The sequence below is a fragment of the Streptomyces sp. RK9 genome, from assembly GCF_045070545.1.
Taxonomy (GTDB): domain Bacteria; phylum Actinomycetota; class Actinomycetes; order Streptomycetales; family Streptomycetaceae; genus Streptomyces; species Streptomyces alboflavus.
Genome location: NZ_CP173704.1, coordinates 1,990,435 through 2,046,323, shown reverse-complemented (window position 1 = coordinate 2,046,323; position 55,889 = coordinate 1,990,435). Strand labels below are relative to the sequence as shown.

The following is a 55,889-nucleotide window of genomic DNA, read 5'->3' as shown; positions in this document are numbered from 1 at the left end:
CGGCGGCGAGGAACGTGCGTACGGCGTTGAGATCCACGGCGACAGCCTAGGGACACAACCAGAGGTTGTGCGGAGGGGGTGGGCCGTTGTTTGCCCCGGGGTGGGGTGCCTCGTTTTGATGCCGGTCGGCGGAGGCGGTCGCGGCGGCTGATGTGGCGGCGGATGTGGTGTGCGGCGGCCGTCGGGACGGCGGAGAAGGAGGCTCGGGATGGGGGTCGGGGTCGTGCGCGAGCGGGTCTCGCTGGGGCGTGGGTTCCGGTGGCTGTGGGCCGCGTACGCGATCAGCTCCTTCGGCACCCGCTTCGCCTTCGACGCGTTCGCGCTCATCGCGGTGCTCGTCCTGCACGCCGGAACGGGACGGGTGGCGCTGCTCTCCGCCGCCGGGCTCGCGGTGGGCGCGGCCGTGGCGGTGCCGCTCGGGCCGTGGGTGGAGCACCGGCGCAAACGGCCCGTGATGATCGCGGCGGACCTCGTCCGGTGCGCGGCCCTGCTCACCGTCCCCGCCGCCTATGCCCTCGGGCACCTCACCTTCGGCCACCTCCTGGTGGTGGCGGTGATCGTGGCCGCCGCCGACATCGCCTTCGGCTCCGCCGCCGGCGCCTGCCTGAAGGCGCTCGTCCCGCCGGAGGGCCTGCTCGCCGCCAACGGCCGCCTGGAGTCCACGTCCTGGACCGCGACCGCGCTCGGGCCACCGCTCGGCGGGGCGGCGGTGGGGGCGTTCGGGCCGGTCGTGACCGTGGCGGCGGACGCGGTCAGCTATCTGCTCTCGGCGGCGGGGATCCGGGCGATCGGCGGGAGTGAGGCGCCGCCCACCGGAACGGACGGGGCAGCGTCATCGCGTACGACCGCGAAAGCGCCCGCCGCCACGGAGAGCGGGCCGCCCCGGCTGCGCGCCCGCGACCTCGCCGACGGCTGGCGCTTCATCCTCGCCGACCCGGCCCTGCGGTCCCTGTTCCTCAACACCGTCCTGGTCAGCGGCCTGATCATGGCGGCGGCCCCGCCGCTCGCCGTCCTCATGCTCGGGCCCCTCGGCTTCGCCCCCTGGAGTTACGGCCTGGCCTTCGCGCTGCCGTGCCTCGGCGGGCTCGTCGGCTCCCGCCTGTCCCCCGTCATCGTCAGACGCCACGGCGAGCGGGCCGTCCTGCGCACCGTGGGGACGCTCCGCGCGTGCTGGTCCGTCGGCCTGGCGTTCGTGCACCCGGGGCCGACCGGGCTCGCCCTCGTCATGGCCGTCGAGTTCGGCCTGATCACCTGCATGGGCGTCTTCAACCCGGTCCACGCCACGTACCGCCTGGAAAGGACCCCGCCCGACCGGATCGCCCGCACCCTGTCGGCGTGGTCCGTCACCAGCAAGGCGACGGTCGCCGCGCTGACCGCCCTGTGGGGGCTGCTCGCCACGGTCGCGGGCCCGCGCGCGGCCGTCGCCGCCGCGGGCCTGCTCCTGCTCGCGACCCCGCTGCTCCTGCGCGGAGCCACGACACCGCAGCGCGCCCCCGCTCAGCCGTGAGCTACCGCACGGCCCACTTGATGGGCTCCTTGTAGTAGCCCTGCGAGTACGTCACGCTCTTGACCTTCGCGGTCGCCGGAATCAGGTACGGCTCGCACACGGTGCGCTGCTCGCCCTTCTTCCAGATGTCGGTGCTGCCCAGCTCCTTGGCGCCGTTGAGGATGTTGCAGTCCTTCGGCGTGCTCGCGAGGGCGCCGATGACGATGAACCGGGTCGCGGGCGCGCCCGCGTCGGTCTCCGCGCCGACGTCGCTCATCGGCTTGGCCTCCTTGATGTCGGGGCCGCCGACGTGCTTGGCCTTCACATAGACCCAGGCGATCTTCTTGTCCTTGTACTTCTTCGGGTCGTCCAGCTCCTTGAGGTCCTCGGGCTTGCCCAGAGCGACCTTCGTCGGCGTGATGGAGAACTTGCCGGTCTTCTTGTAGCTGGTGATCTCCTGCACCGGACCCGGCTGCCCGAGCTTCAGGTTCTTCGGCGCCTCGTCGGCGGCCTTCGACGCGCCGGACTTCCCGTCCTTGTCCGCGTCGTCGGACGAGCCGCAGGCGGTCACCGCGAGGGCGGTGGCCAGGCCGACGGCCGCCAGACCGAGAGACCGGTGGTTCTTGCGCTGCGCGCGCGGAATGCTCATGTGTTTCCCCGTGGTTCCACGCCGTGTCCACCACGGCGCTCTGATCATTGCGACCGCCCATGGTGCCCTGTGGGCCCACGCCCGGCGGCCCCGGCCCCCCTCTCGACGTACGCTCGCGGTGACAGGCAGGCACGGTCCGGCACGTCCCGGTGAGAGGGGAACCCCGTGAGCTTCCGGCAGATCGAGGGCGGCGCCGACGCGGCGGAGGTGGCGCGCACCGACGCCCTCGCCCGCGAGGTCTTCATGGGCCTCGCCAACAAGTGGGCCATCCTGATCGTCAGCTCCCTCGGCGAGGGCACCCGCCGCTTCACCGAACTGCGCTCCGCCGTCGACGGCATCAGCCACAAGATGCTCACCCAGACCCTGCGCGGCCTCGAACGCGACGGCGTGGTCCACCGCACCGTCCACCCCACCGTGCCGCCCCGCGTCGAGTACCGCCTGACCGAGGCGGGTACGGCGCTGCTCCGCACCATCGACGGCATGTGCGACTGGACGCACCGGTACATGACGGAGATCGAGACGGCCCGCAGCCGGTTCGACGCGGGGCAGGGGGAGGGCATCGGGCAGGGGGAGGCCGCCGGGCGGCGGGAGGCCGTCGGGCAGCGGGAGGCCGTCGGGCAGCGGGAAGCGGCCGGGTAGCAGGGCGGCACGCCTCCCGGTATCCCTCAACTCGGGGCGCACAGGGGTGAATTCGCGTCCCGGATCTGGGCAGCACCCGCTACCGGTGCCATCCTGCGCTCACACACTGTGAGGACGTTCCGGTGTGAGGGGGAACGATGCGCTTGTGCCAGGGGATCGTGACCGGGGGCGGCAGGGCCGTGCGCACGGCCGTCTTCGTAATGGTCCTGGGCCTCGGAGCCGCCGCGTGCGGCCACTCCGACGGGCCCGGGGGGAAAGTGCCGGGGCGGCCGGGGGCGACCTCGGGCGCGCCCACGTCGCAGGCGGGCCCCAGCGGGTCCGCCACCGCGTCCGGCACCCAGGACGGCGGCGGGTCCCAAGGGGGCGGCGACCCCGGGGTGCCGCCGGTCAAGCCGCCGCCGACGGACACAGGTCCGGCCGGGGCACCCGGGCCGGGGGTCACCGGGTCGACGCCCGCGCATCCGCCGGAGTGCAGTCCGGGCGCGACTCCGGAAGCCGGCGGGGAGCGGTGCCCGTGGCCGCCGGGCACTCCCGGTCCGGTGACACCACCACCCGGGACGAGCCCGGCGGCGTCACAGGTCGCGCCGGGAAGCGGCAGCGCCTCGCCCGAGGGGGCCTGACCGTGGGCCGTGCGGTGCGGGCGCCCCGAGTGCGGCGAGCACCGGGCGCGGGGCGCTCTCCCGGCGTACGACGGGCCGCCCGCGTCCGCGGCCGCCCCCCGAGCGCCCCGCCGGAAGCTCCCGCCGGCAGCCCCGCCGACCTCATCAACTCCGTCGTCGGCGCCGCCTCGTTCGCGGGCGCCCTCATGCTCTACGCGGGCTACATCTACACCAACGCCTACTTCGGCTACTTCCACCTCGACACCTTCGCCATCGGCTTCGACACCTTCGAACTGGTCGTCCGCAGCCTGAGCCTCGCCGCCCTGCCCGCCCTGGAAGTCCTCGTCCTGACCCTCCTCGTCCCCCACCTGCCCCGGCTCCTCACCGCCCTGCGCGTCCCCGCCCACCACGTCCGCCGACTGCGCGAGGCCGGCCGGGCCGTGGCGCGCGCCCACGCCGTCCTCATCGCCGCCGGAGCCGCCCTGCTGCCGCTGTGGCGGTGGATCCAGCCGTACGCCTGGTCGGCCCCGCTGCTCGTCGCGGCGGGCCTCCTGCTCGGCCGCACCCCCGCCGCCACGCCCCCGGGCACCGCGCCCCCGCCGCCGTGGCGCCGCACCGCCTCGCTCCTGGCCGCGGGCCTCTTCCTGATCTGGGTCGTGGCCCTGGTGGCCGGGGACCGCGGCCGCCACGACGCCCGCCACGACGCCGGGCAACTCGTGCGCCGGGTGGCCGTGATCGTCCTCAGCACCGACCGCCTCAGCTTCGCCCCGCCGGGCCCCGCCGTGGAGGACCTGGGCCGCGGCACCCACTACCGCTACCGCTACAGCGGCCTGCGCCTGCTCGTCGAACGCGACCAGCGCTACTACCTGCTGCCGCTCGACTGGCAGAAGAACACCGACCCGACGTACGTCATCAAGGACGACGACGACGTCCGGATCGAGCTGCACCCCGGCACCCAGCCCAGGCTCGGCTAGCGCCGTGCGAGGCGCACCTCAGAGGATCACATGCGGCAGGAACCGCGCGTACTCGTCCGTGACGAGCCCCGCCGACTCCCGGATCCCGAGCCCCGCGGCCTCGTCCGCGACGACCCACGCCCCGAGCACGACGCGATTGCCGTCGAAGTCGGGAAGGGGCGCCAACTCCTGGTAGCAGCGGGGCCCTTGGGGCGGACCGGCCGGGGCGGCCCCGGCCGGATGGACGGTCACACCCGCACCTTCCCGCCCCAGCAGCGGCTTGGCCACGTACCCGCTCGTCGTGGCGAGCTCACGCGGCCCGTCCAGATAGGCGGGCAGCAGGTTCGGATGCCCGGGACAGAGCTCCCACAGGACGGCGAGCAGCGCCTTGTTGGAGAGCAGCATCTTCCAGGCGGGCTCGATCCAGAGCGTCGTCCCCGTACCGCCGCCGTTGTCGAGGGTCTCCAGCACATAGGGCGCGAAGCGGTCCGTCGTCAGCCACTCCCACGGATACAGCTTGAAGCAGGAGCGGATGAAGCGCAGGCGCTTGTCGACGAAGCGGCGCGAGAGCCGGTCCCAGCCGATGTCCTCCATGGCGATGGCGTCCGTGGCGAGGCCCGCCTGTTCGGCGGTCTCGCGCAGGTACGCGACCGTCATCAGGTCCTCGCCCAGCTCGTCGCCCGCCGAGTGCGCGAAGTACAGCGGGCCGACGGGCGGCAGCAGCCGGGCCTGGGCCTTCCAGGCGTCCACGAGCCGCTCGTGCAGGGAGTTCCACTGGTCGGCGCCGGGGAAGCGCTCCTCCATCCAGAACCACTGCGGGCTCGCCGCCTCCACGAGGGAGGTCGGGGTGTCCGCGTTGTACTCCAGGAGCTTCGCGGCGCCCGTGCCGTCGTAGCGGAGGTCGAATCTGCCGTACAGGGAGGGGAGTTCGGCGCGCCGGTGCCAGGCCTCGGTGACGAGGGCGGCGAGGCGCGGGTCCGTGATGCCGAGGTCGGCGAGGCGGTCGCGCTCGACTAGGTGGGCGGCCGCGGCCAGGCACATCGCGTGCAGCTCCTCGACGACCTCCTCCAGGGCCTCGACCTCGGGCAGGCTGAAGACGTAGTACGCGGACTCGTCCCAGTACGGGCGCAGTTCGCCGTCGGGGTGGCGGGTCAGCGGGTAGATGAGGCCCTGCTCCTCGACGGTCTGCTGCCAGCCGGGGCGGGGCGTGAGGGTGCGGCGTTCCATGGCGCGACGCCCTCGCCGCTCAGCCGCCGCCGGAGCCGGAGCAGCCGAAGCCGTCCCGGTCGACGGCTTCGCTGCGGCTGAAGGTGCCGTCGTCGGCGTAGCCGCGGCGGACGTCGGAGTCGTAGTACCAGTCGGCGTCGCCCTTGCCGTAGGCGCGAGCGCTGCCGCCGCTCCTGCACAACTGGTCGCTGACGACCCGGTACCCGCTGAGCACGTCGTAACTGTCGCGATCCACGCACCGCTTGTCCGGCTCGGAGCCGCAGGACGTGAGGGCGGCGGCGAGGACGCCCATGGAACCGAGGGCGACGGTGCTTGACCGCACCCGTCGCCGCTTCTGTATGTCTCCACCCATGACTTCCCGCTCCCCCGTTGCCACTGCCGTTGCCACTGCCGTTGCCACTGCCGTTGCCACTGCCGTTGCTACTGCCGTTGCGTCTGCGAAACGTACCGACGACGCAGGGTAGATGACGACGCGGCGCGCCCCGCCGACGGGTCGCTCGACGCTCCCTGATCTACTGTCCTTTCGTGTCTCTTGGGATGATTTGCGCGCTCGGTTCAGCAGTCTGCTTCGGTACGGCGTCGGTGCTCCAGGCGGTCGCCGCGCGCGCGACCGCGCCCGGCACGGGCTCCGGCGTCGACCCGGCGCTGCTCCTGCGCGCCGTGCGGCAGTGGCGGTACGTCGCCGGGCTCGCCCTCGACGGCCTCGGCTTCCTCCTCCAGATCGTCGCGCTGCGCTCGCTGCCCATCTACGCGGTCGGCGCCGCGCTCGCCGCGTCGCTCGCCGTGACGGCGGTCGTCGCGGCGCGGCTGCTGCGGGTGCGGCTCAGCGGGACGGAGTGGGGCGCCGTCGGCGTGGTGTCCGCGGGCCTCGCCATGCTGGGGCTCGCCTCGGGGGCGGAGGGCGACGAGGCCGGGTCGACGGCGCTGCGGTGGGTGATGCTGGCCGTCGCCGTCGCCGTGCTCCTTCTCGGCGCCGCGGCCGGGCGGCTCCCCGACCGGGGCCGGGCGCTCGCCCTCGGCCTGGGCGCGGGCTGCGGCTTCGGCGTCGTGGAGGTCACGGTCCGCCTGATCGACGACGTGTCACCGGGGGCGTTGATCGCCAACCCGGCGACGTACGCCCTCCTCATCGGCGGCGGCGCCGCCTTCCTCCTCCTCACCTCCGCCCTCCAACGCGGCTCGGTCACGGCCGCCACGGCAGGCATGGTCATCGGCGAAACGATCGGCCCCGCCCTGGTCGGCGTGGTCTGGCTCGGCGACCGCACCCGGGAGGGCCTGGGCTGGCTGGCGATCCTCGGCTTCGCGGTGGCGGTGGCGGGGGCGCTGGCACTCGCGCGGTTCGGGGAGGCTCCGGAGGGGGTGCCTGCGGGGGCGGGGGTGGAGCGGTAGCCCTCGCGGGCAGACAGGCAGGCGGGGCGGTGAGGGGGCTGATCCCCTCACCGCCCCGCCCCGCGTCACGCTCCGCGCGTCAGTCGGAGTCCACGCTCGGCGTCCGCCCCGGGAAGTCCGGCGGCAGCCCGTCGGGCGGCACCGCCCCGGAGACCAGTCCGGCCAGATACTCCGTGAGGCCGCCCCGGAACTCGCACCAGTCGTCGTTGCGCCCGCTCACGAGGATCGTCCAGGTGTCGGGGCCCTCGTCCGTGGTCCTCCAGTAGAAGAGGTCGCCGTCGGAGGAGTCACCCCAGGGCAGCAGCCCGCCCGGCTCGGGGTGGGGCACGTACCCGTGCGACCTCCCCGCGTCCCGCCGGTCCCGCAGCGCGTCGAGCAGTTTCCGCGTCCCGGAGATGAAATAGCGCTCTTCACCCGGGGCGGGGATGTGAATCGAGAGGAAATCGTCGATGGCGAGCGCGGGATACTTCTCGGACAGCTCCGTGAAGTCCGAAGGAAGCGCCGTCCCGAGTGCTTCGGAAATCCCTTCCCAATCGATGGCCCGGGTGGCCGGCGCACGATGCCGCAAGAGCTCGGGGAGCTCCTGCTCCAACTCTTGGACGCTCAACAGGTCACCTGCTTTCCTGGCTTGTTCTGCACGGTCTCCCTGAAGAGCAGACCGTTCGGAGTCGAGGCTGTCATGGTGATGGACGTCGGAAGGTTCTGACGTCCGTTCCCGTAGTGCAACTGGCCAGAGTACATCACCGGTTGACCACTGCTGAGCGCCGACGCCATGTCGTCCTCACAGGCCTTCATGCCCTCTTGGTTCATCTCTGCGTATCCGGTGAATACGTTCTCCCGCCTCCATTCTCCGTGGAACCGGTCACCGATGATGTGGGACCGATTGAATATCCACAGACCGTCCCTGTCCCTTTTCCCCACATAGCCGGGCGGCTCGGTCAGGGACCTGGGGCGAGGGCTCCTGCTGTTCGGTGCCTTGAGGTCCTCCGGGCAGATCAGGGCCGTCGCCCCCGTGGGCGCCCCGTCCTTGAGCGGCTGGTAATTGAAGCGCTGCGACCGGGAATCCGAGCCACAGCGCTGCTCGGGCGTTCGGCGTCCCGAACCGGCCCCGCCCTGGGAATCCTCTCCGAACACCGCACTCGCCGCCCGGTCCACAGCCGAGTCGATGGCCCGGTCCACCGGATTCTGGTCGAGGACGCCGAGGATCCTGAGCAGACTGAAGCCGTTGCTCACGGGATTGCGCTTCCCCACGAGCTTCGCGCCGCCCTTCGCGGCCTCCTTGAAGCCGTTCGTCAGGCCTTCCCGCATGCCCTTGAAGGTGTTGGTGATGCTGGGGATGCCGAAGTCGTGGCCGTCGAACTCCAGGAACGTGGTGGGGTTGCCTCCTGCGAACGCGTACCGGTTGCCCGTCAGCGGGTCGGATCCCAGCTCCATGTCCGCCAGCGCCCCGGTGTACATGTCCCGGGTCGTGAAGCGGTTGAGTCCGGGGCTGTAGTCCCGGAAGCCCATGTCGTAGGTCCCCGACTCCCCGTCCCACCGCTTGGAGTTGAAGCGGTACGGGTTGTACGACTCCTTCGTGGGGTCGGTGGCCGTGGGCTTGTCGATGCCGGTGAAGTCGGCGGGGTCGGCGTTGCCGTAGGCCGTGTAGCCGTAGGTGGCCTTGGCGTTGCCCTCCTTGTCGGTCAGGGACTCGACGTCGGTGTGGCTGTTGTAGCCGTAGTAGGTGTCCTCGGTCTTGCCGTCGGCGGCGTGCTTGACCTGGGAGAGGCGCTCGCCCCACGGGCTGTACTGGTAGGACTTCGTCAGCTTGCCCGCGACGTCCTCGCTGAGGACCTCCCCGGACATGCCCAGGTAGTTGAAGTCCGTCTTCTTGCCGCTGGAGTCCGTGCGGTTCGCGGTGCGGTCCAGCGGGTCGTAGGCGTACGTCGTGGCCTTCAGGGCACGCGACCCGCCGCCGTCCTTCTCGTGCCGCTTGACCCGGTCGAAGCCGTCGTACGTGTTCCGCTCCACCACCTTGCCGCCGCTCGTCACCGTCTCCTGACGGCCGAAGGGGTCGTACTGGTACCAGGCTTCCGCGCCGCCCGACGCCGCCTTCAGAAGCCGGTTCCGGTCGTAGCCGTACGTGGTCGTCTTCCCCTTCACCGTCTGCGAGATGACGTTCGCGTTGTCGTCGTGGACGTAGGTCTCCGTGCCCGCGCCGTCGCCGGTGCGGGTCGACTTCGCGAGGCGGTCGGCCGGGTCGTAGGTGTAGTCCGTTGTGGACGACAGGTACTTCGAGGCGTCGTCGGCGTTCATCTTCTTCGCCTCGTCCCGCGCCTTGTTGCCGTTGGGGTCGTAGGCGTAGGTGTGCGAGGAGACGAGGGTGCCGTTGGGCTTCTTCTCGGTCTGGGACTTGAGGGCGCCGTCCAGGTGGTAGGTGTAGTCGACCGTGTTCTTGTTGGCCTTCGTCTCCTGCTTCTTCTCGCCGCGCCAGGTGTAGTCGTACGACGTGACCTTCGGGGATGTGTCGGACGCGGACTTGCCGACCGAGGCCGTCTTGACGAGTTCGCGCAGGTCGTAGGTGTACTTGGCGTACTGGTCGGGGTGTGTCAGCGTCTCCGGGCTGCCGTTCGCGTCGTACGTGTACGACGTGGCCTTCTTCTCCTGGCCCGCCAGGGCCTCCACGACCTTCTCGACCTGGTTCAGGCCCGTGTAGGAGATCGTGTACGCGTCGACCTTCGTGCCCGTGGACTTGTCGTCGATCGACGTGAGGTTGCCGTTGACGTCGTAGGCGTACGCGAAGCGCTTGTTCTCCGTGTCCGCTTCCGCCGAGGCGTCACGGACCAGTTTGACCTTGGAGGCGCCCGCGGCGGTGAGCGTCGTGATCTCGTTCTTCTCGTAGGACTTCGTGGACAGCTTCACCCAGCCCTTGCCGTCACCCGTACGGTCCGCGTACGCCGTGTACGTCCCCGACTTGGGGATCGGCAGCTTCCACCCGGCGCTCCCGCGCTTCTGGGCCGCCTCCCCCAGGACCTCGTTGCGCCCGACCGGGATCCCGTCGTCGTCGAGGGACTTGAGCTTCCCGTCCGGGTAGTGGCCCCAGCGCATGGTGCGGCTGGACGAGCCCGCCGCCGAGGTGAGCTGGCGGGCGCTCTGCTGGCCGAGCTTGTTGTAGTCGTAGGTCGTGGTGATGTTCCACGCGTCCTTGGACGACTTCACCCAGCCGTTGTCGTAGTACCCGTAGGTCGTGTCGTTGCGGGTCTGCTCGCCCTCGGACGGCGGCATCGAGACCTTCTCGACCCGGCCCACCGCGTCGTACGTCGTCTCCGTCCAGACCTTCCGGTTGTAGCGCGGGTCCTTCGGGTCGTACGGCTGGATCTGCCGCTTGGGGCGGTTGAGTTCGTCGTACGTGGTCTCGGAGACGAAGGCGTCCGGACGGTCGGCGGCCACGCTGCGCGGCGTGAACACCTTGATCCGGTTGCCGACCTCGTCGTAGCCGAACTTCGTCGTGCGGAGCGTCTTGTCCGCGTGCGGGACCTCGGTCACGGCGAGCTTGCCGCGCTCGTCGTAGTGGTTCCTCGTGGTGTTGTTCTCCTGGTCGGTCGCGGACACGACCAGGGAGTCCTTGTCGTACGACTGCTTCGTCGTGCGCCCGGCCGCGTCCGTGACCGCGACGACGCGGTGGTTCATGTCGTAGTCGGTCTTGGTGGTGTAGTCGTCGGGGTCGGAGGTGGCGTTCTTCTTCGGGTCGATGACGCGGACCGGGTTGCCCACGCCGTCGTACAGGTAACTGACCTTCTCCTTCTTGGCGTTGGTGACGGCGGTCAGCTGGTAGATCTCGTCGTAGGTGTTCGTGGTGACGTAGTCGTCGGGGGTCGACGGGGTCGCCACGCCCTTCGGCTCCGTCGTCGTGCGCAGGTTGCCGACCTTGTCGTACGTGTAGAGCGTCCTGCGCTCGCCGGACGTGTCCGTGTCCTTGGGCGCGGTGGCCGACGTGACCTGGTCGGCCTTGTCGTAGACGGCCGTCGACACCGCGTCGTTCGGGGCGGTGGACTTCTCGACGTTGTCGTTCGGGTCGTACACGGGCGCCGGGGTCGTGATGTACTCGCCCGCCGCCTGGTCCTTCGGGACCTTCGAGACCAGCGGGCGGCCGTAGGTGTCGTAGGTCTGGGTGGTCTTCTTGCCCAGCGCGTCGACGGCGGCGGTGACCTGGCCGCGCTCGTCGTACTCGGTCTTCGTGACCTTGCTGAGGGCGTCCGTGGTGGTGCGCGGGTAGCCGGACGGCGCGAAGTCCGAGTGGAGGGTGGGGTTGCCGACCGCGTCGGTGGCCTTGGTCAGCTGGCCGTACGCGTCGTAGTCGTACGTCGTCGTGTAGTCGCCGTCCGCGGGGGTCGAGACGCCCTTGGGGTCGGTGACCTTCTTCAGGTTGCCCTTGGCGTCATGGCCGAACTCCCAGGTCCGGTTCTCCGCCGAGGTCTTCTTCTTCAGGTCGGCGACGTAGCCGTCCTCGCGGGTCTGGTACTCGTAACGGGTCGAGTGCGCCGGGGACTTGCCGGGCGCGCAGTCCGCGGCGGGCGGCACGCCGTCCTTGTTCTCCTCCGCCGACCGCTCCCACAGCGGATAGCCGGTCTTCTCGTCGTAGCAGTACGCCGTCTTCGCGCCGTTGTTCTCCTCCAGGAGCGTGACGTTGTTGTCGCCGTCCCAACCCATCTTCGTGTGCTCGGACTTGGCGTTGACGACCTTCACCGGCCGGTCGCCGTCGTCGGTCTCATAGGTGGAGGAGTGCCGCTCGGCGTCGGTGACCCGGGTCTCGTCGCCGCCGCCCTGCCGCTTCTTGTACGCGAAGTCCGTCGTGCCGTCGAGGCGGTCGGTGACCGTCTTCGTGGACCAGCGGTAGTCGGTCTCGGCGGTGACCGAGTAGTCGAGTCCTGTGCTGTGGCCGCGCGGGTCGGTGACCTTCGTCAGCTTCGGGTTCTTGGCGCCCTGCGTCGCGTCGTACGTGAACTTGAAGACCTTGGGCTGCGCCGATCCGTCGCCGTCGGTGAGGCGGCCGAGATGGCCCTTCTCCGTGTAGTGGAAGGCGATCCTGCGCCCCGAGACGTCCGTGACCGACTTCAGGTGGTCGTGGATCCTCGGGTTCCAGAGGTCCTTGCCCGAGGCCTTCTCGCCCTTGTCGTCGATGTACTCGTACGTCGCGTCGCCCGGCCGGTAGTAGTCGAGCCGCAGCGTGGTGCGCGCCGACGGGTCCTTGATCGCGGTCAGGAACTTCACGCGCCGGTTGCCGGAGTCGCGCAGCTCGTACGCGTACGTCTGCGTGTTGCCGTTCTTGTCGACGACCGAGGTCAGATAGCCGTCACAGCCGATCAGGAAACGCGTGCCGTCCGGCCGCGTCAGCGTCCAGGCGTCCGGCACCTCGGGGTCGACGCCCGGCAGGCACGACGTGCGCGCGCCGTCCTTCGCCTTCAGGCGGTAGTGGTACCCGGGCGAGGGCTTCCACTCCCCGCCCCCGTCCTTCCGGAAGATCTGCTGGGTGCCGTCGCCGTCGACGACGTACGCCTCGCCCGGATTCACGTCCGGGTGGAAGTCGAGCACGGCGCCGAGCCGCAGCGGCCCCGACGCCTGCGCCGACCAGCCGTGGCCCAGCTGCCCGTCGGAGGTGTCCTGCGCGTTGTACGTGAAGCGGGCGAAGGTGTTGATGCCGCGGCCCGGGTTGCTGAACGCGTCGTACGACCAGACGGCGTTGCCCGAGCCGACGTTGGACATCAGGGTCGAGCCCGCGCCGGTGTTCTTGCCCGTGTACGCGTGGTACTTCTCCAGGCCGAGCCGGTCCGCCGTCGGGTCCTCGACGGCCGTCGCCTGCGCGAGGCCGCCGATGCCGGGCTTCTGCGACAGCCAGGAGTCGTCGGCCTTGTTGTAGACGTCCCAGGTCAGGGTGAATCCCGCGCGGCGGTTGCCGTCGACGGGCGGGGCCTTGACCTCGGCCCGCACGGTCGCGGACGCGCCCGCCGCGAGGGCCGGGACGTCCGTACGGAGCTGGTTGTCGCCGGACGTGGCGTCCGAGCCGTCCGGGAACGCCCACCGGTAGCTGAGCTGCCGCTCGCCCGCGGGCCAGGCCGACGTCGTCGTGTTGGTGACCGTGACCGTCACGGGATAGGTGTTGCGGGCGGTCATGCGGGTCGGGGTGCCCGGGGCGTAGTAGGTGTCCCAGGGGGTGGGGGTCGCGTAGACGACACTGAGGCGGGCGCGGCCCGGGTCGGCCGCCTCCGCCTTCACCGGCAGGCCCTTGCCGGCCTTCGGGTCCTTGAGCAGGCGGCGGGCGAGGGCCGTGGCGTCCCGGGAGAGGTCCTTGCCGTTCCCGGCCCGCAGGTGGACCCGAGCGTCGAGGACGCGGGCCTTCTTCGGGATCCCCGCCATCGAGAACTCCAGCGCGTCCCGGGCCTTCCCCACGCCCTTGTCCGCCGCCACGACGCGGAGGGTGTGGCCCGCCTTCGGCACGCCCACGCGCCGCACCGGTGAGCCGAGCAGCCGGCCGTCCTTGGTCTTCACCAGGACCCGGTACGCGTAGCGGCGCCCGGTCTCGGTGCGGCTCGACTGCGGAGTCGGCGCGGTGGTGGTGTCCCGGTGGCGTGTGGCCCCCTTGCCGAGGTCGGCCACGAGGGTCGAGGTCGTCGGGCGGAAGTCGGCCTTCGGGGAGCGGTGCAGCTGATAGCCGACGACGTCGCGCCCCTTGGCCTTGGGCCAGGAGAGTTCGGGGCCGGTGGCATGGACGGTCGAGGGGGCCTCGATGGCGGTGGCACCTGCCGCGCCGTAGGTGACCTTCAGGCGCGGCGAGTTGCGGGGATAGGCCCGCGCGGGCGGGTCCTTGGGCGGGGCGGCCCGGGGCGCCGGAGCATCCGCCTGCCCCGTGCCCTGCCCCTGTTCCTGTCTCTGTCTCTGTTCCGGTACGGCGTCGGGCTCCGACGCGAAGGCGACGTGCGGCAGCGCCGTGGCGACCACCGCCGAGATGACGAGGGCGGCTAACGGCCCGCGATGACCAGTTCTCACTGTGCGACTACCTCTCTGCGCTTCCGAATGCGGGCAGCACGGAGTGCCGCCCCGTGGAATTCCAGGAGCAGTGAACGGAAAACTGGGAGGAGTTCTAGACAGGTGTGCGACTGCGGGTCAACTGATCGCAGAAGTCGGGTAGTTGACCTCTCGTCACGACAAGAGCGGAGATCTCGGTCGCACCGGGACCCCCGCCGCGTCCGACGGTCAGGCCGTGCCCGTCAGGAGGCGGCGGGTGCGCTCCGGGGCCCACTCGGGGATCTCGGCCAGGAGGTCGGCGAGGGACACGGAGGCCAGGCTGGCGCGCCACGCCGCGTGCGCGTCGGCCATCTTCGCCGCGATGGGGCACGCCGCCCGGCAGTCCTCGGCGGGCAGCGCGCCGCGCCCCTGCTGCCGGATCTCCCGGCACTCGTACGGAGAGGCCGCGCCGTCCACCGCCTCGACGATGTCGAGCAGCGTGACCTCGGCCGCCTGCCGCGCCAGGCGGAAGCCGCCCCGCGGGCCCGTCGTCGCGGCCAGGACGCCCGCCTTGACCAGGGGCTGGAGCTGCTTGGCCAGATACGCCTGCGGCACGCCGAAGTGGCCCGCGAGCTGCGCCGCCGACGCGGTCGCCCCCGGCTCAAGCTGCGCCAGCGACGTGGCGCAGTGCAACACCCACTCGGTACTCACAGGCAGCTTCATGGCCCCGAGTCTATCTCGGACATCCCAGATCCCGGATATTGCGGATAGATTTAGTCCGAGATACCGTCTCCCCGTCGGCCACGACCGTGCCCGCACCCACCGTCCAGGGGAGAACCGTCATGCGTATCGCCGTCGCCGGAGCCACCGGGAACATCGGCGCCCTCACCACCACCGCCCTGGAGAAGGCGGGCCACGAGGTCGTCCGCATCAGCCGCTCGCTCGGCGTGGACCTGCTCACCGGCGAAGGGCTCGACGCCGCCCTCGCAGGGGTCGACGCCGTCGTCGACACGACCAACTGCACGGCCACCGACCCGGAGGAGACCGTCGCGTTCTTCGGCACCGTCACGCGCAACCTGCTCGCCGCCGAGGAGAAGGCGGGCGTCCGCCACCACGTGCTGCTCTCCATCGTCGGAATGTCCCGCGTCGACGGCAACGCCCACTACGTCGGCAAGCGCGAGCAGGAGCGCCTCGTCGCCGAGGGCCCGGTGCCGTGGACCGTCGTCCCGGCCACGCAGTTCCACGACTTCGCCGAGATGGTGGCCGGCTGGACCGAACAGGACGGCGTCGCCACGATCGCCCCCCTCCTGGTCCAGCCGATCGCCCCCACCGACATCGCGGACGTCCTAGCGGAGATCGCGACGGGCCCCCGGGCGCAGGGCCGCTACGCCGACGTCGCGGGCCCCGAGACCCAGGACCTCGTCGACATGGCCCGCCGCACCCACCGGGCCCGGGGCCGCGAGGTCAAGCTGATCCCGACGTGGTCGGGCATGTTCGGCACGTCGATGGCGGGCGAGGTGCTGCTTCCTGGCGAGGGCGCCCGGATCGCGCCGACGACGTTCGAGGAGTGGCTGGGGCGCTGATCCCGGGGTTGCCGTTCGAGGCCGAGGCGGAGTAGCCCACCCCGCCCTTGAGGCCGAGGCGAGGATTCCCAGCCCGCCCGGCGTTTGAGGGCGAGGCGCGGAGCGCCGACGAGCGGGGGAAAGGGGCGCAGCCCCAGCCGGACCGGAGGTCAGGGCAGGGCGCGACGCAGGGCCGCGAGGGCCGCCTCCCACGCGTGGCCGGGAGGCGTCCCGTACCCCACGACCAGCGCGTCCTCCACAGGCCCCCCGGCCAGCGGATGCCGGAACCGCGACACCCCCTGAAGAGCAAGCCGCTGCCAGTGCGCGGCCCGCACCACAGCCTGCTCCGACCCCGGCGGGAGCCGCACCACCGCGTGGAGCCCCGCCGCGATCCCACTCACCCGGACCTCCGGCGCCCGCCCGGCCAACGCGTCGACCAGCTGATCCCGCCGCCGCCGATACCGCAGCCGCGAGGCCCGCACATGCCGGTCGTAGGCCCCGGACTCCATGAACTCAGCCAACGTCACCTGATCCAGGGAGCTGCTGGCGGCCCCGGCCGCGTACTTCAACTCGGCGACTTCCAGGGCGAGTTCGCTGGGCAGCACCATCCAGGCCAGCCGAAGGCCAGGGGCCAGGGACTTGCTGGCCGTGCCGAGGTAGACCACCCGGTCGGGGTCGAGCCCCTGGAGCGCGCCGACCGGCTGCCGGTCGTAGCGGAACTCCCCGTCGTAGTCGTCCTCAAGGATCAGCCCGTCCGCGCGCCGCGCCCAGTCGACGGCCGCCGCCCGCCGGTCGGGGTGCAGCGGTACGCCCATCGGGAACTGGTGGGCGGGCGTCATCAGGACGGCCCGGTGGTCCGCCAACCCGTCGGTGCGGGTGCCGAGTTCGTCGAAGGCGAGCGGGACGGTGCGAAGGCCGGCCCGGGTCAGCCGCTCCCAGTGGAGGTCGAGGCCGTACGACTCCACGGCGACGCTCCGCAGCCCGCGCGCGTGCAACAGCTCGCCGAGGAGGGTCAGGCCGTGCGCGAAGCCGGGCACGACGACGATCCGGTCCGGGTCGGCGTGCACGCCCCGGGCGCGGGCGAGGTAGGAGGCGAGGGCCGTGCGCAGTTCGACGCGGCCGCGCGGGTCCTCGTAGCCGAGTACGTCGTCGGGGGCGGCGGCGAGCGCGCGGCGGGCCGCCTTCAGCCACTCCGCGCGCGGGAACGAGGCCAGGTCCGGCGTGCCCGCCATCAGGTTGTACAGCGGGGCGCCGCCCGTCCTCGGCGGGCGCGCGGGGGCCACCGGGCGCGGCACCTCGCGCTCGGCGACCCGGGTGCCCGAGCCCTGCCGGGCCGTGAGCCAGCCCTCGGCGACCAGGTCCGCGTACGCGTCGGCGACCGTGTTGCGGGCGACGCCCAGGTCCACGGCGAGCGTGCGGGAGGAGGGGAGGCGGGTCCCGGGGGCGAGGCGGCCGCCCCGCACGGCCTCGCGCAGGGCGTCGGTGAGGCTCTTGCGGACCCCCGAGCGGGCGCCCGTGCCCCCCGTGTCCAGATGGAGGTCGACGCTCCAGCCGCCGTTGCCGGAACCGCTCTCGTCGCCCCGATTGGCCCAGGAATCATCCATGGGAATGGACCATACCTGTGGGCTAATCTCGGCGTAGGTTCGACGGCATGACGACGACCAGTGCGACGAACACGACTCCCCACGCCCACACCGACCGCCTCCCCGAGCACACCCCCCGCCTCAACATGGCCGAGCTGGCCCCCGACGCGTACCGGGCCATGATCCGGCTCGCCGCCGCGGCCAAGAAGGGCGTCGACCCGGTCGTCTTCGAACTCGTCCAGATCCGCGCCTCCCAGATCAACCACTGCGCGTTCTGCGTCGACATGCACACCAAGGACGCGCTCGCCGCGGGCGAGACCGTCGAGCGGATCGTCCAGCTCAGCGCGTGGGAGGAGTCCAAGCACTTCTACACCGCGCGGGAGATCGCGGCGATCGAGCTCACCGAGGCCGTCACCGTCCTCACCGACGGCTTCGTGCCGGACGCGGTGTACGAGCGCGCCGCCCGGCACTTCGACGACACCGAACTCGCCCACCTGATCGCGGCGATCACCCTCATCAACGGCTGGAACCGCTTCGCGGTGACCACCCGCATGGTGCCGGGCCACTACACGCCGGGATCCACCGCGCACCGGCCCGCCGCCGAGGCCGGTGCGGCCAAGTGACCGCCGGCGCCGAGGCGTTCGGGGCGCTGCACCACGGGCGGGCGCCCGGTGATCCGCTGGTCCTGCCCGGGCCGTGGGACGCGGCCAGCGCCCGCGTCTTCGAGGAGGCCGGGTTCCCCGCGCTCGCCACGCCCAGCGCGGGCGTCGCCGCGTCCCTCGGGTACGCCGACGGGGCCGTGCCGCCGCGGGAGATGTTCGAGGCCGTCGGGCGGATCGCGCGGGCCGTGTCCGTGCCGGTCAGCGCGGACGTCGAGGACGGGTACGGGTTGCCTGCCCGGAAGCTGGTCGGGCGGCTGCTCGACGCCGGGGTCGTCGGGTGCAACCTGGAGGACTCCCGGGGTGGTGAGGACGGGGCCGGGGCTCTCAAGGATCCGCGTGAGCAGGCCGACTTCCTCGCCGCCGTGCGGGATGTCGCCGGGGGTGAGCTGTTCATCAACGCCCGCGTGGACACGTACATCCGTGGGGTCGCCGACCTGGACGAGACGCTGCGGCGGGCCCGGCTCTATGTCGAGGCCGGGGCCGACTGCGTCTACGTCATCAAGGCCCCCCTCGACGTGATCCCCGCCCTCCGGGACGGCATCGAGGGGCCCCTCAACTTCGTCTACCTCCCCGGCGGGCCCTCCCCCAAGGGGCTCGGCGAACTGGGCGCCACCCGGGTCACCTTCGGGCCGGGGTTGCTGTTCCGGGCGATGGAGGCGCTGCGGGGGGTGGCGGAGGGGCTGGGGTAGGCAGGCCCTGCGGGGCATTCCCCAATCCCACCCCTTCCCGAACCCGGGGGCTGCGCCCCCGGACCCCCGCAATCGGCGCTCCGCGCCTCGTCCTCAATCGCCGGACGGGCTGGAAAATCCAGCCCCTCCGGCGATTGAGGAGCGGGGTCTGGGGCGGAGCCCCAGTTTCGGGAAAGGGGCGGGACTGGGGCGCCCCCGCGAGGCTACTTCGGGAGCCACCCCCGCCACTTCGACTCGTTCGCGTCGATCCACTTCTTCGCCGCGTCCTCGGGGGACATCTTCTTGTCGGCGATCATGAGGGAGACCTCGTTCTGATCGGCCTCGGACCACTTGAAGTTCTTCAGGAACTCCGCCGCCTTGCCACCGTTCTTGGCGAAGTCGGCGTTGAGGAACTTTTGGAGGGGCGTGTGCGGATAGGCGCACTTGATCTTGGCGGGGTCGGCGTCGCAGCCCTCCTTGTAGGCGGGGAGCTTCACCTCCGTCATGGGGACCTTCTTGAAGAGCCACTGGGGCTTGTACCAGTAGGTCAGGAAGGGCTTCTGCTGCTTGGCGAACTGCTCGATCTGGGTGATCTGAGCCGCTTCGGAGCCCGCGAAGACGACCTTGTAGTCGAGGTCGAGGTTCTCGACGAGGGCCTTGTCGTTGGTGACGTAGGACGGGGAGCCGTCCATGAGCTGGCCCTTGCCGCCGCTCTCCGGCGTCCGGAAGTCCTTCGCGTACTTGTTGAGGTTCTTCCAGTCGGTGACGTCGGGGTGCTTCTTGGCGAAGTACGTGGGGACGTACCAGCCGATGTGCCCGGTGACGCCGATGCCGCCGCCGGGGACGATCGTCTTCTTGTCCTTGATGTAGCGCTGCTCCTGGTCCGGGTGGCCCCAGTCCTCCATGATCGCGTCGACGCGGCCCTGGCTGAGGGCGTCCCAGGCGGGGATCTCGTCGATCTGGACCTTGTCGACGCGGTAGCCCAGCTCCTCCTTGAGGAGGTACTCGGCCACGGCGACGTCGGCCTGCGCGCCCACCCAGGACTGCACGGACAGCGTCACGGTCTTGGCGCCGGCCGCGTTGGCGTACGGCGACGCCTGCTTGGACATGTCGGCCTTGCCGCAGCCGGAGAGGGCGACGAGGGCACCGACTCCCGCGAGGGCGGCGGTCACACGCGTACGTACCCGCATGGTCAGGCTCCCTTCTTCGCGCGGCGTTCCGTCGGCTGCGTCACGCGGTCCAGCATCAGACCGAGGCAGACGATGGCGATGCCGCCGACCAGACCGGTCGCGAGGTCACCGCGGGCGAGACCGGCGAGCACGTCGTAGCCGAGACCGCCACCGCCGACCAGACCGCCGATGACGACGACGGCGAGGACGAGGACGACGCCCTGGTTGAGGGCGAGCATCAGCGCGGGGCGGGCCAGCGGGAGCTGGACCTGGCGCAGCTGCTGCCAGCTGGTGGCGCCGAGGGACTGCGCGGACTCCATCGCGGCGGGGCTGACCTGGCGCAGGCCCTGCGTGGTGATGCGGATGACGGCGGGCAGCGCGTACACCACGGCCGCGGCGACGGCGGGGGCACGGCCCACGCCGAACAGGGCGACCACCGGGATCAGGTACACGAACTGCGGCATCGTCTGGAAGACGTCCAGGACCGGGCGCAGGAGGGCTTCCAGGCGGCGGCTGCGCGAAGCCGCGATGCCGATCGCGAAGCCCAGGACGACGGTCACGGCGACGCCCGCGAGGACCTGGGAGAGCGTGTCCAGGGAGGCGTTCCAGACGTCGAGGACGCCGATCGCCGCCATCGCGAGGACGGCGGTGAGCGCCGTCTGCCAGGTGCCGATCACCCAGGCGAGGGCCGCCACGATGAGGAGCACCGACCACCAGGGCAGCCCCTGGAGGCCGTCGCGGATCGGGTCGAGGACGTACGTGGTGAAGTGCGCGGCCCAGTCCGCCGTACCGCCGACGACGGGCACGCCCGTGTACAGGTGGTCGACCATCCAGTCCTTGGCGGTGTTCACCGGCTCGGCGATCTGCACGACCCAGCTCGTCGGCCACTCCAGGCGGTCCGCGAACCTGGCCGCGAGGGCGCAGGCCAGGGTCACGGCGGCGGCGATCGACCAGCCGCGCCAGCCGCGCAGCGGCGAGTTGTCCTCGGCGTGCGCGCCGAGGCGTTCGCCGGCCGCGCCGGTGACGCGGTCGAGGACGACGGCGAGCAGCACGATGGGGATGCCGGCGGCGAGGGCCTGGCCGACGTCGACGGTGGAGAGCGCCTGGTAGACGCGGTCACCGAGGCCGCCGGCGCCGATCACGGACGCGATGACGGCCATGGAGAGGGCCATCATGATCGTCTGGTTGAGGCCGAGCAGGAGTTCCTTGCGGGCCAGCGGCAGGCGCGCGGACAGCAGGCGCTGGCGCGCGGTCGCGCCGAGGGACGCCACCGCCTCCATCACGCCGCCGTCGGCGCCGCGCAGGCCGAGGGCGGTGAGGCGGGCCATCGGCGGGGCCGAGTACACGACCGTCGCGAGGACGGCCGCGGGCACGCCGATGCCGAAGACGAGCACGACGGGCAGCAGGTAGGCGAAGGCCGGGAGCACCTGCATGGTGTCGAGGACCGGGCGCATCATGCGGAAGATCCGGTCGTTGAGCCCGGCGGCGAGGCCGAGCAGCATGCCGAGGATCACCGACGCGAGCACGGCGACGACCATGAGCGCGAGCGTCTGCATGGTCGGCACCCACATGCCGAGCAGCCCGCAGGCGGCGAACGCGGCGGTCGCGAGGGCGGCGAGCTTCAGGCCCGCCACGCGCCAGGCGATCGCGCCCGCGGCGACGGTGACGCCCGCCCAGCCCGCGGCGAGCAGCACCAGATAGACGCCGCGCACGGACAGCACGATGGCGTTGGAGATGTGCCCGAAGAAGTAGGTGAAGAGCCAGTGGGTGTCGCGGTTGTCGATGATCCAGTCGCTGGCCTTGGTGAGCGGCTCGGCCACGTCGACGGTGAGCGCCTCGGGCCAGGCGCCGGAGGCCCACTTGGCGTTGAGGATCGGTACGGCGACGGCCGCGACGACGGCGAGCAGCAGGAGCTTGACGACGGCGCGGCGCCGCAGCAGGGCGCCGATCCCGGTATCTCGTACCGGAGTGGACGCGGTGGCGGTGGCCATCAGGAAGCCACCTCGCCGGTCGTCTCCTTGCGTATCGAGGTGCCCGCCTTCGCGGCCGGACCGCCGCGCCCCGCGGCGCCCTTGGGGGTCACGCCCGCGACGACGCCGAGCAGTTGCTCGTGGTCCACGACGCCGAGGCACCGGCCGCCGTCCATCACGCGCGCCGGGAAGCCGGAGCGCGCCACGGCCTCGATGGCCTCCGACACCGTCGCGTCGGGCGCGATCGCCGGGCCCTTGGTGTCCTCGTCGGCGTCGGAGTCGACGGGCCGCATCGCGCTGCGGCAGGTCATGACCTGCTCGCGCGGCACGTCCCGGACGAAGTCGCGTACGTACGCGTCGGCGGGCGAGCCGACGATCTCCTCGGGCGTGCCGAGCTGGACGACGCGGCCGTCGCGCATCAGGGCGATGCGGTCGCCGAGCTTCAGGGCCTCGCTGAGGTCGTGGGTGATGAAGACCATGGTGCGGCCCTCCTCACGGTGCAGGCGGACGACCTCCTCCTGCATGTCGCGGCGGATCAGCGGGTCGAGGGCGCTGAACGGCTCGTCGAAGAGCAGGACCTCGGGGTCGGCGGCGAGGGCGCGGGCGAGGCCGACGCGCTGCTGCTGGCCTCCGGAGAGCTGGCCCGGCTTGCGCTGCTCCAGGCCTTCGAGGCCGACCTTCTCGATGACCTTCATGGCCTTCTCGCGGCGCTCGGCGCGCGCCACGCCCTGGATCTCCAGGCCGTAGGCGACGTTGTCGAGGACGGTGCGGTGCGGGAGCAGGCCGAAGTGCTGGAAGACCATGGACGCGCGGTGGCGGCGCAGTTCGCGAAGGCGGTTCTTGTCCATGGCGAGGACGTCCTCGCCGTCTATCTCGACGGAGCCGGAGGTCGGCTCGATGAGGCGGGTCAGACAGCGCACGAGCGTGGACTTGCCGGAGCCCGACAGGCCCATGACGACGAAGACCTCGCCCTTCTTCACCTCGAAGGACACATCGCGCACGGCGGCGGTGCAGCCGGTGCGCTCACGCAGCTCCACGGGGTCGAGGCCGGTCAGCTCGCTGTCGCCCGGGACGGTCTCTGCCTTGGGGCCGAAGACCTTCCAGAGGTTGCGTACGGCGAAGACGGTGTCCGTGGCCGCGTCGGCGGCGGGGGTGACGGTCGCGGTGTCGCTCATCGGCCGTCACCTCCCAGGATCTCGGCACATTTCTCCCCGACCATGAGCACTCCGATCATCGGGTTCACGGCGGGCATCGTCGGGAAGACGGATGCGTCCGCGATACGGATTCCTTCGAGGCCCCGGATCTTCAACTCCGGGTCGACCACGGCGAGTTCATCACCGGAAGCTCCCATTCGGCAGGTGCCTGCCGGGTGGTAGACGGTGTGCGCGGCCTTGCGCACGAGCTCGCTGATCTCCGCGTCGTCGGTGACCTCCGGGCCGGGGAACACCTCGCGCTTGAGCCACTTCTTGAACGGCTCGGCCTGCGCGACCTTCCGCGCCAGCTTGATGCCGTCGACGAGCGTCCGCCCGTCGTAGTCCCCTTCGTCCTCGAAGTACCTGAAGTCCAGGGCGGGCTTCACCTCGGGGTCCGCGGACGTCAGGTAAAGACGGCCGCGGGCGCGGGACTTGGGGATGTTCGGCGTCATCGACACGCCGTGCTCGGGGCGTTCGTAGCCGAGCCGCTCCGGGTTGTCCGTGAACGGGATCTGGTAGAAGTGGAACATCAGGTCCGGGCCCTTGTGGGCCGGGTCCCGCTTCACGAACAGACCGGCGTCGGAGTCCATCGCCGAGTTGCCGGGGATCGGCCCGTTGGTCTCCCACACGATGACCGACTCCGGGTGGTCGATGAGGTTCTCGCCGACGCCCGGCAGGTCGTGGACGACCGGGATGCCGAGGGCTTCGAGGTCCTTCTTCGGCCCGATGCCCGAGAGCATCAGCAGGCGGGGCGTGTCGACGGCCCCGGCGCAGACGAGCACCTCACGGCGGGCGGTGAGCAGCTGCTCCGCGCCGTCCTTGGTGCGGATGTGGACGCCGCGCGCGGCCTTGCCGTCCAGCTCCAGCTTGGTGGCCCAGGTCTCCAGGAAGAGGTGGAGGTTCGGGCGGTCACCGGCCTCCATGTGGGGGTGGAGGTAGGCGACGGACGCGGAGGAGCGCTTGTTGTTCTCCGGGTGGTACGCCAGGTCGAAGAAGCCGACGCCCTCGTCGAAGGGCTTGTCGTTGAAGCCGACGACCTCGGGCACGCCGAGCGCGGTCTTCGTCGCCTCGACCCAGTCGGTGGCGATCTGGTTCTGGTCCTTCTTGGCGACGCGTACGACGTTGTTGCGCAGCTTGCCGTAGTAGGGGTCCATCGCCTCGGCGTTCCAGCCGGTGGCCCCGGCCTCCTCCCACTCGTCCCAGTCGGACGGCAGCGGCTTGAAGGAGATCAGGGTGTTGTGCGAGGAGCAGCCGCCGAGGACCTTGGCGCGGCTGTGCAGGATGTGCGAGTTGCCGCGCGGCTGCTCGGTGGTGGTGTAGCCGTAGTCGAGCTCGCCGCCGAGGAGGCCGAGCCAGCGGCGCAGCGTCAGGACGTCGTCCCGGTCGATGTCGCTGGGGCCGCCCTCGATGACGGCGACGGTGACGTCCGGGTTCTCGGTGAGGCGCGAGGCGATCACGGACCCGGCGGTGCCGCCGCCGACGATGACGTAGTCGTACTCGTTCGTTTCAGCCATGGGGGAACTGCTCCTCTTCCTGCGAGGTCGTACAAGGTGCTTTCGCGTAATGGGGGGACGGGCGGATCAGCCCGCGAACCACCGCACCGGCTTCGGCGCGAGGTTCTCGTAGACGTGCTTGGCCTCGCGGTACTCGGCGAGTCCCGCCGGGCCCAGCTCGCGGCCGACGCCGCTCTTGCCGAACCCGCCCCACTCGGCCTGCGGCAGGTAGGGGTGGAAGTCGTTGATCCAGATGGTGCCGTGGCGCATCCGGCGTGCCATGCGGCGGGCGCGCCCGGAGTCGGTGGTCCACACGGCGCCCGCGAGGCCGTACTCGGTGTCGTTGGCGAGGGCGACGGCCTCGTCCTCGGTGCGGAAGGTCTCGACGGTCAGGACCGGGCCGAAGACCTCCTCGCGGACGACCTTCATCTCGCGGTGGCACTGGTCGAGCACCGTCGGCTCGTAGAAGTAGCCGGTCGCGGGCCGGGCGTCGGTGGGCTCGGGCCGCTTGCCGCCGGAGCGCAGGACGGCGCCCTCCGCGAGCGCCGAAGCGACATAGCCCTCGGTCTTCTCGCGCTGCTCCTTGGAGACCAGCGGGCCGCACTCGACGCCGTCCTCGGTGCCCCGGCCGAGCTTGATCTTCTCGGCGCGGCGGGCGAGTTCGGCGACGAAGCGCTCGCGCACCGACTCCTCGATGATGAGGCGGCCACCGGCGGAGCAGACCTGCCCGCTGTGGATGAAGGCGGCGTTCAGGGCCTGGTCGACGGCCGTGTCGAAGCCCTCGTCGGTGGCGCAGGCGTCCGCGAAGACGACGTTGGGGTTCTTGCCGCCGAGCTCCAGGGCGACCTTCTTCACGCCGAGGGCGGCGGCCTGGGCCACCTTGGTGCCGGAGACGAGGCCGCCGGTGAAGGAGACCAGGTCGACGTCCGGGTGGTCGGCGAGGCGGGCGCCGACGGTGTGGCCGGGGCCCGTGACGATGTTGGCGACGCCCGCGGGCAGGCCCGCCTCGGCGAGCAGCTCGATCAGGGCGACCGTCGTCAGCGGCGTGATCTCGCTGGGCTTGATGACGAAGGTGTTGCCGGCCGCGAGGGCCGGGGCGATCTTCCAGCTGGCCTGGAGCAGCGGATAGTTCCAGGGCGTGATCATGGAGCAGACGCCGATGGGCTCGTGCACGACGACGCTGTGGATGTCGTCGGACCCGGCGTCGACGACACGGCCCGCGCCCTCGCCGATCACCAGGTCGGCGAAGTAGCGGAAGGCGTCGGCGACGCAGTCGACGTCGACCCGGCCCTCTTCGAGGGTCTTGCCCGCGTCCCGGCTCTCCAGGAGGCCGATCTTCTCGCGGTCGCGCACGAGCAGGTCGGCGACGCGGCGAAGCAGCGCGGCCCGCTCGGCGACCGGCGTGCCCGGCCAGGAGCCCTCGTCGAAGGCCGCGCGGGCGGCGGCGATGGCCGCGTCGGCGTCCTCGGCACCGCCCTCGGCGATGGTCGCGAACGGCTTGGCATCCGCGGGGTCGATGATCTCGCGGGTCGCGCCGGAGGCGGCGTCACGCCACTCTCCCGCCACGTGGATGGTCTGTTGTGCGGACACGTCCCTCTTGCCTTCCGTTCCTGGCAGTTTCTGCCGTTTGCCCCACCTGATCACTCGTGGTAGCCGGGAGCACCTGCCCGGACCCCGGAAAAGCATGCGCATTCGATGGCCGAAAGTGCGCTGTGTCACTGCGCGTGCGGGTACGCGGGGCGAAACGTACGCTCGAAGCACTTTCTGTCACCGGAGGTGACGCTATGAGCAAAATGCCTCGTACGCGACTGCGGACGGCGGGCGCGGCCTGCACCGCCGCGGTCCTCGCCCTCCTGGTCTCCGGGTGCTCCGACGACGACGGCGGCAGCGGCGGCAAGGGCGACAAGGGCGACAGCACGGCGGACCTGTCCGCCAAGGAGATCTCCGACAAGGCCAAGCAGGAACTGCTCGACGCCAAGTCCGTCCACCTCACCCTGACGGACAAGGGCCGCGACGTCGACAAGGACGACCCGGCCGCCATGGACCTCGCGCTCGACCGCGACGGCAACTGCACCGGCACCCTGGCCTTCGGCGCGAACGGGGGCAGGGCGGAGCTGGTCAAGCAGGGCGACAAGGTCTGGATGAAGCCCGACCAGGCGTTCTGGAGGACGCAGGTGCCCGGCGGGCAGGGCGACGCGGCCGCCGAGCTGTTCAAGGACCGCTACATCCACGGCACGACGAAGGACCCCATGCTCAAGGGCCTGTCCGAGGTCTGCGACCTCAAGGAGCTCCAGGAGAACGTGAGCGACGACGCGGGGTCCGACGACGACCCGAAGGACCTGAAGAAGGGCGCCGTCACGACGGTGGACGGCACCCGGGTCATCCCGCTGACCGGCAAGGACGACGACGGCAAGGAGACGACGCTGTACGTCGCCGCCGAGGGCAAGCCGTATCTGGTGCGCGCCACGGAGAAGGGCGACGGAGCCGACCAGACGACGACCCTCACGGACTACGACAAGCCGGTGCCGACGAAGACGCCGTCGGCGAAGGACTCGGTGGACATCTCGAAGCTGGAGCAGGAGCTGCAGCAGGTGTGAGGCGAAGGGCCCGGACGGAGCGGGCCGCGCCGGGGCGGGCCCCGCTCCCTTACGCGAACTCGTCCACGTCGGGCTCGTCGAGCCCCGGCTCGTCCCGCACCGAGAGCGCCGCCACCCACAGCGGCAGCAGCCAGTGCAGCACGAGGGCGCACACCGCCACCTGGAACACCAGCGCCTTCGCCGTCAGGCCCGCGAACCCGACGACGCCCGTCACCACGACGGCCGCGAGCAGCACCCAGGACATGATCCGGTGCGCCGTGGCCCGCGCCCGGTCCCGCTCGGCCCGCTGCCGCTCGTCGAGCACACGGGGCCGCAGCTCCAGGAGCCCGCGGGTGGCGCCGTTGAGGATGCCGGTGGCCACGCACCACGGCAGCAGCAGGCCGAGCATCGTCCAGGTCGTCCAGGACAGCTCGCCGACGACCGTGCCGAGCCAGGCCGCGACGAACCCCACCGTCAGGACGACGTGCGCGCCGACGACGGCGCGGCGGCGTGGGGCCGTGCTGCGCAGCGAAGCCCCCTCACTCCTGTTCATCAGGTCGTACATCGACTGGTCGTACGCGCTCAACCGCTCCTTCTGCGCCATGACTCAACTGTCCTTCCCGTGCCCGTACACCTGATCCGTGAGCGGCTGGAACGGCTCCAGCGAGAACAGCGCCTCGACGGGCAGCCCGAAGAACGCGGCCACCTTCAACGCCAGGTCGAGGCTCGGGTTGTACTGCCCGCGCTCGATGTAGCCGATGGTCTGGTAGTGGACGCCCACGGCTTCGGCGAGGCGCTGCCGGGACACCTTCCGCTCGGCGCGCACCATCGCCAGCCTGTTGTGGACTTGCTCGCTCATGTATAAGAAGTACTACATTCCAGAGTGGTTCAGCAACAGGCTTCTCGCTCTGGCACCCCCTGGCTCCCTCTGGCTCGCCCGGCTCACTCCGGCGCCGCGACCAGCTCCCGGACGCACCCGCGCAGCCACGCGTGCGCCGGATCCGCGTCGTGCCGGGGGTGCCACGCCATGCCGATCCGCAGCGGCGGCAGCTCCAGCGGGACGCGGAACGTGACCAGGCCGAGCGGGTCCATCAGCGGGCGGGCCCAGGACATGCTCAGGCCGACCAGGTCGGTCCGCAGCAGGATGTGGAGGGCGGAGGGGTACGTGCCCACGTTGCCCACCACCCGGCGGCGCAGCCCCGCCTCGGCGAGCGCGGTGTCCACCGGACCGGCCATCCGCCCCTTCCGCGAGACCGTCAGATGATCGGCGGCGGCGAACCGGCGCGCCGTCAACGCGCCGTCCAGCAGCGGGTGTCCGGGCCGCACGACCCCCACCATCACATCCTCGAAGAGCGGCTCGACCCGCACCTCGGGCGCGACCGTGTCGATCACGCCGACCTCCAGATCGGCGATGCCCTCGCGCAGCAGCGGCACGTCCAGATGGCTCTCCGCCAAGAAGCGCAGCCGGACCCCCGGCGCCTCCTTCGCCGCGCGGGCGAACAGGGCGGGCGCGTACGCGGCGGCCAGCGCGTCGTTGCCGACGAGGGTGAGCGTGCGCGACACGGCCCGCAGGTCCTGCGCGCCGGGCCCGGCGAACACCGCCCGCGCCCGCTCCACCACCGCGCCCACCTCGGCCTGCACCGAGAGGGCGTACGGCGTCGGCACCATCTGGCGGCCCGCACGCACCAGGACCGGATCGCCGAGCGCCTTGCGGATCCGGCCCAGCGTGCGGCTCATCGCGGGTTCCGACAGATGCAGCCGGCGGGCGGCGCCGCCCACGCTGCGCTCGTCGAGCAGCACGTCGAGGGCGAGCAGCAGGTTCAGGTCGAGTCCCGCGGTGTCGGCCGGGCGTTCCACTTGCGTCACACGCAACCATTCCTTGCATAACTTGCACTGGAAAGCAGGTACCGGGCGAGCCTACGGTGGCCGTACATCCCACGCCACACCGCTCCCGAGGAGGAGCCTTGCCTTCGCCTGCCCAGGTGCCGGTCCCGGCACCGACGACCGCACCCGCCCCGTCCGCCCCCTCGACGGCACCCGCGGCCCCGGCGCCGTCCGTCCTGAAGCGCTCGACCCTGCTCGTCCTGTGCGCCTGCGTGACGGTCGCGCAGAGCATGGTCGCCGCCATCAACCTGCTGATCCCGCAGCTCGGTTCGTCCGGCCTCGACCCGTCGGCGAGCGAGATCCTGTGGACCGTCGACGCCTACGTCATCGTGTTCGCGGGCCTGCTCATCCCGGCGGGCGCGCTCGGCGACCGGTACGGCCGCAAGGGCGCCCTGCTCACCGGGCTCGGCCTGTTCGCGGCGGGCGCCACGGTCAGCGCGCTCGCCGTCTCCCCCGCCCTGCTCATCGCCGGACGCGGCGTCTCCGGCGCGGGCGCGGCCCTGATCATGCCCGCCACCATGTCCATCCTGATGCGCGTGGCACCGCCCGAGCAGCGGCCCCGCGCCCTCGCCTCCTGGACCCTCGCGATGGGCCTCGGCGGCTTCGCCGGGAACGCGGGCGGCGGCCTCATCGGCGAGTACCTGTCCTGGCGCGCGCTGTTCTGGGTGATGGTGCCGCTCGGCGCGCTCCTCGCCCTCGCCGTGGCCCGCACCACGCCCCGCACCGACCGCTCCGCCGGCACCGCGCACGCGCCCTCCCTCGACCCCGTCGGCACCCTCGTCCTCACCGCGGGCCTGGTCGCCGTCCTCTTCGGCGTCATCGAGAGCCCCCTGTACGGGTGGGGCGCGCCCCGCATCCTGTGCGCCTTCGCCGCCGGGGCCGTCCTGCTCACCGCCTTCACGGCACACGCGCTGCGCTCCCGCGCCCCGCTGTTCGACCCGCGCGTCTTCCGCTCCGCCCGCCTCAGCGCGGCGACCCTCGGCTCGGCGGTCGCCTTCTTCGGCCTGTTCGCCCTCTTCTACGTCAACTCGCAGTACCTGCAGTACGTGAAGGGGTACGGGGCCGCCCGCGCCGGTTTCGCCATCGTGCCGCTGACCATCGGCATGGCCCTGGTGCCCCGCCTCGCGGCCCGCTGGTCGGCCTCGCCCCGCCCCGTGGTGGGCGGCGGACTCCTGCTGATCGGCGCGGGCCTGCTCGGCGTCTCCGCCGCGGACGCGGGCACGCCCTACGCGGCCTACGCCTGCTGGCTGCTCGTCATCTCGGCGGGCACGGGCCTGTGCATGCCCGCCCTCACCATGGGCGTCGTGTCCTCCCTGCCCCCGCACCAGGCGGGCCTCGGCTCCGGTCTCGGCACCTCGGCCCGCGAGATCGGCGCGGCCCTCGGCGTGGCCGTCTCCGGCACGCTCCTCGCCGCCCACACCGGCACCGGCCACACGGGCGGCGCCGCGGACTTCACCTCCGGCATGGCCGCGGCCCTGCGCGTGGTCGGCGCGGTGGTGATCGTCCTTGCGGCCGTGGTGGCGGCGGGGCTCGGGCCGCGACGGCAGCAGGACGGAAGCTGAGGGCGCGGCTCAGTCCGGGTCCGAGCAGGGGGCGAGCGGCGGGCAGAACCACTTCAACGCCGTTGTCACAAGCTCCCGTTCGTCCTGCCTGCCGTCCGCGTCGGCGCCGTACCCCGTGAGGGCGTACAGCTTGCCGTTGGTCGCCTCGAAGCGGTGGTCCACCACGTGCCAGGTGCCGATGTCCGGCTCGTCGGTGATCCGGTCGGTGAGATAGCTGAGGCGGGCGGCGGGGCCCGGTCCTCCCGCGGGGTGGGTCAGGGAGAGCTGCTTGAAACCGGCCGACTTCGGGACCACCGTGTCGTCGAGGAAGGTGCGCAGCGACGCGTCCGGCGTCGGCTCGCTCACCTCGTACAGCTGGAGCCGCCGGGTGTCGTCGGGACTGCGGTAGTTGAGGATGACGACGCCGTTCAGGCCGGTGTTCCGGGAGCGGATCCAGCCGCGCGGGACGGCGAGGCGATAGCCGTCCTGCGGGTCGACGACCTTCTCGTAGGCGGGCGGCGGGCCCCCCGTCGGGGGCGGTGGCGCGGTGTCCCCCGCCTCCGGGGCGCCCTGGTCGGTGCCCGGGCCCTGCGCGGGCTGCCGGTCCGTCAGGTACACCGTCGGCCCCGGCTCGTCCTTCCAGCCGAGCGCCCAGGTCCCGAAGGCGAGCCCGCATGCCGCGAGCACCGCGACGACCCCGCGCCGGGCGCTCCGCTGGCGTGCCGCGTCCCGCTCGTGGAGCGCCGCCAACTCCCGTTCCCGCTCCCGGCCGACCCACTCCTGCCGGTCCCTGTCGTAGATCCGCACCACCGGCCGCCGCTCCTTCCCCGCCCGTCCGCGTTCAGCCAAGGACCGGGGCGAGGGCCTGGAGGACGGCCGTCACCGCGGCGGCCGTCGCGGTCGCGGGCGCGTAGTCCGCGAGCCGGTCGCGCAGCCGGGTCAGGGGCCCGCTCGCGCTGCGGCCGTTCCGGGTGATCTCGTCCGCGACCTCGTCGAGGGCGGCCACGACCTCCGCGTCCTCCTCGTTCTGGGGGGTCCGCCCGCCCTCGCCCAGCTCGCGGCGCAGGGCCCGGACCGTGGTCAGGACGCGGCCGTGGGCCTGGTCCGAGACCACCGTCGTGTGGTTGGTGGACTCGGCCCTGCCGTGGTCGCCGAAGGCCTGGGAGCCGCCGTTGATCGCGTGGATGGTGACGTGCGCTCCGCCGCCGCTCGGGGGCTTCTCGTCGCTCATGGGTGATCCTTCCTCGGGTGGTCCGGGGGTGTCGTCCCGGGGTGTCGTCCGGGGGCGGCGCCGGTGGCGGCGCTCACGCGGTGGTCTTCTCCGTGTGCGCGGCCTGGCCGTGGGTGCCGGTGGCGAGGGCGCCGCCGGACATCTCCTTGATGTAGACCCCGCTGTTGTTGATCTGCGTGATGTGCTGCTCCAGGCGGTCCGTGCGGTAGCCGCCGAGGAACAGCGCGTCGCGCACGCCCTCGCCGATGCGGTCCTGGAGCGTGCGGGTGTAGCGGGCGACGTCCATCTCCTGGAACAGCGAGAGGCTGTCGGTGGCGGCGAGTTGGCGCAGGGAGACCGCCGGGGCGTCGGGGGCGCGGCCGGTGTCGGGCGGCAGGACCCGGGACGCGGCTTCGCGCAGGAGCCGGGTGAGGCGCTGCGGCAGGGGGGCGCTCCTCTTCCCGTGTCCCCCCTGTGCGTACGGCTGTCCCTTCTGGGCGTACGTCTCGTCGGTCGTCGGCATCGTCAGCCACAGCCGCGCCGCCGTGCCGAGCGACGGAAGCCAGCGCAGGGCCGTGATGCCGAGGGCGGCGGACAGGGCGGGCGCGGCCACGCAGGCGCGCAGGGCGTCGCGCACGGGTCCTTCCGGCTCGCTCGCCACCAGCGCGTCGACCCGGCGGAACTCGGGCGCGACGGGCCCGAGGACGTGCGGCACGACCTCCAGGACGAGCATGCCGCCCTGGGTGTGCACGCGGACCAGGAGCGAGACGACGACCTGTTCGTTCCAGGCGCCGACGCGGATCCGCAGGAAGTGCCGCCGGGCCTCGCCGCCCTCGCCCGCCGCCTCGGCGATGTGGCGCGCGGCCTGGTCGTCGTCGTACACGACGGCCGTCTTCGTGCCGTCGCCCGTGTACAGCTGCTCGTCGCGCCCCGGCCCCGCGGGCAGATACACGAACTCCTCGATCTCCAGCTGCCGCAGCCGGTCCCTGCTGGTGGCGGCGGCCGACCTGCGCAGGGCGCGGAGGCGGGGCCCGATCATCGCGATGACGTCCTGCGCGGTGAGGGCGCCGGGGGCGGCCGCCTCGGTGTCGGCGGGCTTGAGTTCGAGGACGACCGACCAGGGCTTGCGGGGCGTTCCCGCGCCGACGAAGGGGCGGTTGACGTCGTAGAGGGTGACGGAGGCGTCCTGCTCGCGGCGGACGCAGGCCTCGATGCGGCCGTACCAGGCGGGCAGGCGCGGCCGCGGCGTCTCGGCGAACACCTGCCGGGCGAGCTGCCCGCGCAGCGTCCGGGTGCGCAGGAACTGGTGGCGCCAGACCACGGCCGCGACGAGCAGCGGGAAGATCACGGGGTACGGCGAATCGGTGATCTGGGCGCACGCGGCGATGCCGTACGCCAGCGCGCACGACCAGGCCGTGAACGTGAGCAGCCACCCGAAGCGGCGGCGCAGCCAGACCAGCGGCGCGGGCAGCGGCACCGGCCGCAGCGGCTCCCCCACACCCGTGTCCCGGCCCGCGACGACGCGGGCGCACCACAGCAACAGGACGACGACCGCGTACGCCAGGGCCCAGCCGCCCGGCACCATGTCGCCGAGGGCCGCGCCGCCCGGCTCCGACTCGGCGGCACCCGCCGCGTCCGTGCCGAACGGCAGCCAGGCGATGTCGCCCGCGGAGAGCCCGGAGTCGCCGTCCGCGCGGTCCGCCGCCGCGTCCCACAGCATCACGGCGTCCGTGACCAGGAACGCGGCCCAGACCGCGAGCAGCAGCAGCGCGGTCCGCAGCTCGTCGCGCCGGGCCCGCAGGGCGTGCGCGAGGACCGGCAGCACGTCGGCGCCGAGCGGCGGGGCGACGGGGCGCTCGGCGTGGTCGACCAGTTCCTCGACGACGCGCCTGCGGAACGCGGCGTTGACGTGGGCGCCCGCGCAGAGCAGCCGGGTGGCCTCGGTGTGCGCGTAGGAGGGACGGGGCCGGCGGCGGGAGTGGCGCGGCTCGGGCCCCTGGTGGGGTGGTTCGGGTCGCATGCCGCGAAAGTTAATGGAGCGCGTGATGGACGTCCGGCGAATGGACAGATGTCCCCCGAAAGAAGACACGATGGCCAAAAAGCCCCCGTCGGCCGCGGGTTCGCGGCCGACGGGGGCTTCCGGTCAGGTGTGGCTGACGCCCGTCGGGGTCAGATCAGGCCGAGGCCGCGGACCGCCTCGCGCTCCTCCTCGAGCTCCTTGACGGAGGCGTCGATGCGGGCGCGGGAGAACTCGTTGATCTCCAGGCCCTGGACGATCTCGTACGTGCCGTCCTTGGCGGTGACGGGGAAGGAGGAGATGAGGCCCTCCGGAACGCCGTACGAACCGTCCGACGGGATGCCCATGGACGTCCAGTCACCGGCGGCCGTGCCGTTGACCCACGTGTGCACGTGGTCGATGGCGGCGTTGGCGGCGGAGGCGGCCGAGGACGCGCCGCGGGCCTCGATGATCGCGGCGCCGCGCTTGGCGACGGTCGGGATGAAGGTGTCGCCGAGCCACTGCTCGTCGTTCACGACCTCGGCGGCGTTCTTGCCCGCGATCTCCGCGTGGAAGATGTCCGGGTACTGCGTCGCCGAGTGGTTGCCCCAGATGGTGAGGCGCTTGATGTCGGAGACCGAGGTGCCGGTCTTCTTCGCGAGCTGCGACAGCGCGCGGTTGTGGTCCAGGCGCGTCATCGCGGTGAAGCGCTCCGCCGGTACGTCCGGGGCGGCGGCCTGGGCGATGAGGGCGTTGGTGTTGGCCGGGTTGCCGACGACGAGGACCTTGATGTCGTCCGCGGCGTGGTCGTTGATGGCCTTGCCCTGCGGCTTGAAGATGCCGCCGTTGGCCTCGAGGAGGTCGCCGCGCTCCATGCCCTTCGTGCGCGGGCGGGCGCCGACGAGCAGCGCGACGTTCGCACCGGCGAAGGCGACGTTCGGGTCGTCGCTGATCTCGATGCCGTTCAGCAGCGGGAAGGCGCAGTCGTCGAGCTCCATCGCGGTGCCCTCGGCGGCCTTGAGGGCGGGCGTGATCTCCAGGAGGCGCAGGTTGACCGGCACGTCCGGGCCGAGCAGGTGGCCGGAGGCGATGCGGAACAGCAGCGCGTAGCCGATCTGGCCGGCAGCGCCGGTGACGGTGACATTCACGGGAGTGCGGGTCATGGCGATCTCCGTAAGACAGCTGGCGGTGGGGGTCCCTGCCCCTTGTGCTGGATCCCCTGCCGACGCCCTCGTCGATCGCCTCTCGATGATCGATCTCTTGGCATCAAGAGAGATCCGGCGTCAGGTTATCGCGCCCTTGCCGTCCCGGTACGCCGGGTGGGTGTGGCCCGGCCCACAGGGGCCCGTGGAGGGCGGCCGCCACCTCGGGAGAGGAGATGTGGCGGCCGCCTTGGGGGTGTGACCACTCCCGTGGGGGTACGGTGCGTCTGCCCTCCGGGGGGCGGGACATTCCTGGTTCCCCCCGGCTTCTTTCACCCCGCCACAGACATCTCCCACCCCGCCCGCCCGTTACCACCTGACCGCGGGCTTCAGGCCGCCTGTGCCACTTGCGGCAGTCCGGCGTCTGCGGGTCGTTCGACGTCGGCGGCCGGCTTCGCCCACCCCCTACCCTGTGGGCAGCTGGGCCGCCAGGGGCGATGGGGGTCTCCCCTGCTCGAGCGAAGCCGAGAGCTTGGGGGAGGGTGGGCACAGCCCCGGCCGACGGTGCCGTGTCGACTGCGGCGCCCCGGGGCTACTTCGTGCAGGTGGTTCCGCCTGCCTTCAGCGTCGCGCACGCCTTCGCCGCCGCGGCGTTCTTGACCGCCACCATGGGCGTGTACGCGTCGAGGTCCGCGTTGACCGTCCCGCTCTGGCGGGCCGCCGAGCCGGACCCGGTGATCGTGACCTTGTCGCCGGGCACCGCCTGGGTGATCCGCGCCCACGCGGCCCCGCACGTCTTGCTGTACCGCACCTCGACGAGCGTCTTCGTCCCGACGACGGTCACCCGCGACGTGGTCCGGGCGAACTCGCCCCCGCACCCCATGTTCTCGGGATCCTTGCCGGCGCAGTCGGCCCCGCTGCACTCGACCCCGGCGGGCAGGTCCGCCGTGGAGGTCGTCGGCGCCGTCGAAGGCCCGGCCTTCCCGCCGCCGTCGTCGTCCTTGCCGATGTCCGTGAGGAACACCGCCGCCGCGATGACGACGAGCGCCCCCACGATCCCCGCGAGGAACATCGTCAGCTTCCGCTTGCGCCGCTGCCCGTCGGGCGACTTCCCGTCGGACCCGGGACCGGCCACGGACCCCGGCCCACCGCCCGCGTACCCGGGCGTGACCGACGACGTGGCCGCCACGGACCCCGGCGGCGCCGACGCCTCGTACGACCGCGACGACGGCGTGGCCGGCGCCTGCGCCGAGGCCGAAACAGCCCCCGGCCCGGCCCCTGCGACCCCGTTCACGGGCGCGCCCTGCGCCCCGTACCGCACGCCCTCCGGCTCCCGCGCCACGGGCGGCACCGTCGGCGACACCCCGGCGGGCCCGGCGACCCCGGTCACGGCCCCGACGCCACCGCGCGCCTTGCCCGAGCCCCCGCTCTCCTTCTCCTTCGGCGCCCGCGGCGACTTGGCGTCCTTCGAGCTGACCGGCGGATTCGTCGCCAGCTCACCGAGCGCGGCCCGCGCCTGCGAGATACGGATGGCCTGCATCGTCATGTCGTGCCGCATCTCGGAGCGGCTCCAGGCGCGCTCCGCGAGCTCCCACATGGTGATGAGGTGCACCGGCGGCGTCCCGGTGACTTCGGCGAGCGCGACGATCGCGCCCTTGGGGGCGAGCAGCCGCCCGTTCAGATAGCGCTCCCACGACGTCTTGCTGTAGCCGGTCCGGTCGGACACCGCTGCGATGCTGAGACCGCTGCGGTCGACCAGCCTGCGCAGCTGGTTCGCGAACTCCCTGACCTGCGGGTCGAGCTCATCCGGTAGCGCCTTCCAACGAGGCATTGCTCCCCCTATTCCCCCCGTACGTGCCTGTACTGCCCCCCGCGCCTGACGCAGCTGTCCCAGACCTCCGGCGTACCGCACGCGGTCCGCTCGCCCCGGTCCTGAACTACCCAGAGGGATGCACGGAGCCAGGATGTCAGTTCCCGGAATGGGAGCGCACGGGAGCATTTGGGACAGAGTGTGCCCCGTCGCACGCCCCCGGTCCACGGCCCAGTGTCCCACCGTCGTCCCACTCCACGATGCGGAACCCCAGCTCCCGGACCGGGACGTCCCGGAACCTTCCCGAATGCGCTGGTTGGCCCTTTTCCGAGGCGCCCCGGTGCCGAAGCATCGAACACGGCACCGCTGCGCCACCGCAGCCGGACGCCGTGATCGAACCACCTGAACCACCAGTTCCGCCAGGGGGGAACCACATGCGCCACCGCACCACCGACCACCGCACCACCGACCCCGCCACCACCGGCGACACCCGCGCCCGCACCCGGCGCCCGCACCGGCTCCTCGCCGCCGCCGTCGCCGTGACCGCGAGCGCAGGCCTCGCGCTCGCCGCCACCGCCCCGCTCGCCCAGGCCGCCGGGCTGCACGTCGTCGACGGCGGCGGCGACGCGTACAACGACTGGGGCGACGAGGGCACGCTCTCCCGCCACAGCCACGCGCACTCCAACGCCACCTGGCTGTGGCAGAGCGTCCTGTACGCCGACGGCGCCAAGTGGCGCGACGGCAACGGCGTGCGGCACACCTTCACCAAGTCGGACATCGACGGCCACTACGGCTGGAAGACCGCGTCCGCGACCAAGTGGTGGCAGGCCCGCGAGGACCTGGAGGACGTCGACGGCGTCGTCGGCAAGGAGACCTTCGGCGCGGCGGACAACTTCCTGAGCGGCCCGCACGCGAACGGCCGGGTCGACTACACGGGCTACGCGCGCCAGATCGCCTTCAAGCGGATCTCCGGCACGTACTACGTGAAGGTCTACGGGCAGTGGAAGAAGGCCGCGTACAACCGCCTCGGCTGACGCCGAAGTCCGCCCCGGGGGCCGTCACTCGGTGGCGGTCCCCGGGGCCTCGCGCGTGCCCAGCGGCTCGGAGACGCTCGCGCCCGGCTTCAGCGACGGCTCCTGGTCCGCGCCGCCGCGCACCCCGGTCACCTGCGTGACGATCCACAGCAGGCTCACGAGCAGCAGGGCGATCACCGCGAGCGCGGAGCAGGCGACGAGGCGCCAGGAGGGGGCGGGGCGTCGGGCGGGCGGGGGCGGGGCCGGAGTCGGGGCCGGGGCCGGGGCCGACGGCGGGATGTCGGCCGGGGTTTCGGTCCGGGTGCCCGCCGGGGACGGCTCGGACCCGCCGACCGCTCCCCCCGCCCCGGACGCGCCGGACGCCTCGGCCGCCCGCGGCCACGCCTTCACCGCGAGCTCCCACCCCGCCGCCGTGCGCGCGCCGTCCACCCCCGCGACCCGGCACAGCGCGAGCACGGCCTCCCGGGGCGGGGGCTGTTGGGCGTTGAGGTAGCGCTGCCAGGAGGACTTGCTGTAGGCGGTTCTGGAGCCGAGCGCGACGAGGCTGAGCCCCGTGCGGTCCTTGAGCCGTCGCAACTGCTCGACGAGATGGCGCACCTCCGGCGGCAGTTCGTCCGGAAGCGGCTGCCAGGCACCCGCGCGCGTCCCCATGGTTGCACCCCCCCAGCGCGACCCGGTTTGACCGACTGACGGCGACGGCGCCCGGTTCGGTTCCGTCGACACCGCCCCGGCTGCCCGTTTCGCCCGATCCGGCCGGGGTCGTCTCGCACCCGTAGCGGGCCCGGAACAGCGCTGCGGAATGGTCACTTCCGTGCCACAGGGGTAAGGCTTCCCTTGCTGCCGGGATGGCGCGTCCATGACGCTTAAGACGCACAGCGAGCCCCCGGGTTCGCACCGCGGAACGGCGGCGCCCGTCCTCCCACGGGGGAGAGGACGGGCGCCGTCTCACGTCCGCCACCTGCGTGTTCGTCCGCACCCTGAGGGAGAAGAGCCCCTCGTCGCCACCGCCCACGAGGGGCGGGCGCGCCATGGTCACCGGCGACCCGAGCCCTCGGGCGCCGTCAGCGGATGGCCGGATTCCGCCGGATACCGCCCGCTCAGGCCCTCCTCGCCCCGCTCACTTACGCAACTCCCCCCACGTCTCCGGCCTGACGATCCCGTCGTCCACGAGCCCCCGCGCCCACTGGAAGCGCCGCACCGCCGCCTTCGTGCTGTCGCCGTACGTACCGTCCGCCGCCCCCGCGCCGAAGCCGTGCCCGCGCAGCAGGCACTGGACCTCGACCACCTCCCAGCCGTCGTCGCCCCGGTCGAGGATCGCGTCCCTGGTCCTGCTGTGCCCGGCGTACCGCACCCCGTCCTCGCGGCCGTCCCCGCATCCGTACGCGCGGCCCTTCTCGTACGCGCCGCGCGCATCGCCGTCCGCGCCCTCCCAGGCCCGGCCCGCGAACAGGCCGCCCGCGAACGCGGCGGCCACGGCGAGCGCCAGCGCGGCGAACGCGGTGCGCAGGCGCACGGTGCGGAGTGCGGGTCCGGGCGTGGATCCGGATGCGGGCTCGGGCGTCGTGGGTGGCGCGGGGTCCGGCGCGCGTGCGGTCTCGGGCGCCGGTGCGGGTGCCGGGGCCGGTGCGGTCGCCGTCCCCCCGGCCGCGCGGCCCGGCCCCGCGCCCGCCGAGACCCGTGCCTCCTGCGCCACCTCGTACAGCACGAGCAGGCGCGTCGGCTCCGTGCCGCACACCCGGGACAGTTGCTCGACGGCCGCGCGCGGCACCGGCTTCTTGCCGTTGAGATAGCGCTCCCAGGAGGAGCGGCTGTACGAGGTCCTGGTGGCCAGTGAGGTCAGACTGAGGCCGCTGCGGTCCTTCATCCGCCGTAACTGGACCGCCAGTCGGCGTTCCTGCTCCCCCAGCGACGCGGGCAGCTCTTTCCAACGCGGCATGTTCACTCCATACGCGTGACAAGGTCCCCCGAGGCGAATCGCCCCCTGCGCCCGGTTAGATGGCGGATGCACCAATTCCGGTTCCCCGGCGTTCGTCCCAGGCGTCCGAAAAGGCCACTCCTGGCGCGCGGAACGTCCCACGGCGGTGTCACCGCTCGACGCGTCCCCGCAGGTCGGCGCGCGGGACGGCCCAACTCGTCCCACCGCCCTGGATGTTGACCGGTTCGGATCGGCAGAGTCGGTACCGCACGACGGCCGGCACGGGCCGTCCCGGACCGGCCGCCGGACCGACACCACGGGGAGTTCACATGACCAACAGCACCGCGCCCACCCCTGCGGAGGGCGAACAGGACACCGGCTGGCGGGCCCCGCACCGCACGGGCGGCCTCGCGCGGACCGCCGCCGTCGGCATCGCGGCCGCCGCGATCCTGGGCGGCGGCCTCGCCCTGGCCCCCTCGGCGTCGGCCGCGCCCGCCGCCCCGACGTCGTCATCGGGGTCCTCGGGGTCCTCGGACGCGTCCTCGGCGGCCCGCACCGCGGACGTCTCGCCGCAGGGCACCGCGCCCGCCTGCGTCCAGCGGACGGTCAGGGGCCGGACCGCCACCGTGACCAACTACTGCGGCCGCACCATGCGCGTGAAGGTCGTCGTCAAGTTCGGCCCCGACTCGCGCTGCTTCACCCTGCCGCCCCGGCACTGGGCGCGCTACACCTGGGGCTTCGGCTCCTACGACAAGACCGTGACCTGCTGACCCAGGGCCCACGCGGCGGACGGCGGTCCGTGCTCCCACGGGGGGAGGACGGGCCGCCGTCCGGTGTGCGCGGCGCGGCGGGTGCGCGGGGTCAGAGGCCCGCGCCCGGGGTCACCAGGCCCGTCTCGTAGGCGATCACCACCGCCTGGGCCCTGGTGTCCAGGTCGAGTTTGTTCATGGTGCGGTTCAGATGCGTCTTGACCGTGGCCTCGCTGATGTAGAGGCGGTCTGCTATCTCCGCGTTGGACAGGCCCCGCGCGATCAGCTTCAGGACCTCCAGCTCGCGGCCAGTGAGCGCGGCGAGGTCCGGCGGCGGCTCCCCGGCGGGCGCGGCCCCGGAACGCACCGCGAAGGCCTCCACGAGGCGACGGGTGACGCTCGGCGCGAACAGCGCGTCCCCGCTGCCGACGGCGGCCACCGCCGCGAGCAGCCGCTCGGGCCCGGAGTCCTTGAGCAGGAACCCGGCGGCGCCCGCGCGCAGCGCCCCGTACACGTACTCGTCGAGGTCGAAGGTGGTGAGGACCAGGATGCGGGGCGGCGGCTCGGCGGCCTCGGCGAGGATGCGCTCGGTGGCCGTGATGCCGTTCATGCCGGGCATGCGGATGTCCATGAGGACCACGTCGGGACGGGTGGCGGCCGCGAGTTCCACGGCCTCGGCGCCGTCGCCCGCCTCTCCGACGACCTCGATCCCGGGCGCGGCCCGGAGCACACCGACGAGCCCGGCGCGGATGAGGAACTGGTCGTCCACGACGAGCACCTTTATGTGGCTCGGGTTCATTCGGTGGTGTCGTCTCCTGGCGGTGCGGCCCGTGCCGACGTCGGCAGGGTCAGTCTCACGGCGAACCCTCCCACGCTGCGCGGGCCGATGCTGATCGTTCCGCCGTAGAGCTTGGCCCGTTCGCGCATACCGATCAACCCATGTCCACCAGGGCTCCTCACTCTGTCCGGAATCACCCCCTCCCCATTGTCGGTGACGGACACCTCGATGTGGTCACGGTGGTAGTTCAGTTCCACGGTCGCGCTGGCCTGGCGCGCGTGCTTCAGGACGTTGGTCAGGGCCTCCTGCACCACGCGGTACGCGCACAGCTCGACGCCGGGCGCGATCGGCCGCGGCGTCCCCGTGACCCGGAACTCGACGGGCACCCCGCCCGCCCTGACCCGGTCCGTCATGTCCCCGATGCGGGCGAGGCCCGGCATCGGCGCGTCCGGGACGTCGCCGTCGTCGTCCTGGGCGCGCAGCACCCGCAGCATGCGCCGCATCTCCTCCAGGGCCTCGGTGCTGGTGCCGGAGATGGTGCCGAGGGCCGTGCGCGCGGTCTTGGCGTCGGAGTCGAAGACGAACTTGGCGAGCCCCGCCTGCACGGAGATCACCGACATGTGGTGGGCGACGACGTCGTGCAGCTCCCGCGCGATCCGCCCGCGCTCCTCCACGACGGCGTGCCGGGCCCGCTCCTGCTGCTCGGCGCGGGTCTTGCGGGCGAGTTCGGCGGAGCGCCGTGCCAGGTATCCCATCCGCCACACCAGGGCGTTGATGCCGAGGGCCTGCGCCGCCACCGACGGCACCGAGGCGTGGTCCTGGCTCACCAGGCTGCCGAGCACCCAGATCGCGGAGAGCAGCGCCGCGCACACGCCGGTGGTGCGGGTCTGGCGTTGCAGGGCGACCGTGTAGAGGCAGAGCATCGGTCCGAACGACGTCACCACGGGCCAGTAGCCGGCGAGGACGTACACGGTCCAGATCGCGTACGTCACGAGGCAGACGAGCAGCGGCGCCTTCGAGCGGAACGCGGTCGGCGCGATCACGAGCAGCGCGAGGCAGTAGCCCCGCAGGTCCAGATCGGACCAGCCGACCGCCGCGGCCTCGGGGCCGATCAACGCCAGCAGAGCCACTTGCCCGAGGGCGAGCAGCACGTCGACGGTGAACGGACGGAGGCGCATCGCCGCAGCGTAGCCCGCATACCCAGCGGTATACGTCCATCGTTCGCCGTACCGCGGAAGTTGTAGACCGCGATCGTCTACGACCGGAGTCGTACGGCAACGTCAACCCGGCACGGGACGACGGGCACTCCCGCCGCCGCGTAAGTTCTTGGCTCAGCACCACCGCCCGCGCCGCCTTGAAACGGCGCGCCGGGGGAAGGGGGCGCGGGCCTGCAAACGGGGGTTTGCACGGGGGACCGGGCCTGCGCCCCGCAGACAACTACAGACCACTGAGGCATGCGGCTTCGTGCAGGGGCGCACGGAGGAACGGGCCCGCAGCCGATCGCACCACCCCCTGCCCCCACGGCCAACGGCCCGTACTCTCCTGGCGAGTACGGGCCGTTGGTGTGTGCCGAGGGCCGCCCGAAGGCGGCCGCACTCCGGCTAGCTGCTGATCGTGAAGTGCAGCGTGTCGTCGAGGAACGGGATCTCCAGCCACGGATTCGGCTGCGCCATCATCGAGAGCAGCACGATCGCAAGCCCGAGACCGCCGTACGTCACCATGTCCGTGAACCGCGAGCGCACCGCCAGCATGCCGACGCGCGGCAGCCACCAGCGCATCACGGCCCCCGCGAGCAGCGCGACCCCGATCAGTATCGTGCCGACGCGGAACACGTCGAGGGCGGTCAGGAACAGCCCGAGGCCGACCAGCGACACCACGCTGAGCAGCGGCCACTGCCGCGCGGGCGCGGGCGCGTCCCCCGAGGCGGCACGCCCGCCGCCCTCGGGCCGCGCGGTGTCCCGCGTGAACAGCGGGAACCGCCGGGACACCTTGCGGGGCTCACCGTCGGGCCCGGGGGCGCTGACGGCACCCTTGGCGGTGGGCTCGCCGGACGCGGCCGACGAGTCACGCTCCGCCGACGCGTCCGGGTCCGTGGCCGCGGGCGCGCCCTGGGACGGATCCGGGGAGCCGTCCTTCGCCTCTACGTTCATGGGGTCACCCTTCCCCCGCTCAGTCCTCGGCGGCGGCACGTTCCGCGGCCTCGACGACGTTGACGAGGAGCTGGGCACGGGTCATCGGGCCGACACCGCCCGGGTTGGGCGAGATCCATCCGGCGACCTCGGCGACGGCGGGCTCGACATCGCCGACGATCTTTCCGTTGCCGTCGCGCGAGACGCCGACGTCGAGCACGGCGGCGCCGGGCTTCACGTCCTCGGCCTTGATGAGGTGCGGCACCCCGGCCGCCGCCACGATGATGTCGGCGCGCCGCAGGTGCGCGGCGAGGTCACGGGTGCCGGTGTGGCACTGCGTCACCGTCGCGTTCTCCGACTTCCGCGTGAGCAGCAGCGGCATCGGACGGCCGATGGTGACACCGCGGCCGACGACCACGACCTCGGCGCCCTTGATCTCCACGTTGTGCTGCCGCAGCAGCCGGATGATCCCGTACGGGGTGCAGGGCAGCGGCGCGGGCTCGTTCAGGACGAGGCGGCCCAGGTTGGTGGGGTGCAGTCCGTCGGCGTCCTTGGCCGGGTCCATCAGCTCCAGGATGCGGTTCTCGTCGATGCCCTTGGGCAGCGGCAGTTGCACGATGTAGCCGGTGCACGCCGGGTCGTCGTTCAGCTCGCGCACGACGGCCTCGATCTCCTCCTGGGAGGCGGTCGCGGGCAGTTCGCGCTGGATGGAGGCGATGCCGACCTGCGCGCAGTCGCGGTGCTTGCCCGCCACGTACTTCTGGCTGCCGGGGTCGTCGCCGACCAGGACAGTGCCGAGGCCGGGCGTCACGCCCTTTTCCTTCAGGGCCGCCACGCGGGCGGTCAGTTCGGACTTGATCGCTGCTGCGGTGGCCTTGCCATCGAGAATCTGGGCGGTCATGCCCCCATCCTCGCGGATGAGCCCGCCCGCGTACCAATCCGGGGCCGCAGCCGTCGCCCACGATTGCACTCGCACAACGTTCGGTGAGCTGGCTGGACAAACACGACGGCGCTGAAGAAGCATGAGGGCCACAGTGCCGCGGCCGGTGTCGGGGGGACCGACGCTCCTGTGAACGTTTCCTCCGCGCGTGCCGCGCAGTCCCCGCACGCAGTCCCCGACGGAGGAATCCCCACCATGAGCAACCCCTACGGGCCGCCGCCCCAGCAGCCCCAGCCCGGCCAGGGGCCCGGTTACGGCTACCCGCAGCAGCCCCCGCAGGGCGTGCCGCCGCAGGGCGGCTACCCCGGCCAGGGCTACGCGCCCTACCCGCAGCCCGCCCCCGGCCAGTCCCCGTACGGCGCCTACCCGCAGCAACAGCAGCCGGGCCACGGCTACGACCCGAGCGGGTACGCGCCCCGCCCGGAGCTGGCGCACTGGGGCCTGCGCGCAGGCGCGCTCCTCATCGACGGCCTGGTCTTCGGCCTCGTCTACGCCATCATCGGCATCGGTGCCGCGGTGGGCGGGCGCGGCGCCGGAATCGTCCTCATCCTCGTCGGCGTCCTCGCGATCATCGCGTTCGCGGTCTACCAGCTGATCCAGGAGGGCAGGACCGGCCAGACCATCGGCAAGAAGGCCGTCGGCATCCGGCTGCTGCGCGAGCTGGACGGGCGGCCCGTCGGCGTCGGCATGGCGTTCGTGCGCAGGCTCGCCCACTTCCTGGACAGCCTCCCGATCTACATCGGCTGGCTGTGGCCGCTGTGGGACGACAAGAAGCAGACGTTCGCCGACAAGGTCTGCGGCACCGTCGTCATCAAGGGCTGACCCGCACCGCGGCAGCACCGCACGGCACGGCGTCCTCCCGGTGCCGCACGGCATCGCGCGAAACCGCCCGTCGGGCCGCAACTCCCCGTTTTCCGCACGGGAGTTGCGGCCCGTCGCCTTATCTCCGGGGCCGCTTCTCCCTACCCTGTGCGGCGGGGAAGCACGGGGACTTCGGGGGAAGGACACGTCATGTCCGGAGACAGCGTGATCGTGGTGCCGGGAGCGGGCCACGGGGAACAGGTCCGGCTCGCGCCCGGGGAGCGGCTGCGGTTCGGGCGGCGGCCCGGGAGCAACGACCTGGTCCTCGCGCACGAGGGGGTGTCCCGCGCCGCCGGTGAGATCACCGCGCAGGGCACCTTCTGGGTCCTGAGCAACCTCAGCGCCCACCAGACGTACGCGGTGGAGAACCCGGAGGGCGCGGGCGAGCACATCAAGGTCGCCCCGGGGCGCCTGGACGCGCCGGTGCCGTTCGAGTTCGCCCGCGTCGTCCTGCCCGCCGCGGGCGAACTCCTGCACTTCGACGTGTGGGCGCCCCGGCACGACTACGCGCCCGGCGGCCCCGGGCCCGACGGCACCACCACCCGCCCGGCCTTCGGCCTCGACCCCACCAAGCGCTACTTCGCCGTCCTCGCCGCCCTCTGCGAACCCCGCCTGCGCGGCGCCCCGCATGCCCCCGCTCCCACCGTCGACCAGGTCACGGCCCGCCTGGCCCCGATCTGGCCGGGGGCGAACCGGGCCGCCGTGCAGTGGAACATCGACTACCTGGCGGTGAAGCTGCGCCTCAAGCCCGACCCGGCATCGGCCGACCAGGGCCCGCGCCTGAACGGCAAGAAGGAGACCCTCGTCGGGCTCGCCCTGCGCTTCGACCTCGTGCGCGAGGACGACCTGGACGTCCTGGCCGCCGGAGCGACGGAGGTGCCGCGGTGACCCGAGGCCCCCGTGCCGTGCCCACGGGCTACCGGGTCGGGTCCTGGGAGGTGCGCGAGCCCCTGGGGACCGGGGCGTTCAGCAGCGTGTACGCGGCCCGGCGCGCCACGGGGTCGGACGCCCTGCCCGCGCGTGCCGCGCTGAAGTTCCTGCCCACCGCCCACACCCCCCGTGGCCTGCGGCAGCTGCGCGAACTCGCCGAACGCGAGATCACCCTCCTCAGCAGACTCCGGTCGCCCCGACTGATCCGGATGTACGAGGTCCTGACCGTCGACGACCCGGCCCGCCCCGACCTCGACGGCGCCACCGTCCTCGTACTCGAAGAGGCGGAGGAGTCCCTCGCCGGGCTCCTGGAGCGCTCGCCGGTGCCGCGGCGCGGGCCCGCGCTGCTCGCCCAGGTCTGCGAGGGGCTGCACCAGCTGCACCGGGCGGGCTGGGTGCACGGCGACCTGAAGCCGGCCAACGTGCTGGTCCTCAAGGACGGTTCCGTGCGGCTCGCCGACTTCCAGACGGCCGCCGAGCTGGAGGGCACCCACGCCTACTCCGCGGCCTTCGCCACGCCCGACCACACCCCGCCCGAGCTGCTGTGGCCCGACGTCAGCGAGCGCGGCACCCGCATCCGGCCCACCGCCGACCTGTGGGCCTTCGGCGTCCTCGCCCACGTCGTGCTCACCGACTCCTACCCGCTGCCCGGCGGCACCCCGGCCACCCGCAGGGACGCGGCGATCCGGTACGCGCGCGGCGCCGAGGAGCTGCGTCTGTCCCCCGCGCTGCCCGCGGAGTGGCGGGACGTCCTGTGCCGGTGCCTGGCCCGCGCCCACGGCGAACGGCCGCCGTACGCCACGGCGGCGCTGCTGCGGCGGGTGGAACGGGCCGCGCGGGCGCCCCGGTCGTGGCGGCCCCGGGGGCTGCCCCGGCCCCGTACGCCGAGGGCCCGGCGCACCGCGTGGGTGGCCGGGGCCCTGGCGCTCTCGCTCGCCGCGGCGGGCGCCGTCTACAGCAACTGGCCCGTCTCCTACGGCTACCACCGGTGTCCGGTGGGTTCCGTGTGCTTCTTCAGCGAGCGCAACGGCAACGGGGACATGTGCAGTTGGCGCGGCGACGACCCGAACTGGCTCACGGGCGGCGAGACATGCCGCTGGACCGACGCCCGCCCGGTGAAGTCCGTCTTCAACAACGACCAGGAGTCGAAGGAGAACCACGACGTGGCGTACTGGCGCGGCACCGACTACGTCCCCAGCGGCTACGACCGCGAACGCAGGACCAGCCGAACCGGCTGCACCCGCGTCAACACACAGGGCAACCTCGAGGGCAGCTACGCTCCCCGCTCCCACCGCTGGGTCGAACGCTGCTGACGGCGCACGGAACCGAGCACGGGGCTACACGTCGTACGTGTACACCTGGGCGTTGATCTTGCTGCCCCTACCGCTCCACTTGTACTTCTCCTTGTCCCCCTTGGGGCACGCGGCCTTGCTCCGCTTCGTGTCGCCGTTCGGCATCTGCGCCTTCACCTTGACGCACTTGCCGTCGTTCCTGGTGTCGGTGACGGTGCCCTCGATCGTGATCTTCCCGCCCGAGCAGGTCAGCTCCCAGTGCGCCTTCCCGCCCGGAACCGTCGGGTTGAAGTTCTCCCCGCATCCCCCTCGGGCCCCGGTCGGCTCCGCGTGAGCGGCGGGCGAGAAGCCGACGCCCGCGCCGAGCAGTGCCACGGCCGCCGAACCGACGAGTGCCTTCTTGTACCGAACGCGCATGTCAAACCCCCATTGAGCGGGAGGGCTCCGGGTGAGCCCCCTCGTGCCACCGATGGTGGGACAAGGCGCGGGCGCCGCCCACCTCGGAGGTCCGAGGGTGCGGCGCCCGCGTCCGGTGCCGTGCCCGCTCAGTGGAAGAAGTGCCGCGTCCCCGTGAAGTACATCGTCACGCCCGCCTTCTTCGCCGCCTCCACGACCAGTTCGTCGCGGACCGAGCCGCCGGGCTGGACGACCGCCTTGACGCCCGCGTCGGTGAGGACCTCCAGGCCGTCCGGGAAGGGGAAGAACGCGTCGGACGCCGCGAAGGAGCCGCGGGCCCGCTCCTCGCCGGCGCGCTCGACGGCGAGCTTCGCGGAGTCGACGCGGTTGACCTGTCCCATGCCGACGCCGACGGAGGCCCCGTCCTTGGCGAGCAGGATCGCGTTGGACTTCACCGCGCGGCAGGCCCGCCAGGCGAAGGCGAGTTCGGCCAGCTCGCCCGGGGAGAGGGCGTCGCCGGTGGCGAGGGTCCAGTTGGCCGGGTTGTCGCCGTCGGCCTGGAGCCGGTCGGTGACCTGGAGCAGCGCGCCGCCGTCGATCGGCTTGACCTCGACCGGGGCCGAGGGCGCCTGCGGGGCGCGCAGGACGCGGATGTTCTTCTTCTTGCTGAGGGCTTCGAGCGCGCCGTCCTCGTAGTCGGGCGCGACGATGACCTCGGTGAAGATGTCGGCGACCTGCTCGGCCATCTCCTTGGTGACCGGCCGGTTCACGGCGATGACGCCGCCGAACGCGGACAGCGGGTCACAGGCGTGCGCCTTGCGGTGCGCCTCGGCGACGTTCCCGCCGATGGCGATGCCGCACGGGTTGGCGTGCTTGATGATCGCGACGCACGGGTCGTCGTGGTCGTACGCGGCACGGCGGGCGGCGTCCGTGTCCGTGAAGTTGTTGTACGACATCTCCTTGCCGTGCAGCTGCACGGCTTCGGCGAGACCGCCGCGGCCGTCCGTGTACAGGGCCGCGCCCTGGTGCGGGTTCTCGCCGTAGCGCAGCACGTTCTTGCGCGCGTGCGTCGAGCCGAGGAACTCGGGGAAGCCGGAGGCGTCGGCGGCCGCGTAGCCGTCGGCGAACCAGGACGCCACGGCGACGTCGTACGCGGCGGTGTGCCGGAACGCTTCGCCTGCGAGCCGCTTGCGCGCGTCCAGGTCGAAGCCGCCCGCGCGGACCGCGGCGAGCACGGCGTCGTAGCGCGCGGGGCTGGTGACGACCGCGACGGAGGGGTGGTTCTTGGCGGCGGCGCGGACCATCGAGGGGCCGCCGATGTCGATCTGCTCCACGCACTCGTCGGGCGTCGCGCCGGAGGCGACGGTCTCCTTGAACGGGTAGAGGTTCACGACGACGAGCTGGAACGGCTCCACGCCGAGCTCGGCGAGCTGCCGCCGGTGGTCCTCAAGGCGCAGGTCGGCGAGGATGCCGGCGTGCACGCGCGGGTGCAGCGTCTTGACCCGGCCGTCCAGGCACTCGGGGAAGCCGGTCAGGTCCTCGACCTTGGTGACCGGCACGCCCGCGGCGGCGATCCGCGCGGCGGTGGAGCCGGTCGAGACGAGCTCGACGCCCGCGTCGTGGAGCCCGCGCGCGAGGTCTTCCAGGCCGGTCTTGTCGTAGACGCTGATGAGTGCGCGCTTGATGGGGCGCTGCGTTCCTTCGGCGGTGGCCGTACCTTCGGCGGTCACGGGATAACTACCTTTCGTCCCTCAATCGAGAAGCCGTCGCGGGCCAGGCGCCCCACGACGTCGACGAGCAGTCCTCGCTCGACTTCCTTGATGCGCTCGTGGAGCGCGCTCTCGTCGTCCTCGGCCCTGATGTCCACCACGCCCTGCGCGATGATCGGGCCGGTGTCGACGCCGTCGTCGACGAAGTGGACGGTGCAGCCGGTGACCTTCGCGCCGTACGCGAGTGCGTCGCGCACGCCGTGGGCCCCCGGAAAACTGGGCAGCAGGGCAGGGTGCGTGTTCACCGTGCGCCCGCCGAACCGGGCCAGGAATTCCTTCCCGACGATCTTCATGAATCCGGCCGAGACGACCAGGTCCGGCTCGTACGCCGCGGTGGCATCGGCGAGCGCGCGGTCCCACTCGTCACGGCTCGCGTAGTCCTTCACCCGGCACACGAACGTCGGCAGGCCCGCGCGCTCGGCGCGATCCAGGCCCGCGATGCCGGTCCGGTCGGCGCCGACGGCCACGATCTCGGCGCCGTAGGCGTCGGCCCCGTGCTCCGCGACGGCGTCGAGCAGTGCCTGCAGATTCGTACCTGATCCGGAGACCAGCACGACGAGGCGCTTGGCCTTGGCCACGGCGGGGCCCTTTCTCGGGAGTGCTCTTTGTACGGTCGTACGAAGGCTTCGTACTCCCCGATACGGGGAACCCTACGAAGCGGCCGACCGTCAGCAACGATACCGGCACACCGGGCGGCCCCTCACGGGACGGGGGCGCGGCCGGAAGGTAGCGTCTGTGGGGGCAGCCGCCTGAACAGTCAGTAGCCAAGCTCCATCGCCGAGTTGCCCGGCTCCGCCGGGCCGCCGGGTTCCACACGACGAGTCTCTGCCCAGGGGCCGGGCTCTACCAAGGGGAAGACGCACACCTGATGCCGGACCGCAGCCTCCGCCTCCCACCGTCCTTCGCGTACGGCCCGCCCCTCGCGGACGGCCCGTCCCTCGCGGAGGGCGCGTCCGGCCCGACACGCGGGGGGCGGGACGGGTCGACACTGCTGCGGGACGGGGGCGGACAGCCTTCGTCGCCGCCTCGGGGCTCCGAGGGGTCCGGTGCGCCCGGTGGTTCCGGGGGCTCCGGTGCGTCCGGGGGCTCCGGTGGTTCCGGTACGTCCGGCGGCTCCGGCAACGGGTCCTCCGAGGACAATCCGTTCGCGCCGCCGCCCGAGGGCACGCCCGAGCGGCCGTGGCAGCCGCGACGGCCCGCGAACGGGTCCGGCGGCGACGGTTCCGACGGCTCCGGCGGCGGCGAGTCACCGTGGGGCAGCCAGTGGAGCGACCGGCAGCCCGGGCGGTCGTCCGGCGGCGGCTTCGGCGAGCGCCCCGGCAGCCAGGGCCCCGAGGGTTCCGGCTCGGGCTCGAACGGGCAGGGCGGCGGCGGCATGCGCTGGGACCCGACCGACCCGGCCCAGCGGCGCGCCCGCTACGCCCTGCTCTCCGGCATGTGGGCCTTCTTCTTCGCGCTCTTCGGCTGGCGGTACGTGGCGCTGTTGCTCGGCGCGCTCGGTCTCCACTGGGCCATCAGCGCGCTGCGGGCCAAGCCGAAGCTGCCGGACCCGACGGCTCCGGCGCCGGTCGGCGCGGCGGGGGCGCAGGGCGGGGCCGGGGGGAACGGCGCGGCCGGCGGGTCGCGGCCCGCGCGGGCCGGAGGACGGCCGCAGACCACGGCGGCGATCAGCGGCCTGGTGACGGCCTCGCTGGCGCTGGCCATGGTGCTCGCCACGTTCGCCGCGCAGCTGATCTACCGGGACTACTACACGTGCCGTGACGACGCGCTGACGAACCAGTCCCGGCAGGAGTGCGAGGACCTGCTGCCGAAGGAGCTGCGGCCGCTTCTCACCGACCGGGACTGATGACGCACCGGGCCTGAGGCAGGCGCCGTCCGGATGGTGAACCGGCTCCCCCACGGATGCGTGGGGGAGCCGTCGCGCTGGTACGGCCGTCGTGCGGCAACGGCGAAGGGCCCCTCACTCGTGGAGTGAGGGGCCCTTCGTCTCTGGAGCGCCCGGCAGGCCTTGCACCTACATTTCCCATCGGATGATGGGCGTCTTTCCTTGGACCACAGACGCGCGACTCCCGTGCTGTGCACCGAAGTTACACCAAGATCGTACACGAATTCCGGAGCGCCGATCAACGTCCGCCGGAGGGCGTCGGGGCCAGGTGTCGCGGCCAGGTGTCTCGGCTAGGTGTCGCGGCCCGGGTCGGGGAGGAAGTCGTAGGGCTCGAAGGTCGCGGGTGGGGGTGGGGGTGGGGGTGGGGGTGCGGCGGGGAGTGGGGGTGAGGGGAGGGGGCCGGGGGTGGTCGGTGGGGTTGTGTCGGGGAGGGTGGTGGTGGGGGGTGCGAGGTCGGTGGGGGGTGCGACGTCGGCGTGGGGCAGGGGGTCGGTCGTGGGCGCGGGGTCGGTCGTGGGCGCGGGGTCGGTCGTGGGTGCCGCGCCCGTCGTGGGCGTCGCGCTCGCCTCCGGCACCGACTCCGTACGGGCAGCCACCACTCCGGCCGCCCCGCCGGGCACCAGCCCGGCCACCGCCTCCCCCTCGGCGGCCTTCCGCCCGCGCCCGCGCCTGCGCCCGCGCCACAGCCCCGCCACCCAACGCCCGAACCTCCGGCCCCGCCTGCCCTCCGCGTCGCCCTCCTGCCGGCCCGCCGCCATCCCCTCCACCCGCGCCCGCTCCGCCTCGACGGCCGCCTGCGCCCGCGCCCGGACCCGCAGCCGCCACCACCGCACCCCCAGCGCCACCGGCACCCCCGCGACCCCCGTCCACGCCACCGCGGCCAGGCCCGTGAGCCACCACACCGGGCCGAACTCCGCCAGGGTCTCGGCCCCCAGCGGCCCCCCGGCCAGAGCCGCGAGGGCCGCGCACGCGCCACCGCACAGCACCGCCGCCGTCCCGGCACCCGCCGCCGTCCGGCCCGCCGACCAGGCGGACTCCCCGGCCGTCGCCGCCCGCGCCGCGAACCAGCCGAGCACGCATCCGGCCACCCCGGGCACCACCCCGACCGCCCAGGTCAGGGGCGATCCCGGACCGGCCTCCGGTACGGCGGCGAGAAGCGGGAACGGGGGCAGCATCGGGGCGGCGGCCGCGTCGAGCGGCGCCACGACCGTGCCCGTACCCAGGACGAACCCGGGCCCGAGGCCGTACGCCGCACCCCACACCGCGGCGTTCGGCACCAGCGCCAGCGCCAGCAGGAGCACCGCGAAGCGCCCCGACCACACCGTGGTCAGCGTCAGGAACGACTCCCGCACCGGGCCGCCGTGCAGCACCACCGAGACCCCGACGAGCAGCGCTCCCCCGCCCACCAGGACCGCCGTCCCCGCGACGGCCGCGCGGGCCGCGCCGAGGAGGCGTTCGGGCGCGAAGAGACGACGTACCGCCGCGGGCACCGGCAGCGCGGCCGCCGCACGCCGCACCGCGTCCGGCAGCGGCCCCGGCGGCCGGCCGTGCGCCGTCCACACGCCGAACCCGGCCGCCGCCACGGCGAGCAGCGGCACGTGCGCCGCCGCGCTGGGCCAGGAGGGGCGCAGCTCGCCGCCCGCCGCGTACACCGCCGCCGCCGTCGCGACCAGCAGATAACCGCCGACGACGCCCGCCCACGCGGTGCGTGCGCCGAGCGCCCGCTCGTCGGGGTCCGCCGCGTCCCGCGCGGCGCGGTGCACCAGCCAGGCGGGCAGGGCGAGCAGCAGCAGCGGGGTGACGCCCACCGGCGCGGGCACCCCGGACAGCGTCTCGGTGCGGACCAGCTCCGTGCCGTGCGCGAGGAGCCACAGCGCGGCCGCCACGTGCAGCGCACCGCCCGGCCCGCTGTCGGGGTACGGCGAGCTGATCCACAGGGCCATCACCAGGACCGCGAACGCGCCGAGGCCGAGCCCGGCGGCGATCGCCCCGCCGATGACGCAGGTGCCGAGGCCGGGCGCCGTCTGCTTCCGGTAGAGCGTGAATGAACCAGGGTCGGTCATGTCGGTCACGCGGCCATGCTCCCAACGACACGCGCTTTCATCGCGTAACGGGCGAATGCCGGATGTGTCGCTCAAGATACGTTTATGTACTTTTTCGTGCGACGGATCGGCTAGCCATGTCCCAGCGCCCTGCCGTCCCACTGCCGACCCCCAAGGAACGCCGCAGACTCCGCGAGGCGAAGTCCCTGACCCAGGCCGAGGTCGCCGCGAGCATCGGCGTCAGCCGGGAGACCGTCCGCGCGTGGGAATCGGGCCGCACCCACCCACGAGGGGAACGGCGGGTGGCTTATGCCCGCTTCTTGGAGGGGTTGGTGGAGGGGGCCTTGGCGGGGGCCTCGGTGGACGGGGCGGTGGGGGGCTCGGCGGCGGGGCGGGGTGGGGAACGGGCCGAGGTGCGGGACCGGGCCGAGGCCCAGGCCGAGGCTGCGGAGGTCCGGCCCGAGGCCCAGGCCGAGGCGGCGCGGGTCCGGCCCGAGGCCCAGGCCAAGGCGACGCACGACCGGCCCGAGGCCCAGGCGCGGCCCGGCGTGCCGACCCTCGCGCAGGTGCAGGCGGAGGCCGAGGCGCGGGCCGAGGAGCGGGCCAGGGCCCGGGAGCTGGCCGAGGCGCGGGTCGAGGCGGAGGCGGAAGCGGAGGCCCGGGCCGCGGCGCGGGCGGCGACGGGCTCCGCCTCGGCCGACGAGCGTCCGACCGCCGAAGCCGCCTTCGACGCCCTCTGCGCCCGCACCGCCCCCGCCCTCGTACGCCAGACCTACGCCCTCACCGGCCGCCGCGCGCTCGCCCGGGAATCCGTGGAGCGCGCCTTCCAACTGGCCTGGGAACGCTGGCCCGAGGTGGCCGTGGACCGGGACCCGGCGGGCTGGGTACGGGCGGCCGCACACGAGTACGCGCTCTCCCCGTGGCACCGGTTCCGCCCGGCGCACCGCGGCCCTGACGTACCGCCCGCCGAGGAGACGCACCGCGCCCTGCTCACCGCGCTCCTCGACCTGCCGCCCACGCAGCGCCGCACGCTGCTCCTCTACGACGGCGTGGGGCTCGGCCTGCCCGAGACCGCGGCCGAGACGGAGGCGAGCACTCCGGCCGCGGCGAGCCGGCTGCTGCACGCGCGCGAGGCCGTCGCCGAGCACCTGCGTGCCGCCGACGAGCCGCCCGAGGTACTGCACGAGCACCTCGGCGCGCTCGGCAGCACCGAACGCCTGGTGGTGCCGCGCCCGGCCCGCGTCCGCATCGGCAGCGAGCGCCGGGCCCGCCTGTGGACCCGCGCGGCCATCGCCTTCACGGCCCTGATCATCGGCGCCACGGCCCTCACGGTCCGCACGGCCCCCACCCGCTACGAGCCCCCACAGTCCCCCGGCCGAGCCATCAGCGGCGTCCCCCCGAGAATGGGCCCCGGCCCCTTGTCCTACGAGGACGAGATCCTCCGCGAAAAGCTCCGCAAAGAACCCACCCGAGGCCCGGCCCGCCTGCTCCCGAAACCGGAATAGCCCCCCACCACGACGGCCGCAGCCGCTGCGGACACCGCTGCCGCTAGTGCTGCGGGCAATCGTGCCGCAGGGCGATAGGGGTCTCCCCTGCTCGAGCGAAGCCGAGAGCTTGGGGAAGGGTGGGCGCAGCACCTCGGTGCCGGGCAACGCAATGTCCCGTACCCCCACCCCGGCGCCGGGGAACCAGAACACCGGCCCCGTCCCGGGGCAACGAAAGCGGGCCCGCACCCCGACCTATGGGGCGCGGGCCCGCTTTCAGCGAGCGAGAACGTCAGCCGGCCAGGATCGCCCGAGCCAGCTTCGCCGTCTCGGTGGGCGTCTTGCCGACCTTCACACCGGCAGCCTCAAGAGCTTCCTTCTTGGCGGCAGCCGTACCGGACGACCCGGACACGATCGCACCGGCGTGCCCCATCGTCTTGCCCTCGGGCGCGGTGAACCCGGCGACGTACCCGACGACCGGCTTCGTCACGTTGGCCTTGATGAAGTCGGCCGCACGCTCCTCCGCGTCACCACCGATCTCACCGATCATGACGATCAGGTCGGTCTCGGGGTCGGCCTCGAACGCGGCGAGCGCGTCGATGTGCGTCGTACCGATGACGGGGTCACCACCGATGCCGACGGCCGACGAGAAGCCGATGTCACGCAGCTCGTACATCATCTGGTACGTCAGCGTGCCGGACTTCGAGACCAGGCCGATGCGCCCCGGCTTGGTGATGTCGCCCGGGATGATGCCGGCGTTGGACTGACCGGGCGTGATGAGCCCCGGGCAGTTCGGGCCGATGATCCGGGTCTTGTCGCCCTTCGACTTCGCGTACGCGTAGAACGCGGCGGAGTCGTGCACGGCGATGCCCTCGGTGATGACGACCGCGAGCGGAATCTCCGCGTCGATCGCCTCGACGACGGCGGCCTTGGAGAAGGCCGGCGGCACGAAGAGGACGGAGACGTTGGCGCCCGTCTTCTCCATGGCCTCGGCGACGGTGCCGAACACCGGGATGTCCGTGCCGTCGATGTCGACCGACGTGCCCGCCTTGCGCGGGTTCACACCGCCGACGATGTTCGTGCCGTCACCGAGCATGAGCTTGGTGTGCTTCATGCCCGTGGCACCGGTCATGCCCTGGACGATGACCTTGCTGTCCTTGTTGAGGAAGATAGCCATGGTGGTCTGAGTCCCTCGTCCCTTACTTCGCAGCCGCAGCGAGCTCGGCGGCCTTGTCGGCCGCGCCGTCCATGGTGTCCACGCGCTGGACCAGCGGGTGGTTGGCGTCGCTCAGGATCTTGCGACCCA

The 55,889-nt window shown here is 72.7% G+C and carries 48 protein-coding genes and 1 pseudogene (2 of these 49 only partly in view); 16 read left to right on the top strand and 33 right to left on the bottom strand.

The annotated features are described in order from the left end of the window. On the bottom strand, positions 1-37 hold the beginning of the coding sequence (locus tag AB6L24_RS29450) for a LysR family transcriptional regulator (protein WP_405660205.1). It extends 896 nt beyond the left edge of the window; 37 of the gene's 933 nt are visible here — the first part of the coding sequence; the start codon lies at positions 35-37; its stop codon lies off the left edge, out of view. Positions 38-208: 171 nt separating this feature from the next. Here AB6L24_RS29450 and AB6L24_RS29445 point away from each other — a divergent pair, with 171 nt between their 5' ends. Further along, on the top strand, positions 209-1,507 hold the full coding sequence (locus AB6L24_RS29445) for an MFS transporter (protein WP_405660203.1): 1,299 nt from the start codon (positions 209-211) through the stop codon (positions 1,505-1,507). Position 1,508: 1 nt separating this feature from the next. Here the strand turns inward: AB6L24_RS29445 and AB6L24_RS29440 are convergent, their stop codons facing one another. Continuing rightward, complete coding sequence (locus tag AB6L24_RS29440) at positions 1,509-2,135, bottom strand: hypothetical protein (RefSeq protein WP_405660201.1); 627 nt, start codon at positions 2,133-2,135, stop codon at positions 1,509-1,511. 165 nt (positions 2,136-2,300) lie between these two features. Here AB6L24_RS29440 and AB6L24_RS29435 point away from each other — a divergent pair, with 165 nt between their 5' ends. Continuing rightward, entirely contained in the window at positions 2,301-2,774 is a 474-nt protein-coding gene (locus AB6L24_RS29435) for a winged helix-turn-helix transcriptional regulator (protein WP_405660199.1), read from the top strand. Between the two features lie 514 nt (positions 2,775-3,288). Further along, the gene (locus AB6L24_RS29430; protein ID WP_405660196.1) at positions 3,289-4,347 is read left to right on the top strand and encodes a hypothetical protein; all 1,059 of its coding nucleotides are present in this window, start codon (positions 3,289-3,291) and stop codon (positions 4,345-4,347) included. Positions 4,348-4,365: 18 nt separating this feature from the next. Here the strand turns inward: AB6L24_RS29430 and AB6L24_RS29425 are convergent, their stop codons facing one another. Both AB6L24_RS29425 and AB6L24_RS29420 read right to left on the bottom strand, forming a co-directional pair. After that, positions 4,366-5,553 carry a glutathionylspermidine synthase family protein gene (locus AB6L24_RS29425; RefSeq protein ID WP_405660194.1) on the bottom strand — a complete coding sequence of 396 codons (1,188 nt, stop codon included), beginning with the start codon at positions 5,551-5,553 and terminating at the stop codon, positions 4,366-4,368. A gap of 19 nt (positions 5,554-5,572) precedes the next feature. Beyond that, entirely contained in the window at positions 5,573-5,905 is a 333-nt protein-coding gene (locus tag AB6L24_RS29420) for a hypothetical protein (protein WP_405660192.1), read from the bottom strand. Positions 5,906-6,090: 185 nt separating this feature from the next. On the opposite strand from AB6L24_RS29420, the gene AB6L24_RS29415 reads away from it, so the two are divergent. Continuing rightward, complete coding sequence (locus AB6L24_RS29415; protein ID WP_405663407.1) at positions 6,091-6,939, top strand: hypothetical protein; 849 nt, start codon at positions 6,091-6,093, stop codon at positions 6,937-6,939. A 79-nt stretch (positions 6,940-7,018) separates the two neighbouring features. Here the strand turns inward: AB6L24_RS29415 and AB6L24_RS29410 are convergent, their stop codons facing one another. The 3 genes from AB6L24_RS29410 to AB6L24_RS29400 all read right to left on the bottom strand — a co-directional run bounded on the left by AB6L24_RS29410 (position 7,019) and on the right by AB6L24_RS29400 (position 14,643). Beyond that, the gene (locus AB6L24_RS29410) at positions 7,019-7,546 is read right to left on the bottom strand and encodes a hypothetical protein (RefSeq protein ID WP_405660191.1); all 528 of its coding nucleotides are present in this window, start codon (positions 7,544-7,546) and stop codon (positions 7,019-7,021) included. Next, the gene (locus tag AB6L24_RS29405; RefSeq protein ID WP_405660189.1) at positions 7,543-13,962 is read right to left on the bottom strand and encodes a DNA/RNA non-specific endonuclease; all 6,420 of its coding nucleotides are present in this window, start codon (positions 13,960-13,962) and stop codon (positions 7,543-7,545) included. Before AB6L24_RS29405 ends, AB6L24_RS29410 begins: the two co-directional genes overlap by 4 nt. Before the next feature lie 207 nt (positions 13,963-14,169). Next, positions 14,170-14,643, bottom strand: coding sequence for an RrF2 family transcriptional regulator (locus AB6L24_RS29400; protein ID WP_380853995.1), 474 nt, complete (start codon positions 14,641-14,643; stop codon positions 14,170-14,172). Positions 14,644-14,762: 119 nt separating this feature from the next. Between AB6L24_RS29400 and AB6L24_RS29395 the strand changes: the two genes are divergently transcribed. Beyond that, the gene (locus AB6L24_RS29395) at positions 14,763-15,503 is read left to right on the top strand and encodes an SDR family oxidoreductase (RefSeq protein ID WP_405660187.1); all 741 of its coding nucleotides are present in this window, start codon (positions 14,763-14,765) and stop codon (positions 15,501-15,503) included. Between the two features lie 149 nt (positions 15,504-15,652). Here AB6L24_RS29395 and AB6L24_RS29390 read toward each other — a convergent pair whose 3' ends face one another. Beyond that, on the bottom strand, positions 15,653-17,086 hold the full coding sequence (locus AB6L24_RS29390) for a PLP-dependent aminotransferase family protein (protein WP_405660185.1): 1,434 nt from the start codon (positions 17,084-17,086) through the stop codon (positions 15,653-15,655). Between the two features lie 47 nt (positions 17,087-17,133). Between AB6L24_RS29390 and AB6L24_RS29385 the strand changes: the two genes are divergently transcribed. Both AB6L24_RS29385 and AB6L24_RS29380 read left to right on the top strand, forming a co-directional pair. Further along, positions 17,134-17,688 carry a carboxymuconolactone decarboxylase family protein gene (locus AB6L24_RS29385; protein ID WP_405660183.1) on the top strand — a complete coding sequence of 185 codons (555 nt, stop codon included), beginning with the start codon at positions 17,134-17,136 and terminating at the stop codon, positions 17,686-17,688. Next, complete coding sequence (locus tag AB6L24_RS29380) at positions 17,685-18,416, top strand: isocitrate lyase/phosphoenolpyruvate mutase family protein (protein ID WP_405660181.1); 732 nt, start codon at positions 17,685-17,687, stop codon at positions 18,414-18,416. The genes AB6L24_RS29385 and AB6L24_RS29380 overlap by 4 nt, the downstream gene beginning before the upstream one ends. A gap of 203 nt (positions 18,417-18,619) precedes the next feature. Here the strand turns inward: AB6L24_RS29380 and AB6L24_RS29375 are convergent, their stop codons facing one another. From AB6L24_RS29375 to AB6L24_RS29355, 5 genes are all read right to left on the bottom strand, one after another. Continuing rightward, entirely contained in the window at positions 18,620-19,585 is a 966-nt protein-coding gene (locus AB6L24_RS29375) for a glycine betaine ABC transporter substrate-binding protein (protein WP_405660178.1), read from the bottom strand. A 2-nt stretch (positions 19,586-19,587) separates the two neighbouring features. Beyond that, the gene (locus tag AB6L24_RS29370) at positions 19,588-21,555 is read right to left on the bottom strand and encodes an ABC transporter permease (RefSeq protein ID WP_405660175.1); all 1,968 of its coding nucleotides are present in this window, start codon (positions 21,553-21,555) and stop codon (positions 19,588-19,590) included. After that, entirely contained in the window at positions 21,555-22,709 is a 1,155-nt protein-coding gene (locus AB6L24_RS29365) for a glycine betaine/L-proline ABC transporter ATP-binding protein (protein WP_405660172.1), read from the bottom strand. The genes AB6L24_RS29370 and AB6L24_RS29365 overlap by 1 nt, the downstream gene beginning before the upstream one ends. After that, positions 22,706-24,241 (bottom strand): GMC family oxidoreductase, encoded by a 1,536-nt coding sequence (locus tag AB6L24_RS29360; protein WP_405660169.1) that lies wholly within the window; start codon positions 24,239-24,241, stop codon positions 22,706-22,708. Before AB6L24_RS29360 ends, AB6L24_RS29365 begins: the two co-directional genes overlap by 4 nt. A 66-nt stretch (positions 24,242-24,307) precedes the next feature. Beyond that, on the bottom strand, positions 24,308-25,810 hold the full coding sequence (locus tag AB6L24_RS29355) for an aldehyde dehydrogenase family protein (protein ID WP_405660166.1): 1,503 nt from the start codon (positions 25,808-25,810) through the stop codon (positions 24,308-24,310). Positions 25,811-26,004: 194 nt separating this feature from the next. Here AB6L24_RS29355 and AB6L24_RS29350 point away from each other — a divergent pair, with 194 nt between their 5' ends. After that, positions 26,005-26,817: a hypothetical protein gene (locus AB6L24_RS29350; protein ID WP_405660164.1), complete on the top strand. Its 813-nt coding sequence runs from the start codon at positions 26,005-26,007 to the stop codon at positions 26,815-26,817. 49 nt (positions 26,818-26,866) lie between these two features. Here the strand turns inward: AB6L24_RS29350 and AB6L24_RS29345 are convergent, their stop codons facing one another. The 3 genes from AB6L24_RS29345 to AB6L24_RS29335 all read right to left on the bottom strand — a co-directional run bounded on the left by AB6L24_RS29345 (position 26,867) and on the right by AB6L24_RS29335 (position 28,668). Next, complete coding sequence (locus AB6L24_RS29345) at positions 26,867-27,400, bottom strand: hypothetical protein (RefSeq protein ID WP_405660161.1); 534 nt, start codon at positions 27,398-27,400, stop codon at positions 26,867-26,869. Between the two features lie 3 nt (positions 27,401-27,403). Next, positions 27,404-27,655 (bottom strand): helix-turn-helix transcriptional regulator, encoded by a 252-nt coding sequence (locus tag AB6L24_RS29340; RefSeq protein ID WP_030360733.1) that lies wholly within the window; start codon positions 27,653-27,655, stop codon positions 27,404-27,406. Between the two features lie 83 nt (positions 27,656-27,738). After that, entirely contained in the window at positions 27,739-28,668 is a 930-nt protein-coding gene (locus tag AB6L24_RS29335) for a LysR family transcriptional regulator (protein WP_405660158.1), read from the bottom strand. A gap of 92 nt (positions 28,669-28,760) precedes the next feature. On the opposite strand from AB6L24_RS29335, the gene AB6L24_RS29330 reads away from it, so the two are divergent. After that, the gene (locus tag AB6L24_RS29330; protein WP_405660156.1) at positions 28,761-30,242 is read left to right on the top strand and encodes an MFS transporter; all 1,482 of its coding nucleotides are present in this window, start codon (positions 28,761-28,763) and stop codon (positions 30,240-30,242) included. Positions 30,243-30,251: 9 nt separating this feature from the next. On the opposite strand, the gene AB6L24_RS29325 is transcribed toward AB6L24_RS29330, so the two are convergent. From AB6L24_RS29325 to AB6L24_RS29305, 5 genes are all read right to left on the bottom strand, one after another. Continuing rightward, a complete protein-coding gene (locus AB6L24_RS29325; protein ID WP_405660153.1) occupies positions 30,252-31,031 on the bottom strand; it encodes a hypothetical protein in 780 nt (259 codons plus the stop codon). Positions 31,032-31,062: 31 nt separating this feature from the next. Beyond that, a complete protein-coding gene (locus AB6L24_RS29320; protein WP_405660150.1) occupies positions 31,063-31,452 on the bottom strand; it encodes a hypothetical protein in 390 nt (129 codons plus the stop codon). A 73-nt stretch (positions 31,453-31,525) separates the two neighbouring features. After that, entirely contained in the window at positions 31,526-33,451 is a 1,926-nt protein-coding gene (locus tag AB6L24_RS29315) for a hypothetical protein (RefSeq protein WP_405660147.1), read from the bottom strand. Positions 33,452-33,600: 149 nt separating this feature from the next. Then, the gene (locus AB6L24_RS29310) at positions 33,601-34,590 is read right to left on the bottom strand and encodes a malate dehydrogenase (RefSeq protein ID WP_405660144.1); all 990 of its coding nucleotides are present in this window, start codon (positions 34,588-34,590) and stop codon (positions 33,601-33,603) included. 571 nt (positions 34,591-35,161) lie between these two features. Continuing rightward, on the bottom strand, positions 35,162-36,400 hold the full coding sequence (locus AB6L24_RS29305) for a DUF2690 domain-containing protein (protein WP_405660141.1): 1,239 nt from the start codon (positions 36,398-36,400) through the stop codon (positions 35,162-35,164). A gap of 413 nt (positions 36,401-36,813) precedes the next feature. On the opposite strand from AB6L24_RS29305, the gene AB6L24_RS29300 reads away from it, so the two are divergent. Then, a complete protein-coding gene (locus AB6L24_RS29300; RefSeq protein WP_405660138.1) occupies positions 36,814-37,413 on the top strand; it encodes a peptidoglycan-binding protein in 600 nt (199 codons plus the stop codon). 156 nt (positions 37,414-37,569) lie between these two features. Here AB6L24_RS29300 and AB6L24_RS29295 read toward each other — a convergent pair. After that, positions 37,570-38,064 (bottom strand): annotated as a pseudogene (locus AB6L24_RS29295) (helix-turn-helix domain-containing protein); the annotation flags it as partial. 466 nt (positions 38,065-38,530) lie between these two features. Beyond that, complete coding sequence (locus AB6L24_RS29290) at positions 38,531-39,349, bottom strand: helix-turn-helix domain-containing protein (RefSeq protein ID WP_405660135.1); 819 nt, start codon at positions 39,347-39,349, stop codon at positions 38,531-38,533. 308 nt (positions 39,350-39,657) lie between these two features. Between AB6L24_RS29290 and AB6L24_RS29285 the strand changes: the two genes are divergently transcribed. After that, positions 39,658-40,098 carry a hypothetical protein gene (locus AB6L24_RS29285; RefSeq protein ID WP_405660132.1) on the top strand — a complete coding sequence of 147 codons (441 nt, stop codon included), beginning with the start codon at positions 39,658-39,660 and terminating at the stop codon, positions 40,096-40,098. 91 nt (positions 40,099-40,189) lie between these two features. On the opposite strand, the gene AB6L24_RS29280 is transcribed toward AB6L24_RS29285, so the two are convergent. From AB6L24_RS29280 to AB6L24_RS29265, 4 genes are all read right to left on the bottom strand, one after another. After that, positions 40,190-40,876, bottom strand: coding sequence for a response regulator (locus tag AB6L24_RS29280; RefSeq protein WP_405660130.1), 687 nt, complete (start codon positions 40,874-40,876; stop codon positions 40,190-40,192). Continuing rightward, a complete protein-coding gene (locus tag AB6L24_RS29275) occupies positions 40,873-42,033 on the bottom strand; it encodes a histidine kinase (RefSeq protein WP_405660127.1) in 1,161 nt (386 codons plus the stop codon). The genes AB6L24_RS29280 and AB6L24_RS29275 overlap by 4 nt, the downstream gene beginning before the upstream one ends. A 423-nt stretch (positions 42,034-42,456) precedes the next feature. Beyond that, the gene (locus AB6L24_RS29270) at positions 42,457-43,005 is read right to left on the bottom strand and encodes a DUF3017 domain-containing protein (RefSeq protein ID WP_405660125.1); all 549 of its coding nucleotides are present in this window, start codon (positions 43,003-43,005) and stop codon (positions 42,457-42,459) included. Positions 43,006-43,024: 19 nt separating this feature from the next. After that, positions 43,025-43,885: a bifunctional methylenetetrahydrofolate dehydrogenase/methenyltetrahydrofolate cyclohydrolase gene (locus tag AB6L24_RS29265; protein ID WP_405660123.1), complete on the bottom strand. Its 861-nt coding sequence runs from the start codon at positions 43,883-43,885 to the stop codon at positions 43,025-43,027. Positions 43,886-44,119: 234 nt separating this feature from the next. Here AB6L24_RS29265 and AB6L24_RS29260 point away from each other — a divergent pair, with 234 nt between their 5' ends. The 3 genes from AB6L24_RS29260 to AB6L24_RS29250 all read left to right on the top strand — a co-directional run bounded on the left by AB6L24_RS29260 (position 44,120) and on the right by AB6L24_RS29250 (position 47,028). Then, on the top strand, positions 44,120-44,746 hold the full coding sequence (locus AB6L24_RS29260) for an RDD family protein (protein WP_405660121.1): 627 nt from the start codon (positions 44,120-44,122) through the stop codon (positions 44,744-44,746). A gap of 189 nt (positions 44,747-44,935) precedes the next feature. Then, on the top strand, positions 44,936-45,673 hold the full coding sequence (locus AB6L24_RS29255; protein WP_405660118.1) for an FHA domain-containing protein: 738 nt from the start codon (positions 44,936-44,938) through the stop codon (positions 45,671-45,673). After that, positions 45,670-47,028 (top strand): serine/threonine-protein kinase, encoded by a 1,359-nt coding sequence (locus AB6L24_RS29250; protein ID WP_405660116.1) that lies wholly within the window; start codon positions 45,670-45,672, stop codon positions 47,026-47,028. The genes AB6L24_RS29255 and AB6L24_RS29250 overlap by 4 nt, the downstream gene beginning before the upstream one ends. 24 nt (positions 47,029-47,052) lie before the next feature. Here the strand turns inward: AB6L24_RS29250 and AB6L24_RS29245 are convergent, their stop codons facing one another. From AB6L24_RS29245 to purN, 3 genes are all read right to left on the bottom strand, one after another. Next, positions 47,053-47,424, bottom strand: coding sequence for a hypothetical protein (locus tag AB6L24_RS29245; RefSeq protein ID WP_405660113.1), 372 nt, complete (start codon positions 47,422-47,424; stop codon positions 47,053-47,055). A 128-nt stretch (positions 47,425-47,552) separates the two neighbouring features. After that, a complete protein-coding gene (gene purH, locus AB6L24_RS29240) occupies positions 47,553-49,133 on the bottom strand; it encodes a bifunctional phosphoribosylaminoimidazolecarboxamide formyltransferase/IMP cyclohydrolase (RefSeq protein ID WP_405660111.1) in 1,581 nt (526 codons plus the stop codon). Further along, a complete protein-coding gene (gene purN / locus AB6L24_RS29235) occupies positions 49,130-49,750 on the bottom strand; it encodes a phosphoribosylglycinamide formyltransferase (protein WP_405660109.1) in 621 nt (206 codons plus the stop codon). The genes purH and purN overlap by 4 nt, the downstream gene beginning before the upstream one ends. Positions 49,751-50,040: 290 nt before the next feature. Here purN and AB6L24_RS29230 point away from each other — a divergent pair, with 290 nt between their 5' ends. Further along, positions 50,041-51,018, top strand: a complete 978-nt coding sequence (locus tag AB6L24_RS29230; protein WP_405660107.1) for a hypothetical protein — start codon at positions 50,041-50,043, stop codon at positions 51,016-51,018. A gap of 329 nt (positions 51,019-51,347) precedes the next feature. On the opposite strand, the gene AB6L24_RS29225 is transcribed toward AB6L24_RS29230, so the two are convergent. Next, positions 51,348-53,120, bottom strand: coding sequence for a DUF6350 family protein (locus AB6L24_RS29225; RefSeq protein WP_405663405.1), 1,773 nt, complete (start codon positions 53,118-53,120; stop codon positions 51,348-51,350). A gap of 116 nt (positions 53,121-53,236) precedes the next feature. Here AB6L24_RS29225 and AB6L24_RS29220 point away from each other — a divergent pair, with 116 nt between their 5' ends. Further along, positions 53,237-54,604, top strand: a complete 1,368-nt coding sequence (locus AB6L24_RS29220) for a helix-turn-helix domain-containing protein (protein ID WP_405660105.1) — start codon at positions 53,237-53,239, stop codon at positions 54,602-54,604. 271 nt (positions 54,605-54,875) lie between these two features. Here AB6L24_RS29220 and sucD read toward each other — a convergent pair whose 3' ends face one another. Together sucD and sucC are read right to left on the bottom strand one after the other, a co-directional pair. Further along, the gene (sucD, locus tag AB6L24_RS29215; RefSeq protein WP_405660103.1) at positions 54,876-55,760 is read right to left on the bottom strand and encodes a succinate--CoA ligase subunit alpha; all 885 of its coding nucleotides are present in this window, start codon (positions 55,758-55,760) and stop codon (positions 54,876-54,878) included. Between the two features lie 22 nt (positions 55,761-55,782). Further along, positions 55,783-55,889: the final stretch of an ADP-forming succinate--CoA ligase subunit beta gene (gene sucC / locus AB6L24_RS29210; protein ID WP_405660101.1), read on the bottom strand. 1,075 nt of this gene lie beyond the right edge of the window; only the last 107 of its 1,182 coding nucleotides appear in the window; the start codon falls outside the window, past its right edge — the gene reads right to left on this strand; it ends in the stop codon at positions 55,783-55,785.

Excerpts from the sequence above, each read along its gene's own strand:
- AB6L24_RS29345 (WP_405660161.1), bottom strand. The coding sequence starts at position 27,400 with ATGGCGCAGAAGGAGCGGTTGAGCGCGTACGACCAGTCGATGTACGAC.
- AB6L24_RS29275 (WP_405660127.1), bottom strand. The coding sequence starts at position 42,033 with ATGCGCCTCCGTCCGTTCACCGTCGACGTGCTGCTCGCCCTCGGGCAA.
- AB6L24_RS29285 (WP_405660132.1), top strand. The coding sequence starts at position 39,658 with ATGACCAACAGCACCGCGCCCACCCCTGCGGAGGGCGAACAGGACACC.
- AB6L24_RS29340 (WP_030360733.1), bottom strand. The coding sequence starts at position 27,655 with ATGAGCGAGCAAGTCCACAACAGGCTGGCGATGGTGCGCGCCGAGCGG.
- AB6L24_RS29305 (WP_405660141.1), bottom strand. The coding sequence starts at position 36,400 with ATGCCTCGTTGGAAGGCGCTACCGGATGAGCTCGACCCGCAGGTCAGG.
- AB6L24_RS29290 (WP_405660135.1), bottom strand. The coding sequence starts at position 39,349 with ATGCCGCGTTGGAAAGAGCTGCCCGCGTCGCTGGGGGAGCAGGAACGC.
- AB6L24_RS29245 (WP_405660113.1), bottom strand. The coding sequence starts at position 47,424 with ATGCGCGTTCGGTACAAGAAGGCACTCGTCGGTTCGGCGGCCGTGGCA.
- AB6L24_RS29265 (WP_405660123.1), bottom strand. The coding sequence starts at position 43,885 with ATGACCGCCCAGATTCTCGATGGCAAGGCCACCGCAGCAGCGATCAAG.
- AB6L24_RS29370 (WP_405660175.1), bottom strand. The coding sequence starts at position 21,555 with ATGGCCACCGCCACCGCGTCCACTCCGGTACGAGATACCGGGATCGGC.
- AB6L24_RS29385 (WP_405660183.1), top strand. The coding sequence starts at position 17,134 with ATGACGACGACCAGTGCGACGAACACGACTCCCCACGCCCACACCGAC.
- AB6L24_RS29230 (WP_405660107.1), top strand. The coding sequence starts at position 50,041 with ATGCCGGACCGCAGCCTCCGCCTCCCACCGTCCTTCGCGTACGGCCCG.
- AB6L24_RS29310 (WP_405660144.1), bottom strand. The coding sequence starts at position 34,590 with ATGACCCGCACTCCCGTGAATGTCACCGTCACCGGCGCTGCCGGCCAG.
- AB6L24_RS29320 (WP_405660150.1), bottom strand. The coding sequence starts at position 31,452 with ATGAGCGACGAGAAGCCCCCGAGCGGCGGCGGAGCGCACGTCACCATC.
- AB6L24_RS29395 (WP_405660187.1), top strand. The coding sequence starts at position 14,763 with ATGCGTATCGCCGTCGCCGGAGCCACCGGGAACATCGGCGCCCTCACC.
- AB6L24_RS29365 (WP_405660172.1), bottom strand. The coding sequence starts at position 22,709 with ATGAGCGACACCGCGACCGTCACCCCCGCCGCCGACGCGGCCACGGAC.
- AB6L24_RS29420 (WP_405660192.1), bottom strand. The coding sequence starts at position 5,905 with ATGGGTGGAGACATACAGAAGCGGCGACGGGTGCGGTCAAGCACCGTC.
- AB6L24_RS29375 (WP_405660178.1), bottom strand. The coding sequence starts at position 19,585 with ATGCGGGTACGTACGCGTGTGACCGCCGCCCTCGCGGGAGTCGGTGCC.
- AB6L24_RS29415 (WP_405663407.1), top strand. The coding sequence starts at position 6,091 with ATGATTTGCGCGCTCGGTTCAGCAGTCTGCTTCGGTACGGCGTCGGTG.
- AB6L24_RS29360 (WP_405660169.1), bottom strand. The coding sequence starts at position 24,241 with ATGGCTGAAACGAACGAGTACGACTACGTCATCGTCGGCGGCGGCACC.
- AB6L24_RS29260 (WP_405660121.1), top strand. The coding sequence starts at position 44,120 with ATGAGCAACCCCTACGGGCCGCCGCCCCAGCAGCCCCAGCCCGGCCAG.
- AB6L24_RS29280 (WP_405660130.1), bottom strand. The coding sequence starts at position 40,876 with ATGAACCCGAGCCACATAAAGGTGCTCGTCGTGGACGACCAGTTCCTC.
- AB6L24_RS29255 (WP_405660118.1), top strand. The coding sequence starts at position 44,936 with ATGTCCGGAGACAGCGTGATCGTGGTGCCGGGAGCGGGCCACGGGGAA.
- AB6L24_RS29425 (WP_405660194.1), bottom strand. The coding sequence starts at position 5,553 with ATGGAACGCCGCACCCTCACGCCCCGCCCCGGCTGGCAGCAGACCGTC.
- AB6L24_RS29225 (WP_405663405.1), bottom strand. The coding sequence starts at position 53,120 with ATGACCGACCCTGGTTCATTCACGCTCTACCGGAAGCAGACGGCGCCC.
- AB6L24_RS29300 (WP_405660138.1), top strand. The coding sequence starts at position 36,814 with ATGCGCCACCGCACCACCGACCACCGCACCACCGACCCCGCCACCACC.
- AB6L24_RS29400 (WP_380853995.1), bottom strand. The coding sequence starts at position 14,643 with ATGAAGCTGCCTGTGAGTACCGAGTGGGTGTTGCACTGCGCCACGTCG.
- AB6L24_RS29270 (WP_405660125.1), bottom strand. The coding sequence starts at position 43,005 with ATGAACGTAGAGGCGAAGGACGGCTCCCCGGATCCGTCCCAGGGCGCG.
- AB6L24_RS29220 (WP_405660105.1), top strand. The coding sequence starts at position 53,237 with ATGTCCCAGCGCCCTGCCGTCCCACTGCCGACCCCCAAGGAACGCCGC.
- AB6L24_RS29315 (WP_405660147.1), bottom strand. The coding sequence starts at position 33,451 with ATGCGACCCGAACCACCCCACCAGGGGCCCGAGCCGCGCCACTCCCGC.
- AB6L24_RS29445 (WP_405660203.1), top strand. The coding sequence starts at position 209 with ATGGGGGTCGGGGTCGTGCGCGAGCGGGTCTCGCTGGGGCGTGGGTTC.
- AB6L24_RS29350 (WP_405660164.1), top strand. The coding sequence starts at position 26,005 with ATGAGCAAAATGCCTCGTACGCGACTGCGGACGGCGGGCGCGGCCTGC.
- sucD (WP_405660103.1), bottom strand. The coding sequence starts at position 55,760 with ATGGCTATCTTCCTCAACAAGGACAGCAAGGTCATCGTCCAGGGCATG.
- AB6L24_RS29390 (WP_405660185.1), bottom strand. The coding sequence starts at position 17,086 with ATGGATGATTCCTGGGCCAATCGGGGCGACGAGAGCGGTTCCGGCAAC.
- AB6L24_RS29440 (WP_405660201.1), bottom strand. The coding sequence starts at position 2,135 with ATGAGCATTCCGCGCGCGCAGCGCAAGAACCACCGGTCTCTCGGTCTG.